Below are 43,006 nucleotides of genomic sequence, written 5' to 3'. Positions count from 1 at the left end.
AACGGCTGGGTTTTTTGTTGCGCGCTCGAAAGCGCGCCATGACCAGCCCCGGGCATCCTGTGCTCGGGGCTTTTTGGTTGTGTGGTCTCTGGAAAACGCGGGAGGGAAACAAAAAAGCCGCTTATCAGAACAGAAGCGGCTTAGGAAGCGCGGTACGAATTAGCGGTGGTACTGCTTTTCGCGTTCAGGTTGCCAGAGAATCGCGTCTACTCGTAAATGTGCGTTTTGCTGGTTGGGTAGAGGCCAGTCGATGGTGTCGCCTACTTTAAGCCCTAGCAGGCTGGCACCAATGGGCGCCATGATCGAAATGGCGTCTTTCGTCGTGCCGAGCGAGTGCGGATACACCAGCGTACGCACCATCTGTTGGTTGCGAGTGAGGTCAGTGAACTGAATTTGACTGTTCATACTGACGACGTTATCGGGAATTTCTTCAGGATCGACCACTTCTCCGCGACTGAGCTCCTCTTGTAAAAGCTCAGCCACCATTTGATCCTTCTCGGTGGCGTTATCGATCAAGCGCTGCAGACGATCTGCGTCGAGCCGATTGATCAAAAGCGGAGGACGCTGCCCCATGATGCTCTCCTTGGCAAACGCGGCCGGACGAGACGGCGCGCGCTGTTAGTCAAATGGTGCTGTCCGGCATAAAAAAAGCCCCTCCATGAAGGAAGGACTCGAGATACCGTCCGAATAGTGTACGACACTTCTAATGAAAAGACGACGCGCTTAGAGTGACGCGCCCAAAGTGCTATGATGCAGGCCGCCGCGTGAGCAAGTATGTGATATCGCGTTTATGGGTTGCAGATTATGTTGAGGTGAAAGGTGAGTGATACGGTACCCATGTCATGGCTTGTTTACTGCCGGCCCGGGTTTGAAAACGATGCGTTGGCTGAAATGCAGCACCATGCGCAGCAGCTGGGCGTGCCCTGTGATCCGGTGCGGGGTGAGGGCTGGGTAAGTGTCACGCGCCAAGACGGAGAAGCCATTAACGATTTACATCGTCAGGCTGCCTTCAAGCGACTCATATTCGCCAGACAAAGTTTAGCGGCACTGCCTGCGTTGACGCTATCTCGGGATGACCGCCTCACGGCCATTCTCGAACAGATCAAAGCAAGCCGTTGGAGTTTCGAAGAGATCTGGCATGAAACGCCGGATACGAACGAAGGGAAAGCCTTAGCGGGCTTGATCAAGGCGTTGACCAAGCCCCTACAGAGCATGCTGAAGAAAAGAGGCGCACTGCGTGGCAAGGCGGGTGGGCGTCGCTTGCACGTGTTTTGGACGGATGGTGACCGGGTTCAGTTAGGGATGAGTTTTCCCGATAACCGCAGCGAGTTAATCAATGGCATTCGTCGGCTGCGCTTTCCTTCTCGTGCGCCCAGTCGTTCGACATTGAAGTTAGAAGAGGCTTGGCACGAGTTCATCCCTCGCGACGAGTGGGAAGAGCGTTTAGCCGCACACATGCAGGCGGCAGATTTGGGGGCAGCTCCGGGCGGCTGGACATGGCAACTGGTACAGCGCGGTATGTATGTCTATGCCATCGATAATGGCCCGATGGACAAGCAGCTCATGGCCACCGGCCAGATCGATCATCTACGCGAGGACGGCTTTACCTGGGAACCGCCGCAGCGGTTGGATTGGCTGGTGTGTGACATCGTCGATAAGCCGGTGCGCGTTTTGGCCATGGTAGAGCGTTGGTTAACGCGCAAGTGGTGCCGCGAGGCGATCTTCAACCTCAAGCTGCCGATGAAGAAGCGTTGGGACGAGGTGACCCGCTGCCTGGCAACGCTGGAAGAGGCGTTAGCAGCCTCGGGTGTCAGCGCCACGATTCGATGCCGCCACCTCTATCACGACCGCGAAGAGGTGACGGTATACGTCAGGCTAGCTCACTGACGTGGGGGACGACGGGTTAGTAGCCCGGCTCATAGAGTCGAATAGTTTCATCTTCAGTGAGTAGCGGTAAAATACGCTGCATCGCCATGGCGCGCTCTTCGCTGGCGTGCCACTCTTTCCAGGCACGCAGGTCGCGCCATTTGGTAATCATCAGACGGCGGTCGGTGTGGCCAAGCTCCACCAAGGTTTCACCACCAACGAAGCCCCGGACGCCCAAGGAGACACGCATCGCCTCGCGTGCTGCGTGTTCATATTCCTCTTCCAAACCGGGCATGATGCGTCGTTCAATGATGATTTTTATCATAGGTCTGTTTCCTAACCGAGAGAGTCGATGACTGATACTACGAATGATCCCGCCGCGTTCGATACTGCATTGGACACTACCGGACTTTACTGCCCGGAACCGATCATGCTGATGCATAACAAAGTGCGTGATATGGCCTCGGGCCAAATTTTGAAAGTCGTGGCGACCGATCCTGCCACGACTCGCGATGTGCCAAAGTTTTGCCAATTTCTCGGCCACGAACTGTTGCATCAAGAAAGTGGGGACGATCAGTACGTCTACTTTATCCGCTTGGCATGATCCTGTAGAGCGAGACAAGGCGTTTACCGACTAAAGGGTGAACGCCTTGCGGAGAAGGGTTATGGACTGTCACTACTGGGCACGACCATCATGGCAAGTGCCTCTAACGTGGCGGGGTCCTCTTCCAGAATACGGTTAGCGATATGGCGCTGGAAGAAGTAGACGGTTTGGTGTTGTGAGTGCGCATCGTAAAGGCATGCATCGCCGAGTAGAATCGGCGTCATGGTGGCCTTTTGCTCATCTGCCAGCACCGCTTCGATGTTACCGTCGCTATATAAACGCCATCCGTACACGGGTTTCATGTGCCAAGGTGCATGGGGGTGGTTCATGCAGAGGGCGTGAGTCCCTAGAGTATCGGGAAGCTGCTGAATGAGCGTGATATCGCCCGACGACTCATACTCGAAGTAGCTAGCTGCCGCAGTCAGCTCGTCGTATTTGTGATCGGGAGGGAGGTCGAAGATTTCGTCTGTTTCAGGGTCACGATAACCGATAAAAACGCCGCTCTCATGGCTATCCAGCTCATGGCACGCGACGAGCGACTCCATCCATGGGACGAGTCCTACCACGTTGCCATCTTCCCTCAGCCCCCAAGCAAGAATCGGCAGGCCATAGTAGGTGTCGGGACTCGCAGCGAGCTGGTAGACCATCTCCAATCCATCTAGCTCTGGGGCTAAACGAACTAAACACTTGCGCGCCTGCTGACGCTGACGCACGGTTTCCAGGTCGATGACCTGGGCAGAGCGAGTTGACAGGGGTGCGCCCATGGTGTCCCTCCTTGTACTGCGTGGTCACGACGTTGGCAGACAGCGGTAACCGCCTGCCGCACACTTCACCAATAGCACAGCTTGACCGCGAGGTTAAGCGTAAACGTCATTTTTAATCCGACACGCAGGGGGAAAAGGCGCTTTTTAACGCGGTATGCTTGTCCCACGCGGTTTGAAACTGCTGCCACGGAGCTTCCGGGCGGTGTAAAGAGAGCCAATTCTGTTGATACGCGGCAACCGAATCAGGAGGGGTGACGGGATGAGCCTCAATCAACTGGTTCACGCTGACGAGCCACTGTTGGGCGTTTTCTGCCAACGTCTCGATCCAAACAGGCGTTTCCACCGACAGGCAGGCCTCGTCGTCAGCCGCTGCCGCGAGCATGTGGTTGGCTTCGCTCAGTCGCTGTTCGGCGAGCAGTAGCGAGCGCAGCATCTCGGCGCTCAACGGTCTCTCTTGAAGGGCTTTCAAGTGATTTTCTAGCGTTGAAGAGTCCTGCTCCCATGTCTGACTGAACTGCTGATCGACCATTCGTTGCAGGTAGCTGAGGGCCGCTTGCTGCTCGCTGATATCGATGCTTGCCTGTGGAGGCAAGGGGCTGCTGGCCCTTGAAAAACTCTTTTCCCACTCTTCAGAATCAAAAATCGCGTTCCAACTGACGGCGGGTAGCTGCTCGGTTTTCAGCTCGGTCAACTGCGCCAAGCGCGCTTTGTCGTCGTCGCTCAGGGTATCGGGGATGTCGCTATTCCAACAGGCGTCCAGACGCTGCCAAAGGGCGCGTTCGTACAGCCAGTGTTGGCTAGGAGGTGCTACGCGGCCCAGCTGATTGTTACGGGCAGCAACCAAGGAGGTGATTTGGCACTCGCGCAACGCATAGATGTTGAGCATTCCATCGCGAATTTCTGGTACCTCGATCAAGCGCTGCTGGCGTTCAGGGAAGGCGTCAATGTTGCGCGGTTCGGATGGCGCTGGCGGCGACGTATCCAGCGCAGCGGCCAATTGCTGATGATACTGTTCCCAGGCATGTTCAGCGCTATGGTCGCCACAGCCAGACAGCAGCACTCCAGTGGCAGCGATGAGCCACAAGAGACGGGAAGGTAGGGGCATAGATCACTCCTGTTGACTGATTCTTTTTAATCGCCAAGCCAGTAAACATGCAGCCGTGCTGAGACCCGCAATCAGCCCAATCCAGTAGCCGTGTACACCCATAGGTTCAGACATGCTCCCTAGGCCGTAGGTTCCTAGCCAGTGTCCTCCGCCCAAGCCCACGATCCAATACGAGAGTACGGTAATCACCATGACGATACGTGTGTCTTTGTAGCCTCTGAGCGCACCGGCTAAGTTGACCTGTAAGGAGTCGGAGAGCTGGAAAACCACCGCCAATGCAATGATGGTGAGCGCTAATGCCTGAATGTCCGCATTCGAGGTATAGAGTGATATGACTGGGGCGGCTGAAAACCACAAAAGTGTGCTATTGATGGCCGCGACGATGACACTGATGACGATGCCATTCCAAGCCACTTTGCGCGCCATGGCCAAACGCTTTTGCCCCAGCGTGTTTCCCACCCGTACGGTTAGCGCCATGCTTAACGACATCGGTAACATGAACAGGATGGTCGTGTAGCTGAGGGCGATTTGGTGAGCACCAACGGTGACTTCACCGAAGCTGGCAATGAACAGTGCGATCAGCGTGAACAGCGTTACTTCGACAAAGATGGCCACACCAATCGGTACGCCTACAACGACGAGTTCGCGAATGCCCGCCAAATTGGGCGGCGTCAACTGCTGCCACAGCGCGACACTGCGGTACGTCGTGCCGCGGCGAGTATAGAGCGCCATGGTGATGGCCATGGTCCACATGGAGATGGCGGTGGCAATGCCGCAGCCCAATGCGCCGAGGGCGGGAAGCTGCTGCCAACTGCTTGGAAGGCCGGAGCCGAATAGGCTCACTAAACCCTCGCCGCCGTAAATGAGTAAATAGTTACAGGGAATATTAACGCTCAAGCCGACCAAGCTGATCCACAGGGCCGGGCGAGTATGGTTCATGCCGTCAGAAAAGGCCCGAAGCGCTTGAAAGAGAGCAATGCCCGGCATGCCAAACGCCACCGCACTAAGATAGGCGGCGGACTCCCGGGCAACGCTAGGCGGCACGTCCATGCGTTCGAAAATCGGCGCTACGGCGACCCACAATAACACCGCCGAGACGCACCCTAAGGCCAACGCCACCCACAGCGCTTGATGTACGGCGGGGCGAATGGCGCCATGGCGTTGTCCACCTAGCAAGTGTGCCACGATCGGGGTCAAGCCCATGAGCGTGCCGGTCATGAAGAGCATCAACGGCATCCATAAGCTCGACCCGACCGACACCGCCGCCAGGTCGGTGGCGTTGTGCCTGCCCGTCATCATGACATCCACCACGCTCATGCCCGCCTGGGCGAGCTGAGCGCCACAAATGGGCAGTGCCAACGCGACCAGGGTGCGGGTTTCAGGCCAGTAGATCGTTTTTATATCGCTAGTAAAGCCGCCCAAGGTATGGCTCCTCTTTAGCAAAGAGACCTAAGAAAGGCCGATAGAGTAGCAGGAGTCGCTGTGGTTTGCCGTCTCCTCTTTAGCCTAGTGGAGGGGCACAGGTATACTGCGCGAAATGAATGACGAAAGTGGCAACATGGTGACACACGAGAAAGAGCGTTGGACCCTGGACGATATCATGGCGCTGTTCGATGGCGTGTTTATGGAACACTTTCACACGCGACTCATCAAGGGCGGTGATGAGCCTCTTTATCGCCCCGCGAATGTCGAGTGTCCCTATCATCAGGTGATTTTTGCTCGTGGCTATTTCGCGAGCGCGCTGCACGAGATCAGCCACTGGTGTATCGCAGGAGACAAGCGGCGGCAGCTTGAAGATTATGGGTATTGGTACCTGCCGGACGGGCGTAATGCCGAGCAGCAGCGAGCGTTCGAGCGAGCAGAAATTGCGCCCCAGGCACTCGAGCAGCTGTTCACCCACGCGTGTGGGCGTACCTTCCATGTCAGTGTCGATAACCTGGGCGGTGACGTCGACGTGGATCGCGATGCCTTCGCCCAGAAGGTCGCTGCGAGAGCCCAGCGTTATATGGACGAAGGGCTGCCAGCGCGTGCCAACGCCTTTCATACAGCACTGACGCACTACTACCAGCAGCAAGGCTCGCGCGATGACGCCATCGCCAAGGGGAAAGCGTGTCTAGCCGCGTGTCGGGTTGCTTAATCCTGCTCGTTTAGCTGGCGGTGTAGCGTCAGCATCACTTCGATTTCGTGCTCTGGACGCATTGGCTCCAAGCCAAGATCGTTGAAGGCATCGCTGCGCAGGCGGTGCCACTCTCCGGGGCCGAGATGATCGTACAGTACCTTGGCGGGGGCCAGTTCGACGAACGGGTCCAAGCCGTAGGTATCGAATAACCGTGCCAGTGCGGCGTCGTCATCGCCGTTATCGCTGGTATAGAGCGTCGCCGAGAAGTGGTCGTTCTCCAGCTCGCGGATCACGTCCAGCGGGCTGACCCCCAAGCTCTCCAGCTCTTCGATGCTGTAAGCGCCCATGACGTTGCTATCTTCATTGATCCAGCTATCGTCCGGCTGAATCAACGTTTGCTTGATACGCCCATCGGGTAACGACCAGGCGATGGAGAGCGGCAGGCCATTATCTTCGCCTGTTTCGATGGCAATGAAGCCAGGATAGTCAGCCACGCAGTTGCTCCTTTTAAGCGTCCGCATCGATGCGGAAAAAACGCTGGGCGGTGCGCGTCGTGGCAGCCCCCAGCTCGGTGTCACTCACATCATGCCAACGGGCGATCTCTTGCACGATCCACGGCAGCAGGGCCGGTTCATGGCGACGGCCCTTCAACTTGGTCGGCAAATTGCGGGGCAGCAAATAAGGGCAGTCGGTTTCGACCATGAGTCGCTCCAGAGGAATGTCCCGCACCAAGTCACGTAGATGGTGCCCTCGGCGCTCGTCGCAAATCCAGCCGGTGAGGCCGATGTGAAGGTCGAGATCGAGATACCCATGTAGGGTCGCTCGATCCGCCGTGAAGCAGTGTATCACTGCATCGCTAATGTCATCTCGCCAGCTGCGCAGGATATCGCGCATGCGCTCGCCGGCATCCCGCTCATGTAGAAACAGTGGCAGGCCACTGTCGGCGGCCAGCGCCAGCTGGGCTTCGAAGGCGAGCTCTTGCGCTTGCGGCGTGGAGAAGTTGCGATTGAAATCCAGCCCGCACTCGCCAACGGCCACCACTTCAGGAAGGCGGTAGAGCGCCCGCATGTCTTGTGCCACCGTGTCGTTCCAGCTAATGGCGTCATGGGGGTGCACGCCCGCCGTGGCGTAAACACCCTCGAACCGCTGGGCCATCGCCACTGCCTGCTTGGCATGGGCCACGTCGGTGCCGGTCACGATCAACGTCCGCACCTGTGCGGCCCTGGCTCTGACGATCACGTCGTCTAGGTCGCGCTGAAAGCTCTCATGGGTCAAGTTCGCGCCAATGTCCACCAAAGGAGTTTCCGGGCGAAACCGTAGCGCCTCGGGCAAAAACGTATCGGCTGTCGTGGTCGTCAAGCGTGTCCCCTTGTCCAGATGGTGAAAGGCGTATTGTAAAGGTCGGTACGCGCCTCGGCTAATACCAAAGGTGTGCCCGTTCGCATTGCGTCGCCCTACGCGGTGGTGAACACTGCAACGGTGAGTCTCTATGAACAATAACGACATCAAGGAGTGACCATGGCAACGATAACCCCCAAGATATTGCCGGCGACTGCTTCCGCCACACAGCCGCCTCTATTGATCAAAGAGCTGCTGGAATCGGGTGTTCGCATGGCGGGTAACAATCACATCGTTTACCGCGATCAATGTCGTCATGACTATCGTCGCTTTCAAGAGCGGGTGCATCAATTGGCTCATGCGCTCACCGCCCAAGGGGTGCAGGCAGGGGATGTGGTCGCCGTGCTCGACTGGGATAGCCATCGTTATCTGGAGTGTTTTTTTGCCATTCCCATGATAGGCGCGGTACTTCACACCGTGAATGTCAGGTTAGCGCCAGAGCAGATTCTCTATACCATGGAGCACGCGGAAGACGTGTTCGTACTGGTGCACGAAGACTTCGTTCCCTTGCTAGAGCCGCTTGCCGCTCGGTTACCGAACATTCGAGGGTACATGCTCTGCCAAGAGAGCGAACAGTCTGTTGAGACTTCGCTGCCACTGGTGGGCGAGTTTGAAGCCTTACTCGCTCGACAGCCGCCCCATTATGACTTTCCCATCTTTGACGAAAACGTGGTAGCCACTCTGTTCTACACCACGGGCACGACAGGCAACCCCAAGGGAGTTTTCTTTACCCATCGTCAGCTCGTGTTGCATACCCTGAGCGAAGCCAGCACCTTCCAGGCGCCAGGGTTCGAGCTGCTCAATCGGGATAAGGTGTACATGCCCATTACGCCCATGTTCCATGTGCATGCGTGGGGCGTGCCTTATACCGCGACCCTGTTGGGGGCCACGCAGGTCTACCCCGGCAAGTACGAACCCGACATGTTGGTCAAACTGTTGGTGAGCGAAAAAGTCGATTTTTCACACTGCGTACCGACGCTACTCAACATGGTGGTGAGTGCTGATGCCATCGCGACGAAGAAGATCGATATTTCGGGTTGGAAAGTGTTGGTGGGAGGAAGTGCGTTGACCCAAGCGTTGGCCAGTCGTGCTTGGGCGCTGGGCATCGATACGCGCAGCGCTTACGGCATGTCGGAGACCTGCCCGCTATTGACCGCCGATATACTACCCAAAGACGTCGCCGATGCCGATTTCGAGCATCAGCTGCCCTGGCGCTGCAAAGCAGGGTTACCCGTGCCATTCGTCAAACTTCAAGTCGTCGATACCGATGGTGAGCCACTTCCCCATGATGGCCGCAGCATTGGCGAGGTGCGCGTGCAAGCACCCTGGCTGACCCAGGCGTATTATAAAGAGGACGCGCGCAGTGAGGAGTTATGGCGCGATGGCTGGCTACACACCGGGGATGTGGGATCGCTCGATGAGCACGGTTTTTTATCGATCAGTGACCGCATGAAAGATGTGATTAAAACCGGGGGCGAATGGCTCTCATCGCTGGCCCTCGAAAGCTATATCAGCCAGTGCCCCGGCGTGGCAGAGGTCGCGGTGATTGGTGTGGCGGACGATAAATGGGGCGAAAGGCCCGCCGCGCTCGTAGTGCCCAGCGATCATAAAACGCCGCTTACCGTCGAGGCGATTCAAGGTTTCATGGAGCAGTTCGTGGCGCAGGGAGAACTCAACCGCTGGGGGGTTCCATCCCTGATTCGTATCGTTGATGAGATACCCAAAACCAGCGTTGGCAAGTTGGATAAAAAGCGTATCCGCACCGAGATGTAACCCGCCAACACGCGCCTGCGATGCCCACCGCAGGCGCTCCTGCCATCGAGACGTCATTCGGTTACCCCGTAAGCCCGGTCCATGCGTTACACTGTGCGCCTCACGACGAAGGAGGACACTGCGTGACCTTGTTACGACTCGAACAGCTGCAACTCGCTTACGGCACCCAAGTACTGCTTAACCGCGCCGACCTAACGGTTGAAAGAGGCGAGCGGCTGGCGCTGGTCGGGCGCAACGGCACCGGTAAATCCACCCTGCTCAAGCTCGTGGCGGGCGACATTCAAGCGGATGATGGCACCATTTGGCGTGCGCCCGGTTTGAAAATTGGCGTGCTGGCTCAAGAGCTGCCTGAATCCTCGGGTATGACCATTTTCGATATGGTGGCGCAAGGCCTGCCGGAAGCGGGCGAGCTGCTGTCGGAGTATCAGCACCTGATCAATGACCCGGACCCGGACATGAACCGCATGGCGACGCTACAGACGCGCCTTGAAGCCATCGATGGCTGGTCCTTCCATCAGCGAATCGATGTGGTACTGACCCGGCTCGGTTTGCCCCCAGACGCCGAGATGAGCGCACTATCCGGCGGTTGGCGGCGGCGAGTAGCGCTGGCCCGTGCGCTGGTTTCCGAGCCTGACCTACTGCTGCTCGACGAGCCGACCAACCACCTGGATCTCGACACCATTGCGTGGCTGGAAGAGCAGCTATTGGCCTTCAACGGTGCGGTACTGCTGATCACCCACGATAGGGCATTTTTGTCGAAACTCGCGACGAACATCCTGGAGCTCGACCGTGGGAAGCTCGGGCGTTATCCCGGTGTCTACGCCGAATACCAAGAGCGCAAGCAGCACGAGCTGGAGGTCGAGTCGCGCGAGAATGCGCTGTTCGATAAAAAATTGGCCCAAGAAGAGGTATGGATTCGTCAGGGCGTCAAGGCGCGGCGTACGCGTAATGAAGGCCGTGTGCGCGAGCTTGAAAAAATGCGCGTGGAGCGTAGCCAGCGCCGCGAGCGGCAGGGGACGGCGAATCTTACCGTGGATAGCGGCGAGCGGACCGGTAAGCGCGTGGTCGAGCTAAAAGGGGTCACTCAGCGCTTTGGTGACGACGTGATCTTGCGCAACGTGAACCTGGAAGTCATGCGGGGCGACCGCATCGGCTTCTTGGGGCGCAACGGTGCCGGTAAAACCACGCTGCTGAAGATTTTGCTCGGCGAGCTGGCACCCACCGAGGGCAGCGTTCAGTTAGGCACCAACCTCAAAGTGGCCTACTTCGACCAGCTGCGGGCCGGCCTCGAGCTGGAAAAAACGGTGTATGACAACGTAGCGCAAGGCAGTGACCGGGTGAGCGTGGGCGGTAAAGACCGCCATGTCATGAGCTATCTGCAAGATTTTCTCTTCACTCCAGACCGGGTTCGCCAGCCGGTAAAAGCGCTGTCAGGAGGCGAATCCAACCGTCTGCTGTTGGCCAAGCTGTTCACCCAGCCCGCCAACGTACTGGTGCTGGACGAGCCGACCAACGACCTAGACATGGAAACCCTGGAGCTGCTCGAAGAGCTACTGCTCGATTTTGACGGCACGCTGCTGCTGGTCTCCCACGACCGAACCTTCATGGATAACGTCGTCACCAGCATGCTGGCGTTCGAAGGGGAAGGGCGCGTGCGCGAGTATGTCGGCGGCTACACGGACTGGATTCGCCAGGGTGGCCAATTGCCACCTGCGCCTTGGGAGGGCGCGGCACGTCAGCACACCGAACCCACCCGCACCGCAGAGGAAAAGTCGCCACCGGCACCCGCCGGGGAGCCTGCAAAGAAAACCGTCAAACTCTCTTATAAGCTGCAGCGTGAATTGGATGCGCTGCCTGCGGAGATCGAGCGGCTAGAGAGTGACATCGAAGCGCTGGAGCAAGAGGTAGGAGACCCGGCCTTTTATCAGCAGGAAGCCACGGTGGTGACCGCCAAACTGCAGGCGCTCGAAAAGGTACAGCAGGCGTTGGACGCTGCCATGGAGCGGTGGATGGAGCTGGAAGCCATGGCAAACGGTGAGTAACGTGTCTATCGATGTTCCAAAGGCCCCGCAAGGGGCCTTTGGCGTTGGGCATCTCACTCGTCGCTTTTTTCGCCTTTCTTGCCAACCCGAACGGCAAGCACGTCGCACTGGGCTCCGTGAAGAACGCCTGTCGACGTAGAGCCTAACAGCAGGGCGAAGCCGTGGCGTCCATGGGAGCCGACCACGATCAAGTCGACGTTGTGCTCATCGGCGAAACGGTGGATCTCCGTGTCGGGCATACCCACGACCACGTGTTGATCTGCGGCTTCGACGTGGGGAGCGGCGATCTCGGCTAGACGCTTCTTGGCGTGGTCATCGAGCTGGTCCTGGATGCTGGTAAGGTCCATCGGAATGTCGCCGCCGTAGGCAAAACCTAAAGGCTCCAGGGTGTGCATGATCGAGATTTTAGCGCCGTTATTGCGCTCGGCAATCGCCACCGCACGCTCAAGAATTTTGTGAGAGTCCTTGGTTAAGTCAACGGCGACCAGGATATGGCGATAGCTCATGGCGTATCTCCTTGGTGATGTGGCACACGTAAAGGCTGTGTTCGATACCTTCACTTTAGGCGTAGAGGTGACTCTTAACAACGACCTAGATCAGGGTTTCGATACATTGCCAAATGAGTTTGACGAAAAGAGGGTAGGTGTTGCAATGGAATGGTTGATCATCGTTTTTATTCTGATGTTTGTGATTGCGCCGGTCATGTGGCTAAAACCCAGCCCCCGCCAGCAGCGTCAAATGGCGCTGCGCTCAAGTGCCGGAAAACAGGGCGTGACGGTAAAAATGGCCAAACCGCCGTTGCATCACTTTCGAGGCACCATGCCCGCCTATCGCTGGCACTACCCGCAGTCAGCACCCGGGCCAGATTTTTTGCTGGTGAGGGATTCCAACGCCAGCGACGCATTAGAACCTTACCACGCCGGCTGGCGCTGGCGCATCGCGCCGCTGCGTCCGTTGCCCGATGTGGCCAGTCAACATTTGCAAACCTTACTCGAACACCTGCCTCAGGACGCGTTGGTCCTAGAGTCTAACGCCCATTCGCTGACGCTATGGTGGTGGGAATCACAAACCGCCGAACGGTTCACCCGCTATTTGTCGGATATCGAACCGCTCAAAGAGGCATTGAGCGGCCTGTCAGACCGCCCACCTGTCAAGCCGCTGGAGACAGGTGGCACGGAAGAAGAAGGAAGCGAGAAGGGGTAGAGCGTTAAGCGGAGGGCCCGTCTTGGTCTCTGGCCTGAATGGCGAGGCCGTTGGATTCGATCAGCGCGAGCCACTTTTCCAACTGTTCCAAGTCGTCTTCGCTCAAGCCTGCCAGCATCTCCTGGCGGGCGGCGAGCACGACACTGTCGATCTGCTCCAACAGCGGCATCGCTGCCGGGGTGAGGTAGATGCGTTTGCTGCGGCGGTCGTTATCGCAGGCGCGACGCTCAACTAAACCTTGCTCTTCCAACTGCCCCAACGTCCGCACCAGGGACGGGGCTTCCACCCCAATCGCGCGAGCCAAATCGCACTGTGGGTTGCCTTCGCCCAACTTCCAAAGATGATACAGCGTCACCCAGCGGGTCTGGGTCAGCCCCAGTGGCGCAAGCCTGCGATCGAGAATCGAGCGCCACAGGTGGGGCAAGCGAGCAATACGAAAACCAATTGTTGATGCCATAGGTAACTAACTGCCAAAAAGTGTAAGTGGGCGAATTGTCATAAGCTGCGCCGCTGAATGCAAGGCGTTCCGTTACTCGGTCGCTTGGGCATCGTCTGGGGAAGCGCCGTTACCTGGAACGAAACGACGCAGATTCAATGCGCTCAGACCGCTCGGTCGGATCGTGCCATCGGCCACGGTGGCGGCGTTGGCATCTTGCGAGACGGTAAACCGAATCAGCCCCAAACGCTGCCCGCCGTTGGTCATGATATCGACACGCCACTCGCCCGAGGGGTCTTCGGGAAAGTTCTGCTTATGGCTCCAGGCGCGATAACCCTGTTCCCGACCGCCGTTGATCGCTAATGCCACGGTGTCCATCGCTTCGCCATTATGATGCCACGCATGGTAAATCGTTTCGCTCAGCCCTCGCGGGGCGCGAATGGCCGTATAGACATACAGGCCATTGTTGCGAATGGCTTCGGGCGTCAGTGTCAGCGAGCCTTGGGGAGTGCGCTGCTGCGTATCAAAAGCGGGGGAGAGCGCCGTGCTGGTCATCCATAGACTGGCGGGCGGCACCCACACACGGCCAAGCCACGCCCCATAGGCCAGCGCCACGGTGAGCGCGAAAAATCCCAACCAGCGAGCTGGCGAGCGTTTTTTGAGTAGATGCCAGAAACTGGGAAGGGCCACCAGGACGGTCAGCACCAAGGCGAGCAGCAGGCTCTGGCCGGTGGTGAGATGCACCATGATAGGCAAGATGACCAGAAGCACCAGGAAGACGCACTGGGCATGAAACATGAAATAGAGACTGCGCCAGCGCCCAGCGAGCTTGTAGTAGAGCGGGTCGATGATCGACCACACGGCCATACCCATCACCAACAGCGCGAATAGTGCTTGGCCGCTGTTCCACACGGTGGTCACCAGAATGAAAGGCAGGGTAAAAAACAGCGTCTCCTGGTGAATCATTTGCGCAATAAAGGCCGTCACGCCTTTTGGCAACGTGGGGTGGCCGCGATGGGAAAGCCAGCGGCCAATCAAGCTTTCGGAGAGCAGCAGCAACCAAGCCAACAGCAGCCCAAGTGCCAGGGCCGCGCCCAGCCACTGCTGACGGTCTACGAGGAAAAAGCTGCCCAGCCCAGCCGCAAATGCCAACGGCGGCCAGAGCCAGCTCCAAGGTTTCAGCCGCTCGACGATCCGTTCGACGCGCCCTTGCAAGGCTTCCATGCGGGCGGGCGTTAAGAGTGTCCCCATAGCGTTAAAAACTCATCAATGAAACGTATATGATCGTTGGGATCGCAGGTAAAGTCGATGCGATGCGTCAGTGTGAGGGAAAAAAGCGCAAGAAATGTGTGCATGAGTCAACGAGCGGCTCCTGCGAGCGGATTAGCCAAAAGTCAGGGCTTGACGTTCCGGTGTAACTCAACCAAGCTAAGGCAATCAAACGACCGTATGAAATGCGTGGCAGGCACGTCCACGGCGTGCCAGCCCGAACTTGTGGAGAGAGCGCGGATGATCTATCAAGGCAATGCCATCACGGTGGAGCGGCGTGACACCCAGGGTGGCAATGACATCGCAATGCTCACTTTCGATTTGAAAGATGAGTCCGTCAATAAGCTATCCAGCGCCGTCGTGGCTGAACTCGGCGACGCCGTCAAAGCCCTCCAAGCCGAAAACGGTTTGAAAGGGTTGATGATTCGCAGTGCCAAAGACGCCTTCATCGTCGGTGCTGACATTACCGAATTCCATAGCCTGTTCGATAAGGGTGAAGAGTACTTGGTAGAGATGAACCTCAAGGTTCACGATATTTTCAACGCCATCGAAGACCTGCCTTTCCCCACCGTGACGGCGATCAATGGCCTGGCGCTTGGCGGTGGCTGCGAAGTTCTGCTGACCACCGATTTCCGCGTGATGAGTGAGAAAGCCAAAATTGGCTTACCGGAAACCAAGCTGGGTATCCTGCCGGGCTGGGGTGGTTGCGTACGCCTGCCGCGTCTGATCGGTGCCGATAATGCCGTCGAGTGGATTGCCGGTGGTACCGAAAATCGCGCTGACGCCGCGCTAAAAGTAGGCGCAGTAGACGCGGCCGTTGCTCATGAGCTGCTGGAAGAAGCGGCGCTGGACATTCTTGACCGCGCCAATGCAGGCGAGTTGGACTATCACGCCCGTCGCGACGAGAAAACATCACCGCTCAAGCTCAATGCCATCGAGCAGATGATGGCGTTCGAAACCGCTAAAGGGTACGTGGCTGGCAAAGCAGGCCCGCACTATCCCGCCCCGGTGGAAGCGATCAAAGTGATCCAAAAAGGCGCCGGTGAAACCCGCGCCCGCGCTCAGGCGATCGAAGCCAAATCGTTCGCCAAGCTGGCGCTAAGCAGCGTTGCCTTTAACCTGGTCGGCCTGTTCCTGAACGACCAGGTCGTTAAGAAGAAGGGCAGCAAGTACGAAAAGCAGGCCCAGCCGGTCAAACAGACCGCCGTGTTGGGTGCCGGCATCATGGGGGGCGGTATCGCCTACCAAAGTGCCAGCAAAGGCACGCCCATCCTAATGAAAGACATCAAGGATGACGCCATTGAGCTCGGCCTCAAAGAGGCACGCAAGCTGTTTGCCAAGCAGGTAGAGCGTAAAAAGCTCACCACCGAGCAGATGGCCGAGAAACTTTCCAACATCCGCCCGACGCTCTCCTACGGCGATTTCGGTAACGTCGATTTGGTCGTGGAAGCCGTGGTCGAGAACCCCAACGTCAAAGATGCCGTGTTGACCGAAGTGGAAGGCGTGGTAGGTGAGAACACGATTCTGACCTCCAATACGTCGACCATTTCGATCAACCGCCTGGCCAAAAACCTGAAGCGCCCGGAAAATTTCTGCGGCATGCACTTCTTCAACCCGGTTCATCGCATGCCGCTGGTCGAGGTCATCCGTGGTGAGAAAACCTCGGACGCCGCCGTGGCAGCGACCGTCGCCTACGCCCGCGCCATGGGTAAAACCCCCATCGTGGTGAATGACTGCCCAGGGTTTCTGGTCAACCGCGTACTGTTCCCTTACTTCGGTGGCTTTAGCTTCCTGGTCGAGCAGGGCGCCGACTTCCAGCGCGTGGATAAAGTCATGGAGAAGTTTGGCTGGCCCATGGGCCCGGCCTATCTGCTGGATGTCGTCGGCATGGATACCGCCGTGCACGCCAACGACGTGATGGCCGAAGGCTTCCCGGATCGTATGGCACGTGAAGGCAAAACGGCGATTCAAGTGATGTACGACAACCAGCGCCTGGGCCAGAAGAACGACAAAGGCTTCTACGCTTACGAAGAAGATAAGAAGGGTAAGCCGAAGAAGGTCAGCGACGAGCAGGCTTACGCGTTAGTAAAAGAAGTGGTGAAAGAGCAGAAAGAGTTTTCGGATGAAGACATCATCGCTCGCATGATGGTGCCGCTGTGCCTGGAGACCGTACGCTGCCTGGAAGATGGCATTGTCGATACGCCAGCAGAAGCCGATATGGCGCTGATTTATGGCATTGGCTTCCCTCCCTTCCGTGGCGGTGCGCTGCGCTACATCGACGCGCTGGGCGTAGCCGAGTTTGTTGCGCTGGCCGACCGTTTGGCCGAAGAGCTGGGGCCGCTGTACGCGCCCACCGAGAAGCTGCGCGCCATGGCCAAGAACAACGAGCAGTTCTACGCTGGCACCACGGCAAGCGCTCAGGCCTAAGTCACCACCCACAGGAGAAATAAGATGAGTTTGAATCCGAGAGATATCGTGGTGGTTGACGGTGTTCGTACCGCCATGGCGAAAGCGAAAAACGGCGCCTTCCGCAACGTGCGTGCCGAAAACCTCTCCGCTGCCGTCATGCAGGCGCTGTTTACCCGAAATCCGAACCTGGATCCGTCGGAAGTGGATGATGTGATCTGGGGCTGTGTCAACCAGACGCTAGAGCAGTCCATGAACATCGCCCGCAACGCGGCGATCATGACCGGCATCCCGCGCTCGGTACCCGCCCAAACGGTGAACCGCCTATGCGGCTCCTCGATGACTGCGCTGCACATCGCCGCTGCGAACATCAAAGCGGGCATGGGCGATTTCTACGTGATCGGCGGTGTGGAGCACATGGAGCACGTGCCCATGGCTCACGGGGTCGATGTCAACCCGGCGGCGAGCAAGTACGCAGCCAAAGCCGCCATGATGATGGGCCTCACGGCGGAACTGCTGGGTAAAATGCACGGCATTTCCCGCGAAGACCAGGACAAGTTCGGTGTCCGTTCCCATCAGCGCGCTCAAGCGGCGATGGAGAAAGGCTACTTCGATAACGAAATTATCGGCGTTGAAGGCCACGACCAGCGCGGCTTCAAAGTGCTGGTAAAAAACGACGAAGTGATTCGCGCCGATGCCAGCCTGGAATCCATGGCGAACCTGAAACCGGTTTTTGATCCTCGCAACGGTACCGTAACGGCGGGCACCTCGTCAGCGCTCTCCGTGGGGGCGTCTGCCATGGCCGTCATGAGCTACGAGCGCGCCCAGGCGCTGGGGTTGGAGCCGATTGCCAAAGTGCTCTCGACCGGTGTGGCGGGCTGCGATGCCTCCATCATGGGCTATGGCCCGGTGCCCGCGTCCAAGAAAGCCTTGAAAGCGGCTGGTTTGTCCGCGGCGGACATTGAAACCGTCGAGCTGAACGAGGCGTTTGCCGCACAGGGGCTGCCAGTGTTGAAGGACCTAGGCTTCCTGGACGCCATGGACGAAAAAGTGAACCTGCACGGCGGTGCCATTGCCTTGGGTCACCCGTTGGGCTGCTCCGGGTCGCGCATTTGTACGACGCTGCTGAACGTCATGCAGCAGCGCGATACCACCTTGGGCCTAGCCACCATGTGTATTGGCATGGGGCAAGGAGTTGCCACGGTGTTCGAGCGTTTGAAGTAATACGCGCTCTTCCCCGTGATGAAAACGGCACCCTGAGCGGTGCCGTTTTTCGTTTCAAGGCATTAAAATAATCCGTTATCCAACCCGGCAGCGAGAGTCATGCCCAACTCCTCGGCTTGGCGGATAAACGCCTCCTGCCACTCGCCACGAAAAATCAGCGGGTCCTGAACCCAGCGCCAACGTAGCCCTGTGACGATGCCCTCCACCGCCCGACGAGTACCCGTGCCGTCATGTCCTGCACGGATATAAAGCGCGCAGGGCAGGCCCTGCTTCTCGTCCAGTACCCCGTAGTAGCTGCGGTCGAAAAAATCTTTCAGCGCGCCGCTCATGGTGCCTAGGTTTTCGGTCGTTCCCAGGACGATGCCATCGCAATGGAGGATGTCCGTTGGCCCTGCTTCGAAAGGCGTTTTGACGATGCACGTCACGGATTCGATATCGTCATGTTCTGCCCCTCGCTGCACGGCATCGCGCAAGGCACGGGTATTGACGGAAGGGGAGTGGGCGACGATTAATAAGCGTTTCATTCGACGTTCTTCAGGCAATTGGCGGTGAGTTCAAGAGGTGCCACACTGTAAGCACTCCATGGCAAAGCCTAGTCGCCTTTGGGTACACCCATCAAACGCTCTTACACGGCATCTTGGATAAGGTATCAAGCGTTGAACGATCAACCAGGGAATTGCGTCATGCGTCAGCAGGCCAAAGCGATAGGGATCGCCACTCTTTGTACATTGACACTCTTACTGGCGGGCTGTGCAGGGCAATCACGCCCGACTGCCGATGACGACCGCCCGACGGCTACCGCTCTCCATCAAACGGCGTCAGCGCCCAGCGCGCAAGAAGGGCCACCTTCCTCCGTGGCGCATGCCGACGATTGGGCGCCGCCGCTACAGGTGAGCTCAGAAGAAGAAGCCGCCTATTACGTTAGCCGATTAGCGGACCGTCGATTCGTCAGCCAGTATGGCGGGCCCGATAACCCAAGGCCTTGGTACATTGCTGCGGAACGTTTGGGTGAGATTGGCATGCCGGCCGTGCCCCTGCTGTTTGCTAGGCTTCATACCGATGACGCTTATGAATTGATGTTGGTGCTGTATGCGCTGCAGTTAGCCACTCAGGACCCACTCGTGACTTTTCAGACAGGGGGGGAGTCCGTTCGACTGCCGACGGTACTCGACCCTAGTGCCAATGAGGAGAATCGGCGCATTGCACGGCAGTGGTGGGAGAGTTACGCCACGCAGTTAGAGTTACGCTAAATTCTTCGCTACATTACGTTTTGCTATCACACCCGTCGCATAGGAGAGCATTATGGCTTTTGCACTATCTTCAATGAGCGTCACCAGCTCGGCGTTTGCACATCACCAAGCGATTCCTGCCAAGCACACCGGCGAGGCCGAAGACGTGTCCCCAGCGCTGTCGTGGGAGGGCGCCCCGGAAGGTACCAAGGGCTATGCGGTGATCTGTCATGATCCGGATGCGCCATTGGTGAAGGAGGGCGGTTACGGTTTCGTTCACTGGGTGCTTTACAACTTGCCTGCTGAGACCACCTCGCTGGAAGAAAATACCGCGTTGGGAACGTCTGGCATGACCGATTTCGGCAAGCCAGGATACGGTGGGCCCATGCCTCCCGAGGGGCATGGCAGCCACCTTTACTATTTCTGGGTGCTGGCGCTGGACGAACAGACGTCACTGCCCGAGGGGCTGACATTGCCTGAGCTACTCACCGCCGTGGAGCCCCATCTGCTGGGAATGAATCGTCTGGTTGGTACCTACCAGCGCGGCTAATACGGCACCAGGCTGGAGCATTGCGCTCAAGCCGTGTAGGCTCCGTCGCTTGCTACTGTTTGCCTGACTGTCTGCTGCGATGGAGCCTTTGATGAGTAACCTGCCTAACTGCCCTGCCTGTGTCTCCGAGTTTACCTACGATGATGGCCTGCAATATGTCTGCCCCGAGTGTGGCCATGAATGGTCGGAAGAGGCGAACGACAGCGAGGCGGTCTCGGATGGCGGCATTCGTGATGCAAACGGCAACCTGCTCGCCGATGGTGACTCGGTGACCGTGATCAAAGACCTCAAAGTCAAAGGCAGCTCCTTGGTCGTCAAAGTAGGCACCAAAGTGAAGAACATTCGATTGGTGGACGGCGATCACGACATCGACTGCAAAGTCGAGGGTATCGGCCCAATGAAACTGAAGTCGGTGTTCGTCAAGAAAGCTTAAACGTCACTCCTTCTTTTAAAGCCTGCCGCTTGCGAGCAGGCTTTCTTTTGTCGTGTGCCATAGATTTCCTAAATGATAATGATTGGCTTTTTTGATGTTATCAGCCGCGAACGTGCTAAGAAGTCGCGCTATTTGATAAGGATTTTGCAGAAGGGCTTCACATCAAATTTATACAGGACTAAAATGGTACCCAATTAACGGGTAGGCCAACGGCTCGGCCCCACGCGATGGCAAACGGAGTGACTATGCTTAAGCTTTCTCGGCTGACAGATTATGCCGCTGTGGTGATGGCGCAAATTGCCCGTCATCCCCAGGCGTCGCATGCGGCGGCTGACTTAGCAGAAGCGGTACAGCTGCCCCATCCCACCGTGAGTAAAACCTTAAAAATGCTGGTGAAGGCTGGACTGTTAGAGTCTCAGCGCGGTGTTCAAGGGGGGTACCGCCTGGCACGCCCCGCGTCGCACATCACGGCGGCCGACATCATTAGCGCCATCGAGGGGCCTGTTGCGATGACCGAGTGCAGCCAAGCGGAAGGCGAGTGCGACTTAGTGGCTACCTGCGGTGTGGCCGACAATTGGCAGCGGGTATCACTGGCCATTCGTACGCTACTCGAAAGCGTGACGCTGGCGCACCTGGCCGACACGACGCCCATCAAACTGCCCGTACAGTTACCGATTCAAAGCATTAGCCTATCGGCGGCATCGGCATAAGCCGTTAGGCCTATCACCCTATTGACGGCGAGCTAACCTCGCCACCCAACTGCCCGGAGGGTATCACCATGGCAAGCGAAGAAATGGAACAGTTGGTTCGTCGCGAGTACAAAGATGGTTTTGTAACCGATATTGAAAGCGACACACTGCCACCTGGCCTGGATGAAAACACCATCGCCTTCATCTCCAAGAAGAAAGGCGAGCCGGAGTGGATGCTGGAGTGGCGCCTGGACGCTTACCGTCAGTGGTTGAAGATGGAAGAGCCGTCCTGGGCGCACCTAAACTATCCGCCCATCGATTACCAAGAGATCTCCTATTTCAGTGCGCCCAAGCGCCCTGAGGATCGTCCCCAGAGTCTCGACGAAGTCGACCCCAAACTGTTGGAAACCTACGAAAAGCTGGGTATTCCGCTGCATGAACGTGCAGCCTTGGCAGGTGTGGCCGTCGATGCGGTTTTCGACTCCGTCTCTGTTGCGACGACCTTCAAGAAAGAACTGGCCGAAGCAGGCGTGATTTTTTGCTCCATCTCCGAAGCGATTCGCGACTACCCGGATCTGATCAAGCAGTACCTCGGCACCGTCGTGCCCGTAGCGGATAACTACTTCGCTGCCCTGAACTCTGCGGTGTTCACCGATGGCTCGTTCGTCTTCGTACCGGAAGGCGTGAAGTGCCCGATGGAACTCTCCACCTACTTCCGTATCAACGCGGCCAACACGGGCCAGTTCGAGCGGACGTTGATCGTCTGTGAAGACCGCGCCCAGGTCTCCTACCTGGAAGGCTGCACCGCGCCAATGCGCGACGAGAATCAGCTGCACGCTGCCGTGGTCGAACTGGTCGCCCTGGATGACGCCTACATCAAATACTCGACCGTTCAGAACTGGTATCCCGGTGACGAAGAGGGTAAAGGCGGCATCTATAACTTCGTGACCAAGCGTGGCGATTGCCGTGGCGAGCGTTCACGCATCAGCTGGACGCAGGTAGAAACCGGCTCTGCGATTACTTGGAAATACCCCTCTTGCGTGCTGCGCGGTAAAGACAGCATTGGTGAATTCTATTCTGTTGCAGTAACGAACGGCCGCCAGCAGGCGGATACCGGCACCAAGATGATTCACATTGGTGAGGGCACGCGTTCCTACATCGTGGCCAAGGGGATTTCGGCGGGTAAGAGCGACCAGTCCTACCGTGGCCTCGTCAAGATCGGGCCTCGTGCCAAGGGGGCGCGTAACTTTACCCAGTGCGATTCGCTGCTGATTGGCGACAAGTGTGGTGCTCACACGTTCCCCTATCAGGAAATTGGCAACAGCACCGCGACCATTGAGCACGAAGCCACCACCTCTAAAATCGGTGAAGATCAGCTCTTCTACTGTCAGAGCCGCGGTATCTCCGAAGAGGACGCGGTCAGCATGATCGTGAACGGCTTCTGTAAAGACGTTTTCCAAGAGCTACCGATGGAGTTCGCGGTAGAAGCGGAAGCGCTGCTGAACGTTACCCTGGAAGGCGCGGTGGGCTAACCGCTCCGGCACCTAACACCATTTTTAGGGCGTCGCGCTCGCGACCCGCATGTATTCAAAAGGCGATCACTATGTTGCAAGTTAATGATTTACACGTCACCGTCGAAGGCAAAGAGATTCTGAAAGGCCTGACACTCACCATCAACGCCGGTGAAGTGCATGCCATTATGGGCCCCAACGGCGCGGGTAAATCCACGTTGTCAGCGGTTATTGCTGGTAAAGATGGCTACGAAGTGACCCAAGGCAGCATCACGTTCGAAGGTCAGGACGTGCTGGAGATGGAAATCGAAGAGCGCGCCCAAGCGGGCCTGCTGCTGGGTTTCCAATACCCGGTCGAAATTCCGGGCGTGAAAAACATCTACCTGCTGAAGTCCGCGCTTAACGCTCAGCGCGCTGCCCGTGGTGAAGGTGAAATGCCTGCCCCCGAATTCATGAAGCTGGTGAAAGAGAAGCTCGGCTTCATGAAAATGGACGCCAGCTTCCTGCAGCGTGCGGTGAACGAAGGTTTCTCCGGCGGTGAGAAAAAGCGCAACGAAATTCTGCAGATGCTGGTACTGCAGCCGAAGCTGGCCATGCTGGACGAAATCGACTCTGGCCTCGACATTGACGCCATGAAAGTCGTCGCCGATGGCGTGAACAGCCTGCGTGCCGAAGAGCGCGCCATTCTGCTGGTCACCCACTATCAGCGCCTGTTGGACTACATCGTACCGGACAAAGTCCACGTACTGGTCGACGGCCGCATCGTCAAAACCGGCGATGCCGAGCTCGCCAAAGAGCTAGAGGCCAACGGTTACGAAGGCATTGAGGAGTCCGTGGCATGAGCGATACCCAAACCTTTCTGGACACGCTAGCGGCGCGCAGTCAGCAGCGCGCTGGCGAGCCCACCTGGATCGCCGCTCGCCGTCAGGCGGGCGCGGCCCGCTTCGAAGCGATGGGCTTTCCGACCCGACGTGATGAAGAGTGGAAATACACCGATGTCCGTGCCATCGCCCAGGGCAACTTTGCGTTGGCAGAGAGCGCCGAGTTCTCCCAGGCCCAGGCGGCTGCCATCACGCTGCCCCTGGATGCTTACCGGTTGACGTTCGTGGACGGTGTGTTCTCGGCAGCGCTGTCGGACCTCGATGCGCTTCCCGACAGCGTTCAGGTCATGCCGCTCTCCAAGGCGCTGACGGATAACCATGAAGCCGTTGGTGGTCCGTTGGGCCGTTTGACCGGCGTCGACTTCTCGCCCTTTGCCGCGCTGAACACGGCGTTCATGGAAGAGGGTGCCGTGGTTCGCATCGCGCCGGGCACCGTCGTCGAAAAGCCCATTCTGCTGCAGTTTCTTTCCCGCGCGGGCACGCCGGTGATGAGCCACCCGCGCATTCTGGTGGAAGCCGCTGGGCGTAGCGAAGCCACGTTGATCGAGCACTACGTAGGCGAGACGGACGCCGCCAACTTCACCAACGTGGTGGCTGAGTTGATGCTGGATCGTGGGGCGATTTTGAACCACTACAAGCTGCAGGAAGCGCCGCTTGGCGATCTGCACGTGGCGAGCATCCATGTAGAGCAAAATCGTGATAGCCGTTACACCTCGTACAACCTGAATCTGGGCGGCGCGCTGGTACGTAACGACCTGATCAGCGATTTGAACGGGCAGGGCGCTGAAACGAACTTCTATGGGCTGTTCTTTGGCCAGGGGCGTCAGCACGTGGATAACCACACCAAGGTCAACCACAACGCCCCGCTGACGTTCTCGAACGAGAACTACAAAGGCATTCTGGATGACCGCGCTCACGGTGTCTTCAATGGTAAGGTCTACGTGAAGCGTGACAGCCAGAAGATCGAAGGTTTCCAGAGCAACCAGAACCTGCTGCTATCGGATCGCGCGCAAATCGACGCAAAACCCGAGCTTGAAATCTACGCCGACGATGTGAAGTGTTCGCACGGCACCACCACCGGTCAGTTGGACGAGGACGCGATCTACGCACTGCGTACCCGCGGTATCGACGAAGCCACCGCCCGTGGCCTGCTGACGCTAGCGTTCGCTGGGGAAGTGCTAGAGCAAGTGGCGTTGGATGCCATTGCCGAGCGCGTCGAGCTAGCGGTGGCGGGCAAGTTGCCGGAGCGTTTCAACTTGGCCGGACTGGTCGAAGCGGCGGCTGCGCTCAACGATTAATCAAGGAGTCATCGATGCCCCATAGCGTGATTGAGAAGCCCATGGCGGGCAGCACTGCGGCGTACGACGTTGAGGCGCTGCGTGGCGACTTTCCGATTTTAAATCGTCAAGTGCACGGTAAGCCGCTGGTCTATTTGGATAATGCGGCCACCAGCCAAACGCCCCAGCAGGTGATCGAGGTATTTAGCGATTACTACTCGCGCTATAACGCCAATATTCACCGTGGGCTGCACACGCTGGCCGATGAGGCGACAGCGGCTTTCGAAGCCACGCGCCATCGTGTCAAAGCGTTTCTCAATGCCGAAGATGCCCGTCAAATCATCTTCACGCGGGGTACTACCGAGGCGATCAACCTCGTCGTTCAAAGCTGGGGGCGAAGTGAGCTCAAGGCGGGCGACGAGGTGTTGATTTCGATGCTGGAACACCACTCCAACATTGTGCCTTGGCAGCTGCTGGCAGCCGAGCGTGGGTTCACCATCAAGGTGATTCCGGTCGATGACCACGGTGCGCTCGATATGCAGGCATACCGTGAACTGTTGAATGAGCGTACCAAGCTGGTGGCCGTCAACCACGTCTCCAATGCGCTGGGCACGATCAACCCCGTGAAAGAGATGGCGGCATTGGCGCATCAGCAGGGCGCACTGATCCTGGTCGATGGCGCGCAAGCCACACCGCATCAGCAGGTCGATGTGCAGGAGATCGATGCCGATTTCTACGCCTTCTCGGGCCATAAAGTATACGGTCCTACGGGTGTTGGCGTGCTCTACGGCAAGCAGGCGCTGTTGGAGGCCATGCCGCCATGGCAGGGCGGTGGTGAGATGATCAAAACCGTCTCCTTCGACGTTGGCACTACCTTTGCGGGCATTCCCCACAAGTTCGAAGCGGGCACCCCCGCCATTGCCGAGGTCGTGGCCCTGGGCCGCGCTTTGGAGTGGATGGAAGGCATCGGTGTCGATGCGATTGGCGCCTGGGAGGCCGTGTTGCTGAATCATGCCACTCAGGCCGTCAGTCAAATCGACGGGCTGCGTATTCTGGGAACCGCGCCACACAAAGCGGGCGTGCTCTCCTTTGTGGTCGAGGGGGCACATGCCCAAGACATTGGTCTGCTCATCGATCAGTTGGGCGTCGCGATTCGCACCGGGCACCACTGCGCTCAGCCGCTGCTTCACCATTTTGGTGTCGAGGCCACCTGTCGCGCATCGTTTGCTGCGTATAATACGCTCGATGAAGTGGATACCTTCGTGGCGGCGCTTAACCGCGTAATTGGGATGGTACGTTAAGGACTGCTATGGATATCGAGCAAGTGGCTAGCCTCGAACGAGGCCAACAACTACCGCTGCAGCGTGATGTGGACGCCATTGCCATTCCGTTTGGAAAAACGGAAACGCTGGCGGAAGATAGCGTCGTCAGTGTGATGCAAGCCAAGGGCAGCTCGGTGAGTGTCGGATTTCAAGGGCGTTTGTACTTGATCGAGGGGCGGCACTTGGACGCGCTGGGTCTAGAACCGCTCCCCCGGCCGACGCTTCCTGAGAGTGCCAGCGATGAAGAGATCGAGCAGTTCGTATGGGACCAACTGCGCACCTGCTTCGATCCGGAGATTCCGGTCAACATCGTTGATTTGGGGTTGGTGTACGGCTGCCGTATCGAACGCTTGATTAGCGGTGAACGGATGGTCACTATCCGTATGACGCTGACCGCGCCAGGTTGTGGGATGGGAGACGTGATTGCCGCCGATGCGCGCAATAAAATTTTGGGGGCACCGCAAATCAACAAGGTGCATACCGAAATCGTCTTCAGTCCGCCCTGGAGCCGTGACATGATGAGCGACGAAGCCAAGCTAGAGCTCGGCATGTTCTAACCCCTGTTGGGGAGCTGGATGCACAGCCTGTTATTACGTTGGATGAAGCGTTTGCTAATGTCGCTAGGAGCCTTGTTGCTGCTGGCGACATTGCTGTTTATAGCGGGTAATTTATGGGTGCTGGCTAGCACTTCCCGCTACATTGATGGCCATTTCGAGCAGTGCCGACCTACCGATGTGGCCATCGTCTTTGGCACGTCCCACTGGACCCGCAGCGGGCTCAGAAATCCGCACTTCCATGCCCGAATGCGCACCTCTGCCCGGCTGGTGGCCGATCAGCGCGTGCAGCACTTGTTGCTATCGGGAGATAACCGCACTCAAGCGTACAACGAGCCGCGCGCCATGTGGCGAGACTTATACCGCCGTGGCGTGGCCGCCGACCAGCTGACGATGGATTTCGCGGGCTTCAGTACCTACGACACCCTGGTGCGCGCGCGGGATGTGTTTCAGCTACAAGAGGCACTGCTGGTCACTCAAAGTTGGCACTTGCCGCGCGCGCTGTTCATTGGTCGAGCACTGGGAATGGACGTGACGGGCTGCATAGCGGAAGAGCAACCAGCCGCCGATGAGTGGCGATTGAGGGCGCGGGAGTGGGTGGCGCGTATTGCGACCGTGGGTGATCTCTATCTCTGGGGAAGAGAGCCGTACTTTCTTGGTCCCGCCGAACCCATCGAGCTTCGCCGTAGCAAAGATGCCCGAGAGGCGTCGGAAGTGTTAGAACTAGACGGCGTATGGCTGTTACAAGACCGCTTAGAATCCGGTAGGGAGACGCAGTAGGGCATCACAGGTTTTGAGTATGCCAAGGTCGACACCCTCAAAGAGCCGCCGATCAACGGCGGGTCTTGCGTTTTTGCAGGCTGTAGAGCTCACGGATGAGTTTGCGACACCCTTGCATGCACTCATCCACGACGGGCTCGATGGGGTCGGGCAGAGGGTGCGTGAATAGTGTCGAGAGGGCCTGCATGAGCACACGCTCTTGTTCCAACAGCTCATTGATCAGTACTTGACTATCGTTGCCCACGAAACTCTTCAAACGGCTCCACAGCCATAGAAAGTCATCCCGCTCGACATCGGCATCCCGAGGCAACATTTTCAAGTGCGCACGGGCGAGTTCCTGCAGCTTGCGCATCTGCTTGAGTCGCTCGGTATAGTGCGGCTTCAGTGCATCGCGCAGGGAGGGGCGCAGGCGTTCGATATTGTCCTGGAAATAATCAATGCTATCGGCCAGCGCTTCCAGAACGCTGTCCATCGCCACTTGGCGATTGTCGAGAAACATGAGCGTCTACCTCCTTCGGTGACGCAGATTGTGGGGGTGACAGCGTTGATTTGCCACCCCTAATAGGGATTATTTTTGCATTTGCCCGTTAGCCTTTAGGCTTGGGCGGCGCCTTGCGCGCAGGAACGGCGTTCTTTTCGATGTGCTCGATAATCATGCCCGCAATGTCCTTACCGGTTGCACTCTCGATGCCCTGCAATCCCGGCGATGAGTTGACCTCCATGATCACCGGGCCGTGGTTCGAGCGCAGCAAGTCTACCCCCGCCACGCGAAGCCCCATGGCCTTGGCCGCACGAATGGCGGTAGAGCGCTCTTCCGGCGTAATGCGAATCACGCTGGCGGTGCCACCGCGGTGCAGGTTGGAGCGGAATTCGCCGTCCGCTGCCTGACGCTTCATCGAGGCCACGACCTTATCGCCAATCACGAAGCAGCGAATGTCCGCACCGCGAGCTTCTTTGATGTACTCCTGCACCATGATGTTGGCTTTCATGCCCATGAAGGCCTGAATCACGGACTCTGCCGCCTGGTTGGTTTCTGCCAGGACCACGCCGATTCCCTGAGTGCCCTCTAGGAGTTTGATGACCAGCGGGGCGCCTTTCACCATGGTGATCAGGTCGGGAATATCGTCCGGGGAGTGGGCGAAGCCGGTGATCGGCAGACCCAGCCCCTTGCGAGAGAGCAGTTGGAGCGAACGCAGCTTGTCGCGTGAGCGAGTAATCGCCACCGAGTCGTTGATGACGTAGGTGCCCATCATTTCGAACTGGCGCAGCACCGCGCAGCCGTAAAAGGTCACCGATGCGCCAATGCGGGGGATGACCGCATCGAATGGCTCGATTTCTGCGCCTTTGTAATGAATGGAGGGGTGGTGTGAGGCGATGCTCATGTAACAACGCAAGGTATCGACCACGCGAGCGGTATGGCCACGCTGCTCGGCGGCTTCTACCAGTCGGCGGGTAGAGTAAAGGTTGCGGTTACGGGAAAGTAAGGCAATGTGCATGCAGGGCTCCGGGCCAAAAAAGGGATTGTTGAAATGTGTTTAAGGCTCGCCGTGCAAAAAAGCCGCGCCGGGGGCAACTAGGAGGCGGCGCATGGCCCGTCTGCCTAGCAGCATCGCATGGCGCATATTGCTACGGTCGGTCAGTGTTAGTTCAACCGGAAAATTCAGTTCGCCCAGTTGCATGGGAGTTCGAATGACATAACGCCACTCGCTATGGCCGTTCGAGCTGGTAACGCGGCGACGGTCGTGCAAATGTAACCGGTAGCGGTGGGCAGGCGTCTCGGGCCCACCGCTGTGAGTCAGAAAACTTACCCATAGCTGCCCGTCGGCATCTTCATGGGTTTCGATCTCTTCGGCGTGCAGCGCCGATGTTCGCGCGCCGGTATCGGCTTTGCAGCAAAGGTGAAGCCCTAATTCAGGTAACGTCACCATTTCGCGGCGGCCGATGACAGCTTTGGCCTGATAGGGTAATTCCTTCACAGCGCACTCCTGACGATATAAGAGAAACAAGACATAGTGATGACGCTTCCTGCTAGCCTTTTGGGGAAGGCTGCATGGCCGATAAACGCGTTTGAATGGCGGACCCCGTGGGCGCGTCACGCAGGGTTAGCATAACGGGTAAGCGTAGCCGAGGAATCAACGCAATGTCCCGTACCGCAGCCGCAAAGTGGCTGCGCTCGTCTTCCGCCAGACGTTGCAGGAAGAGAGGGAGGCGTTCGGCGTCTTCCAGCAGCGGCCACCCGCGCCCGGCCATGGCGGCCATCAAGTCGGGGCCGCACGCGGCCGAGTCGTTTAGCAGCTGGGTGTACCACGTGCCTGCCGTTGCCGCAGACGAGCTGCCTACCGCACGCACGCAGGCGCACAGCGTCTCTAGGTCACCGTCACTGGCGGCGTGTTCACCTCGCAAACGTAGGGCATCGACCAGGGCGTCCGGTAGGGCGTGGTGCTCTAAGCAGTAGCAGAGGGAGTGGATGACGCTTGTCGGCAGGTCGGGAATGCGACCGGCGAGCGCGTCTGCCGTCGCGGTATCCAAGCGAACGACGTAATCGGCAATGCCTTGTAGCCCCAAGGCTTGCCAATCGATCGACTGTTGACCGCTCAGATACGCCTCTACTGGCTCAAGGTGCTGGCTGGCCGGTAAGCCGCTCGCATGGGTGGCCCGGGCATTGAGCATGGCCTGAAAGGTAATGTCCGGCGTAAACGCCAGTGGATTATCTTTCATCAGGTGATCGACATCGGCGGTGTCGGCTGCGTCCAAGTCGGTCGCGGCGGCGTTGCGTCCTAGGGTTTCCAACAGACGATTGATAAACCCGTCACGCTGGGCAGGCGAGAGCATGCCTTGCTCATCCAACGGCAGTGCCAAGAACCAAATGGCAGGCTCTTCCATGGCCCCCAAACGGAAGACGATGGCGAGCCGTGCCTGACCCTGCCAAGGCTCGGGCCATGCGTACTCGGCGTTCTCGAAAGCGCGCAATACGTCTCGTGGACACGCCGTAACCCGGCGCCCCATATGGTAAAGCGATACCTCCGCACCGCTGCGCGTAAAAAACTCATCAAGGGTGTGAATTGGCTGCATGACATCCTTCCGCTTTTCAAGCCTGCACTCTACCTTGCTGGTTTGCCACTGTCAGCCGCAACCGTTGATTAATCCGTGCTTTATTGTCTAAGTGGTTAAAAATTGAACAACTTTGCGTAAGCCGCGTGAGAGTAGCGGTGGCGACACCTTTCCATAGTTTATCCACAGCCTCTTGCAGGTTTTCTGTGAATCTGTGAATAACGCCTTAGAGAGAGGCTCGCGAGTGGCAACTTACCCACAGAGTTGGGATAATGGGCGTCAACATTGACCAACCCCAAGGTGTTTATGAGCGTCCATCAACAGCTTCAAACCGCGCTTCTCGAGCTTGAAGCCGCCATGAAGGCCGCGAATTTGTGGCGCACCCCCACGCCCGATGCGTCGGCATTTGCCAGCCAGCAGCCTTTCTGTATCGATACCATGTCGCTGCCTCAGTGGGTGCGCTATGTGTTCATTGCGCGTTTGAACGCGTTAATCGATGCCAAAGCCGCCATGCCTGCCAAGTGCGATGTCGCTCCGGCGGTGGCGGCTTACATGATGCAGGAGAAAGCGCGTGCCAGCGATCAGGTGCTGGTCGTCAAGGCGGTGGAGCGGGTCGACCAAATCGTCACCGAGAACTAAGTGCGACGTGCCGTCAACGACAATGCCCAGGGCGAACGCCCTGGGCATTTTTTTGCCACGACTGCGTGGACTCAGAAGCGGTAGCTCAATCCCGCCATGACCACCATGGGATCGATGGCCACAGTGCCTGCAGCAGCCCCATTGATTTTGGCGTCGGTGTCGATGTCCAGGTACCACGCCGCAGCGTTCAGTGCCCAGTGTTCGTCGATCAGTAGGTCGACCCCCACTTGGGCGGCGGCGCCCCAGGCGTCGTCCAGCTCGAGTTCGCCAATGGCTAGGCGCTCATCGGAAAAACGCGTGTAGTTGATGCCCGCGCCGACGTAGGGTTGCACCGGCGACTCGCTACCGCCCAACGGATAATATTGTAGGGTCAAGGTGGGCGGCAGGTGTTTGGTGGAGGCGAGATGGTCGCCGTTGAGGGCAATGTCGTGCTCGAAGGGAAGCGCGGCCAGTAACTCGACACCTACCTTATCGTGGAAGCGGTAGCCTAGTGTAAACGCAGGGCCGGTTTTGTCTTGAACATCGACCGCGAAAGCCCCACCGGCCAGCGAGCCGTTGTCGCTCTTGGGCGCCACCTTGGCGACCCCCACGCGGGTGAAAATATCGCCCGCCCCATAGGCGAACGCCTGGGAACTGGCGGCTAAGGTAGCGGCGGCAAGTCCGGCGGTGAATAGAGTAGGCAGTGATAAAAGGCGCATAGCGTGGCTCCTGGACGATCGTGTGAGTATGGTGGGTTGCGTTAACCCTGGAGCCAGTGTATCGAGCCAGTGCGAGGGCGTTATTGACCTGGGGCAAAGGGGGAGGGAGTTGGGGAGTTCGTAGGGAGTGCTGGCGTGAGAACGCTGCCCATAAAAAAGCTCAGCGGGTTTCCCCGCTGAGCCTGCTGCATCAAACCGACGTATTACGCGTCTTGACGGTCGATGTGCTTGTATTCGCCAGCATCCGCCGTCACGCTGCTCACCACCAGAATGGCGATGAACGAGGCGATGAAGCCAGGAATGATTTCATAGATGCCCGGTCCTCCCATGAAGGAGCCGTTCCAGCCCAGGGCAATCCACAGCATGACGGTCACGGCACCTACGATCATACCGGCAACGGCGCCCGCACCGTTGGTGCGTGACCACATCAGCGACAGGATGATCAGCGGGCCGAAAGCCGCACCGAAGCCTGCCCAGGCGTTACTCACCAGACCCAGTACCTGAGAGTTTTCGTCCGAAGCAATGATCGCGGCGACGATACCCACCAGCACGACGCAGATACGGCCCACGGCGACGCACTGCTGCTCCGAGGCTTTCTTATGCAGGAACAGGCGGTAGAAGTCTTCGGTCAACGAGGAAGAGGACACCAGCAGCTGACTGGAAATGGTGCTCATGATGGCTGCCAGCAGCGCAGCATAGAGGAAGCCAGTGATCAGCGGGTGGAACAGCAGGTTGGCCAGCACGATGAAGATGGTTTCCGGATCCTGAACGTCCAAGCCGTTACGAATGGCATAAGCGCGACCAAAGATACCCAGAGACACGGCACCAATCAGCGAGATGAGCATCCACGCCATACCGATGTTACGGGCCGTTGGTACGTCTTTCTGCGAACGGATCGCCATGAAGCGCACGATGATGTGCGGCTGACCAAAGTAGCCTAAGCCCCAGGTGACCGCTGAGAGCCAACCAATGAACGTGAGACCTTCGGACCATGACAGCAGCGTGGGATCGACTTCATTGAGCGTCTGAGACGCCTGCGAGAAGCCGCCGCCGCCTTCACCGAACAGTACGACGGCAGGCATGATGATCAGCGCCAGCATCATGATGCAGCCCTGAACGAAGTCCGTCATGCTCACGGCGAGGAAGCCGCCTACGACGGTGTAGATCAGTACCACGCCCAGGGTGATGATCACGCCCATGGCGTAGTTGCTCATGTCACCGAAGTTGTAAACGCCGGTGAAAGCGCTTTCGAACAGTTTGCCACCCGCGACGAGGCCTGACGCGGTGTAGACGGCAAAGAAGACCACGATGACGACGGCCGATACCGTGCGTAGCGACAGCGCGCGGGTCGGGAAGCGGTTGGCCAAAAAGGCCGGGATGGTAATGGCATTGCCGTAGTGAATGGTTTGTTCACGCAGGCGCGGCGCTACCAGCAGCCAGTTGAAGAACGCACCCACCAGAAGGCCGATGCCGATCCAGGCAGAGCCCAGGCCAGAAACGAACATGGCACCGGGTAGCCCCAACAGCAGCCAGCCGCTCATGTCCGACGCGCCCGCTGAGAGGGCCGCTACCTGTGGACTGAGGGTACGCCCCCCCAGCATGTAGTCTTCAGAGGAAGACGTGGCCTTGCGCATTGCATAAACGCCAATGGCGATCATCAGCGCGAAGTAACCGAATAAGCTAATCCATACACCTGTAGCCATGAAACTTCTCCAATGTGTGAGGACGACGCTACGCTACGTACAAAAGCATCGGCGGGTGCTGACCCTTTTGTACACGGCGAGCATCGACAGGGGCTGCGTTGGCCGAATCGTCACGGCCATGACACAGCCTTGTTGTTGTTAACCCTGAGTCGTGATGTCACTACCAGCCGTCGCGCCTTCGCGCGACGAAGCATGAGAGAGTTGATGGGTACGCGTGTGTGCAAAGTTCCCCGTGCCCGGTGGGCGGCCTAGACAGGCCGCCCGTGCCAGGGCCATTGCTCTATTATTGTCAACCATGAGACGGTTCCTTTTCAGGAGTTCAGGTTAGTTGTATTGATGAGCCGTTTACTCATCCCCTAGCGCCAGAAGCGACGCGTTGCCACCTAGGGCGGCGGTGTTGTTAGTAATCGTTTTCTCGGTCACGAAGCGCTGCAGGTAGTGCGGTCCGCCCGCTTTCGGGCCGGTGCCGGACAGCCCTTGGCCACCGAACGGCTGAACGCCAACAACAGCCCCGATGATATTACGGTTGATATACACATTGCCTACTCGAATTTTCTGCGCTATTTCAGCGGCAAAGGATTCGTTACGGCTATGCACCCCAAACGTCAGGCCATACCCCCGGCCGTTGATGTCATTGATGACCTTATCAAGCTCGCGTGCTTTGAAGCGCACGATATGCAGCACCGGGCCAAACTGCTCGCGCGTCAGGGCGTCGATGCTGTCGATGGTAAAGGCCACTGGCGGTACGAAAGTGCCGTGTTGGGTATGCTCCGCGGTCATCGGCGTTTCAGCGACCAAGCGGTTTTCGCTTTTGAGCTTTTCGATGTGCGCCATCAATCCGTTGCGCGCGTCTTCATCGATGACGGGGCCGACATCGGTACCCAGGTCGCGGGGGTCGCCAATGCGCAGTTCGCTCATTGCACCCTTTAGGATTTCAATGACGCGGTCAGCAACGTCTTCCTGAAGGTAGAGCACCCGAAGGGCCGAGCAGCGCTGGCCAGCACTCTGGAACGCTGATTGAATGACATCCACGACGACCTGCTCGGGCAGGGCGGTGGAGTCAACGATCATCGCGTTCATGCCGCCGGTTTCAGCGATCAGCGTGGGGAGCGGCGCGTTTTCGCGGGCGGCCAGCGCGCGGTTGATGATTTGCGCCGTGTCGGTACCGCCGGTGAAGACCACGCCGGTAATGCGTGGGTCAGAGGTCAATACGCTGCCTACGGTCGGGCCATCCCCCGGCAACAGCTGCACCACGTCACGGGGCATACCCGCTTCGTAAAGCAGTTCGATGACGCGGTGAGCGACAATAGACGTCTGCTCAGCGGGTTTCGCTAGCACGGTGTTGCCCGCCACGGCCGCGGCAACGATTTGCCCGCAGAAAATCGCCACCGGGAAGTTCCAGGGGCTAATGGCGGCAAAAACGCCTTTACCGCCCATGGTCAACCGGTTGGATTCGCCGGTGGGACCAGGTAGCTCGATGGGCTCGCCAAACGACTCCTCGGCACGCATGGCGTAGTAGCGGCAGAAATCGACCGCTTCCTTGATTTCATCGACGCCATCGGTGAGCAGCTTGCCGCCCTCCCGGGAGCAGAGTGTCATCAGCTCCGCCATGTGCTCTTCCATCAGGTCGCCCAGCCGACGCACAATCGCAGCGCGTTCGGCAACGGGCGTTGCGTCCCAGCGTGGGAAGGCTTCCCAAGCCGCATCGAGGGCTTTGGCCGCCTGCTCTTTGCTGGTCCACTGCACGCTGCCAACGGTTTGGCGACGATCAAAAGGCGATGTCACGCTATGCGTGTTAGCGCTATCGTCGGCCACGTCGAAGGCCAGCAGCGGTTTGGTGGGGTACTGCTTGTCCATGAACCCGCTCATTTTTTCCATCAGCGGGTAGTAGTGGCTACGGATGTTGAGGTTGACCCCACGGGAGTTGCGACGCTTCGGCCCATAAATGTCTTTCGGCAGCGGAATACGCTTGTTGTAGAACGTCTTTTGCTGGCGCAGGGTGTCGATGGGGTGCTGGCAGAGTGACTCCACCGGCACGTCCGGGTCGACGATCTGGTGGACGAAAGACGAGTTAGCGCCGTTTTCCAGCAGGCGACGTACCAAGTAGGGCAGCAGGTCTTTATGGGCGCCAACCGGTGCGTAAATACGGCAGTAGGTGCCTTTGGGAGCACGCTCGAGGGCCGCATCGTAAAGCGCTTCGCCCATACCGTGCAGGCGCTGGAATTCGAACGGGCGGCTGTCGTGGTTCGCCAGCTCCAGAATGGTCGTGACGGTGTGGGCGTTGTGGGTCGCAAACTGAGGGAAGATGCGGCCACTGGTATCGTCCGACAGCAGGAACTGTGCGCAGGCTAGGTAGGCCACATCGGTACACGCCTTGCGGGTGTAAACCGGGTACCCGTCGATGCCCAGCTGCTGTGACTCTTTGATCTCGCTGTCCCAGTACGCGCCTTTGACCAACCGCAGCGGAATTTCATCGCCTTGCTCGTCGGCCAAGCGGTTGATGTAGTGCAGCACCGGCAGCGCACGCTTGGAGTACGCCTGAACGACCAGACCAAAGTGGCCCCAACCTTTGACGGCGTCGCTTTGATAAATCGCCCGGAACACTTCCAGTGAAAGCTCTAGACGATCGACTTCCTCGGCGTCAATGGTGACCGCGACATCCAGCTCGCGCGCTTTGCTGACCAGTTGGATGACGGTATCTACCAGCTCGGCCAACACCTGCTCGCGGCGGCCAAACTCATAGCGCGGGTGCAGGGCAGAGAGTTTGATGGAGACCGACGGGGCGGGCGTTTTGTCGCCAAGGGACTTACACGCTTTACCGACCTGCTCGATGGCGCGTGCGTAATCGTCAAAGTAGCGCTTGGCATCGGCACGGGTGCGTGCGGCTTCGCCTAGCATATCGTAGGAGTAGGTGTAGCCTTTATTGAACAGCGGCTTGGAACGCTTTAGCGCTTCATTGATGTCGCGACCCAGGACGAACTGCTTGCCCATGATTTTCATGGCTTCGGTCATCGCCCGGCGAATGACCGGCTCGCCCATGCGGTTCACCATGCGATTGATGAAGTGGGCGGGCTGGCCCTCTTTCGGGTGATCGAGCTTCAATACCCGTCCGGTCATCAGCAGGCCCCATGTCGAGGCGTTGACCATCCAGGACTCGCTCTTGCCCACGTGGGACTGCCAATCGGCTGGCCCCAGTTTGTCTTCGATCAGCGCATCGGCGGTGGCTTTGTCCGGAATACGCAGCATCGCCTCGGCAAGACACATCAGCATCAGCCCTTCGTGGGTATCCAGGCTGTACTGCTGAAGCAGCTCGTCGATGGTGTCGACGGCGGTGTCCATGTTGCGAACGTCGCGCACCAGCGCTGCCGTGTTGGCCTCAATGCGCGCGAAATCGTCTTGGTCGGCGTTGAGCAGCTTGATCAGCTCGACTACGTAGGCATCTTCATCGACGATATAGTGTTCGCTGACACGCTGCATCAGCGTATCGAGGTCGGTTTGCCAGGTGGCAGGGTCACGCATTTTTTTAGCATTGAGCATTGAGGCCCCCGTAAGACAGGTCTGAAACGAACAGCATGAACGGATAGCTGTGTCAGCTAACGTTTAAAAGTGGTGGCAGGGCAGGTGCCCAGGCTGACGTTCGAATGTAGAGCTAGCCGCCGTTAGGTGTATGTCGTTTTCGTGGCAAAACGTGTCAATTTCTCGGCAAGCGGTGCCCATTTACGACTTTAGTAGAGTTGGCCGGCGCTTGCGAGGGGCCCATCCAACGACGTTTATAGTGTAGCGTCTCGTTAGCTATCGACGAGACGAGAGAACGCCTGACCCCGTTGGGGGGCTGGCGGGAGATAACACCGTTGAAGGGCTCGCCGAACGGTGACCGGTATCGAGAGATGGCCCCGTCAATCCTTGGCGTAACTGGCGCGGAGAGGCACCGTAGCTGCGTCGAAACGCGTGGGAAAGGGCGCTTTGATTGGCGAACCCGGTTTGAATGGCAATATCGGTGAGCGGCAGGCGGCTCTGCATGATGAGCTGGCGCGCCGCATGAAGGCGCTGCCGACGAACGTACTGCCAGGGCGAAAGGCCGGTTTGGGCGCGAAACCGTTCGGAGAAGTGCGCCTCGCTCAGACAGGCAAGTTTGGCCAGATCTGCCACGCGCAGCTCGTCTGCCAAATGGCGGCGTATGAAGCGGTCAATTTGATCGAGATCGATGCGCCGCTGGGTTGCCGTACTCGACGCCCCCAGGCGCGCCTTTAGCGAGCCGAGCAGCGTGGCGGCTAGTCGGTCCTGCTGAAAAGAGGTCGCAGAGTTGTCAAATCCTCGGGCGAGCTCACTCTCAACGAAGGTGAGGTAGTGACGTAGTGGGCTGTCCAGAGCGAAAAAGCGTGGCGCATCGAAGAGCGCCACCAATTCACGATGCTCGCCTGTCAGGGCGGGGGCATCCTCGGGAAGATCCAAAATGAGTTGGCGGTTGTGGCCGTTGCCGGAATAGTAGTGCTCATGATTAGCGGGCACGATGCAGCCGGAAAACGCATTCACTCGTCCACCCAGCCCTTCGATTTCGAACTCTGAGGAGCCGCAAAGCGTAATCACGATCTGGTGAAAATCGTGGGAGTGATGCTTCGTCGCCGTTTCCAAGGGAATTTGACGAATGGTACTCGGCATACGGTTCTCCTCGTCGCTGCAGCGTGGTTAGCGCTGACGAAGCGCTGTATGTGCCGCTAAATGATCGCGCAGAGCTTTAAGCTCTGCGTAACCCTCTTGATTGAGCAGCGGTTTGCCTTGGGCAATTTGCCAGCGCCTGCCATGGGTATCCATCAGGTGGGACGCTCGGCGGCGAATATTGTCGAGATACTCGTCGTGGCGAATGGGGTAGCCAATCAATGCGTTCCATTCCGTCTCGCTCACGCTGCTCTCCAGGGCTTTGTCAAAAAGGGCGATCAAATCCTTGGGTTCGGTACGATAGCGGGGTGTTCCTGCGTTCATCAGCACTAGCAGTACGGCGCCCATCACGAGTACACACACGCCTAACACCAGTAGATAAAGTGCCATCTTATGCTCCCGCCCGCATCAAGATGGACGCCAAGTTCAGCGCCCGTATCAGAGTCGATGCCCAGTATACGCCTGCGTCCGGCGAGACGAAAATTTTAACCTTTTGCGAACTTTTTCCCTGAGCAGTGTCTGAGAGTGTACAGGCAACATCGTGATGGCAGTCGCTAATAGTGTTGTTCTGGCTATTGTTTTCGATCCCTTGCTTCCGCTGCTTATTCAAGCAGCGGTTTTTTTTGTAGGTATTTTTTTATAGGTTTTTTATAGATATATGGGGCAAAGCCCGAGGGCTTAGGTATTCACGTGCTTAATGACGACGAATCGTGAGTAAAGCCATGAGAATATCCCGACGCGTGACGATGCCCACCAAGCGTTGCTGCTCGACGACCGGGTAAATTTTCGGCTTGGCACCGAGCATTTCCTGCGCGAGATCGGTCACGCTTTTGTTGGGCGAGGTGGTCAGCACGTCTTGACGCATGAGTTCCCGCACCAAGGGAGCCTCGTGGTCATGATAAATGCTATCGAGCACGTGCCCCAAGACATCCTGCTCGGAAATGAAGCCGATCAAACGGTCCGACATATCCACGACCGGCGCCCCCGGCAGCCGATGCAGTGCCAGCCCTTGGGCGAGTGTCGTGATGGATGTCTCTCCTGAGACGCGGTAGCAGTCGCGGGACATGATGTCTCGAACGGTGTCCGGAATGTTTTTGTTCATGAGGGTGCTCCTTATCATCATCGGCAGGCTGCCGCCGATTCTCTTACTGTAGGTGATTTAACTCACCCTGCGCTGCCCCCATACTGTCTCTATTCAACGCTTTGCTTTTTTAAATAAGCCTCAACCGCTGTGAGGAGTCGTGATGGACGCTCGTGAATACCTAAACCGTAAAGGCGTCGGCCTGGATCGAGATCCTGACAAGCCCAATACGCTGGAAGAGAAAGCCTGGGAGCGTGCCCGTGGCTCGGGTCAGCGTCGTCCCAAGGCAGGCACGCCCCACGATTGGGAAGATTGGGAGCGTTACCATGACGACCTGGCCGACGGTGCGGATTCCCTGGAACAAAAAATCGACAAAGAAGCGCACCGTCGAGCGCTCGCCCAAGAAAAGGCGGCCTCCGAACGAGCCAATGCGCCCGTCGAGCACTTTACGCCTGCGCCGGTGGTGAAAGAGGCCACGACCCGCTCGGAGCCCTCTTCCGTCGTGACGGACAGCGCCACCCCCGACGAGCCGGCCTCACTGCAGTGGGCGTACCGCGCGCTGGCCGTGTTACTACCGCCCCTCGCCCTGGGGTTGACCAATGGCGGTGCTCGACGTGTCGTCATCAGCGCACTGCTGACGCTGGCGGGCTGGCTCCCCGGCGTTATCTATGCGTTCGTGTGGTTGAACAAGCGCTAGCTTTCTCTTTTGCTGCTAGCCCATTGGCAGGAGAGGCGAATGACGTATAATTCCCGTCAACTAACTCTTTGTTTGAGGTTTACGAATGGGCTATCTGGTAGGCGTAACGGCGCTATGGGCGTTTTCGTTCTCGTTGATTGGGGTGTACCTCGCTGGTCAGGTGGACAGTTACTTTGCCGTGCTGGTACGGGTTACTCTGGCGATGCTGGTGTTTCTCCCTTTTTTACGTCCCAGCCTGCTGCGCGGTAAACAGCGGTTGGCGTTGATGGCGCTGGGCGCCATTCAACTCGGCGTGATGTACACCTTCTTTTATCACTCCTTTTTGCTGCTCTCCGTGCCGGAAGTGCTGTTATTCACCATTTTCACACCGGTGTATATCGCGCTGTTGGACGACCTGATGTTCAAGCGTTTTACGCCGATCTATTTGGTCACCGCTGCCTTGGCGGTGATTGGGGCGGGCGTGATTCGCTACGATGGAGTAGATAGCGGCTTTTGGTTAGGTTTTCTAGTCGTGCAGGGCGCTAACCTCTGTTTTGCCATTGGGCAAGTCGGCTATCGCCGTTTGGCATCCGACCTGCCGCCCACGCTGGCATGGCACAACGTGTTTGGCTGGTTCTTCATCGGGGCTATGCTGGTGGCGCTGCCTGCTTTCTTGCTGTTCGGCAATAACTCGGCGCTGCCCACCACGTCGCTGCAGTGGGGGGTGCTGGCCTGGCTGGGGCTCGTGGCGTCGGGCGTTGGGTATTTCGCCTGGAACCAGGGCGCCACGAAGGTCGATGCGGGCACGCTCGCCATCATGAACAATGCGTTGGTCCCCGCAGGCTTGGTCGTCAACCTCGTCATCTGGAATCGCGATGCCGAGCTGGACAAGCTGCTGCTGGGAGCGGCCATCATGGGTGCTTCGCTATGGCTGAACCACTGGTGGCTGCAGCGCCGAAAGGTAGCGGCTGCCGCAAGCTAAACCGCTGATTTGCCCGGCGCTAGGAGCACTTCTGCCGCGCCGGGTGATTTGCTCGATACCGCCTTCCTCTCCATAATGTGGGTTGATGCTAGCGAGAGTCACCCATGTCTAACACCCCATCGTCAAGCTCCCATACCGGTAGCCCGCGTCACCCAGCGAAGCCCTTCAAGACGATCGGCTTGATTGGCCGCCTTGGCAGTGACAAAGTCGTCGACTCGCTGCAACGCTTGGTCCGCTATTTGACCGAGCATGACTACAAGGTACTCATCGAGGACCGAACCGCCACGGCGCTGCCGCAGCACGGTTTGCCCGAGGCGAGCCGCCGTATGCTGGGCGAGCTATGCGATCTCGTGATCGTGGTGGGCGGTGACGGCAGTTTGCTAGGGGCCGCCCGTACTCTGTGTCGCAGCGGCACGCTGATTCTTGGCGTTAATCGTGGGCGGCTGGGGTTTCTCACCGATATTTCACCGGATGAGCTAGAGCATCGCGTTGGCGAGGTCTTGGCGGGCGAGTTCGAGGTGGAGGAGCGTTTTCTGCTGGATGCTGTGCTCTATCGCAATGGTGTGGCGGTGGGCAGCGGCGACGCGCTGAACGAAGTCGTCGTGCACCCTGGGAAAGCGGTGCGCATGATTGAGTTTGAGCTGTTTATTGATAGGCAGTTTGTTTACAGCCAGCGCAGTGATGGACTGATCGTGGCCACACCAACGGGTTCCACTGCCTATGCGCTGTCCGGTGGTGGGCCAATCATGCATCCCAAGCTGGATGTGGTGACGCTAGTGCCCATGTTCCCACACACGCTCTCGAGTCGGCCCATCGTGATCGATGCGGCCAGTGAAATACGCATTCATATCGGCGAAACCAACCAAACGTACCCTCATATCAGTTGCGATGGCCAAACGCGCGCGGTGGCCAAACCTGACGATGTGCTGGTCATCACCCGTAAGCCGGAGCGCGTTCAGTTGGTGCATCCCATTGGGCACAATTTCTACGACGTGCTGCGCAGTAAGCTCGGCTGGAGCCATCGGCTAGGGGATTGATATGGAGGGTTACGACCTCATCGGCGATGTCCATGGCTGCGGCGCGACGTTGGCAACGCTGCTCGAGAAGCTGGGGTATCACCAGCGGCGTGGTGTCTACCGTCACCCCCGACGCAAAGTGATCTTTTTGGGCGACCTCATCGATCGCGGGCCACGCATTCGACTTGCCGTTACCATTGCCCGGCGCATGGTGGAGGCGGGCGAGGCGCATATCGTCATGGGGAACCACGAATACAATGCGCTGGCCTATACCCACCCTGCGCCACGAGGCAGCGGCAAGCGCTGGCTGCGTGAGCACACGCCGCGCCACAATCGCATCATTCAAGACACGCTCGATCAATACCGCGACCACACCAACGAATGGGAAGATACGCTGGCATGGTTTAAAACCATCCCACTCTTTTTAGAGGTGGACGGCATTCGCGTCGTGCACGCCTGCTGGGACGCGACGCTGATCCATGAACTCAAGCAGCGTGCGCCCTCTGCACGGATGGATAGCCAGTTTTTGGTGGAATCCACCGACCCGACGTCCCAGGCGTATCGCATCCTTGATCGACTCACTCGTGGCCCCCATATACCGTTACCGACCGGGGTAGCGATTCACTCAGGGGATGGTTTCACCCGGCAAAGTTTTCGTGCGCATTTTTGGTCGGCCAACCCGCAGCAGTGGGGCGATGTCGTGTTTCAACCCGACAACTTGCCCGGCGACCTAGAGACGCAGCCGTTAAGCCAGAGCGAACGACAGCGGCTAAGTTATTATGGGCCCGACCAGCCGCCGCTCTTCATTGGGCATTATTGGTGTGAAGGGATTCCTGCGTTGCCAGCTCCCAATATCGCTTGCCTGGATTATAGCGCCGTCAAACTTGGTCGTTTAGTGGCATATCGTTGGAGCGGCGAAACACAGCTTAATGCCGATCATTTCGTTTGGATTCAAGTGCCTAGAGAAGAGCGTGCGTTACCTAAACCGTGGGAAATCGATTTTGATTAAGCGGGCGACTAAAGCGTTACATATGGTTACATAATTTTTGCAAAACAGCTGAACTAACCC

At 58.1% G+C, this 43,006-nt stretch carries 44 protein-coding genes; 23 read left to right on the top strand and 21 right to left on the bottom strand.

What is annotated here, in order from left to right; all coding sequences use genetic code 11:
* Positions 1-159: 159 nt before the first annotated feature.
* The gene (rnk, locus tag NH398_RS13795; protein ID WP_253018993.1) at positions 160-573 is read right to left on the bottom strand and encodes a nucleoside diphosphate kinase regulator; all 414 of its coding nucleotides are present in this window, start codon (positions 571-573) and stop codon (positions 160-162) included.
* 264 nt (positions 574-837) lie between these two features.
* Between rnk and rlmM the strand changes: the two genes are divergently transcribed.
* Positions 838-1,887 carry a 23S rRNA (cytidine(2498)-2'-O)-methyltransferase RlmM gene (gene rlmM, locus NH398_RS13790; RefSeq protein ID WP_253018992.1) on the top strand — a complete coding sequence of 350 codons (1,050 nt, stop codon included), beginning with the start codon at positions 838-840 and terminating at the stop codon, positions 1,885-1,887.
* A gap of 16 nt (positions 1,888-1,903) precedes the next feature.
* On the opposite strand, the gene NH398_RS13785 is transcribed toward rlmM, so the two are convergent.
* A complete protein-coding gene (locus NH398_RS13785; RefSeq protein WP_159341759.1) occupies positions 1,904-2,191 on the bottom strand; it encodes an antibiotic biosynthesis monooxygenase family protein in 288 nt (95 codons plus the stop codon).
* Positions 2,192-2,218: 27 nt separating this feature from the next.
* Here NH398_RS13785 and tusA point away from each other — a divergent pair, with 27 nt between their 5' ends.
* Positions 2,219-2,470, top strand: coding sequence for a sulfurtransferase TusA (gene tusA / locus NH398_RS13780; protein WP_159341760.1), 252 nt, complete (start codon positions 2,219-2,221; stop codon positions 2,468-2,470).
* A gap of 59 nt (positions 2,471-2,529) precedes the next feature.
* On the opposite strand, the gene NH398_RS13775 is transcribed toward tusA, so the two are convergent.
* The 3 genes from NH398_RS13775 to NH398_RS13765 form a co-directional block, all read right to left on the bottom strand.
* Positions 2,530-3,234: a hypothetical protein gene (locus NH398_RS13775; RefSeq protein ID WP_253018991.1), complete on the bottom strand. Its 705-nt coding sequence runs from the start codon at positions 3,232-3,234 to the stop codon at positions 2,530-2,532.
* Positions 3,235-3,346: 112 nt separating this feature from the next.
* The gene (locus NH398_RS13770; RefSeq protein ID WP_253018990.1) at positions 3,347-4,339 is read right to left on the bottom strand and encodes a DUF3080 family protein; all 993 of its coding nucleotides are present in this window, start codon (positions 4,337-4,339) and stop codon (positions 3,347-3,349) included.
* 3 nt (positions 4,340-4,342) lie between these two features.
* A complete protein-coding gene (locus NH398_RS13765; protein WP_253018989.1) occupies positions 4,343-5,761 on the bottom strand; it encodes an MATE family efflux transporter in 1,419 nt (472 codons plus the stop codon).
* A gap of 136 nt (positions 5,762-5,897) precedes the next feature.
* Between NH398_RS13765 and NH398_RS13760 the strand changes: the two genes are divergently transcribed.
* Entirely contained in the window at positions 5,898-6,476 is a 579-nt protein-coding gene (locus NH398_RS13760; RefSeq protein ID WP_159341764.1) for an elongation factor P hydroxylase, read from the top strand.
* On the opposite strand, the gene NH398_RS13755 is transcribed toward NH398_RS13760, so the two are convergent.
* Both NH398_RS13755 and NH398_RS13750 read right to left on the bottom strand, forming a co-directional pair.
* Positions 6,473-6,952: a hypothetical protein gene (locus NH398_RS13755; RefSeq protein WP_159341765.1), complete on the bottom strand. Its 480-nt coding sequence runs from the start codon at positions 6,950-6,952 to the stop codon at positions 6,473-6,475. The two genes, NH398_RS13760 and NH398_RS13755, sit on opposite strands and share 4 nt — an antisense overlap.
* Before the next feature lie 13 nt (positions 6,953-6,965).
* On the bottom strand, positions 6,966-7,817 hold the full coding sequence (locus tag NH398_RS13750) for a TatD family hydrolase (RefSeq protein ID WP_253018988.1): 852 nt from the start codon (positions 7,815-7,817) through the stop codon (positions 6,966-6,968).
* A 159-nt stretch (positions 7,818-7,976) separates the two neighbouring features.
* On the opposite strand from NH398_RS13750, the gene NH398_RS13745 reads away from it, so the two are divergent.
* Both NH398_RS13745 and NH398_RS13740 read left to right on the top strand, forming a co-directional pair.
* A complete protein-coding gene (locus NH398_RS13745) occupies positions 7,977-9,629 on the top strand; it encodes a fatty acid--CoA ligase (RefSeq protein ID WP_253018987.1) in 1,653 nt (550 codons plus the stop codon).
* A gap of 122 nt (positions 9,630-9,751) precedes the next feature.
* Complete coding sequence (locus NH398_RS13740; RefSeq protein ID WP_253018986.1) at positions 9,752-11,671, top strand: ATP-binding cassette domain-containing protein; 1,920 nt, start codon at positions 9,752-9,754, stop codon at positions 11,669-11,671.
* A 53-nt stretch (positions 11,672-11,724) separates the two neighbouring features.
* Here NH398_RS13740 and NH398_RS13735 read toward each other — a convergent pair whose 3' ends face one another.
* Positions 11,725-12,177: a universal stress protein gene (locus tag NH398_RS13735; protein ID WP_159341769.1), complete on the bottom strand. Its 453-nt coding sequence runs from the start codon at positions 12,175-12,177 to the stop codon at positions 11,725-11,727.
* Positions 12,178-12,322: 145 nt separating this feature from the next.
* On the opposite strand from NH398_RS13735, the gene NH398_RS13730 reads away from it, so the two are divergent.
* Positions 12,323-12,874: a preprotein translocase subunit YajC gene (locus NH398_RS13730; protein ID WP_253018985.1), complete on the top strand. Its 552-nt coding sequence runs from the start codon at positions 12,323-12,325 to the stop codon at positions 12,872-12,874.
* A 4-nt stretch (positions 12,875-12,878) separates the two neighbouring features.
* Here the strand turns inward: NH398_RS13730 and slyA are convergent, their stop codons facing one another.
* Entirely contained in the window at positions 12,879-13,331 is a 453-nt protein-coding gene (slyA, locus tag NH398_RS13725) for a transcriptional regulator SlyA (RefSeq protein ID WP_159341771.1), read from the bottom strand.
* A gap of 72 nt (positions 13,332-13,403) precedes the next feature.
* Positions 13,404-14,561: a DUF5924 family protein gene (locus NH398_RS13720; protein ID WP_253018984.1), complete on the bottom strand. Its 1,158-nt coding sequence runs from the start codon at positions 14,559-14,561 to the stop codon at positions 13,404-13,406.
* A gap of 258 nt (positions 14,562-14,819) precedes the next feature.
* On the opposite strand from NH398_RS13720, the gene fadB reads away from it, so the two are divergent.
* Together fadB and fadA are read left to right on the top strand one after the other, a co-directional pair.
* On the top strand, positions 14,820-17,006 hold the full coding sequence (fadB, locus tag NH398_RS13715) for a fatty acid oxidation complex subunit alpha FadB (protein WP_253018983.1): 2,187 nt from the start codon (positions 14,820-14,822) through the stop codon (positions 17,004-17,006).
* Between the two features lie 24 nt (positions 17,007-17,030).
* A complete protein-coding gene (gene fadA / locus NH398_RS13710) occupies positions 17,031-18,209 on the top strand; it encodes an acetyl-CoA C-acyltransferase FadA (RefSeq protein WP_159341774.1) in 1,179 nt (392 codons plus the stop codon).
* Between the two features lie 62 nt (positions 18,210-18,271).
* Here the strand turns inward: fadA and NH398_RS13705 are convergent, their stop codons facing one another.
* Entirely contained in the window at positions 18,272-18,733 is a 462-nt protein-coding gene (locus NH398_RS13705; RefSeq protein WP_253018982.1) for a flavodoxin family protein, read from the bottom strand.
* Between the two features lie 159 nt (positions 18,734-18,892).
* Between NH398_RS13705 and NH398_RS13700 the strand changes: the two genes are divergently transcribed.
* The 10 genes from NH398_RS13700 (at position 18,893) to NH398_RS13655 (ending at position 27,435) form a co-directional block, all read left to right on the top strand.
* A complete protein-coding gene (locus tag NH398_RS13700) occupies positions 18,893-19,459 on the top strand; it encodes a hypothetical protein (protein WP_253018981.1) in 567 nt (188 codons plus the stop codon).
* A gap of 52 nt (positions 19,460-19,511) precedes the next feature.
* Positions 19,512-19,988, top strand: coding sequence for a YbhB/YbcL family Raf kinase inhibitor-like protein (locus NH398_RS13695; RefSeq protein ID WP_159341777.1), 477 nt, complete (start codon positions 19,512-19,514; stop codon positions 19,986-19,988).
* A gap of 91 nt (positions 19,989-20,079) precedes the next feature.
* Positions 20,080-20,421: a zinc ribbon domain-containing protein YjdM gene (locus tag NH398_RS13690; protein WP_253018980.1), complete on the top strand. Its 342-nt coding sequence runs from the start codon at positions 20,080-20,082 to the stop codon at positions 20,419-20,421.
* A 245-nt stretch (positions 20,422-20,666) separates the two neighbouring features.
* The gene (locus NH398_RS13685; RefSeq protein ID WP_159341779.1) at positions 20,667-21,131 is read left to right on the top strand and encodes an SUF system Fe-S cluster assembly regulator; all 465 of its coding nucleotides are present in this window, start codon (positions 20,667-20,669) and stop codon (positions 21,129-21,131) included.
* Between the two features lie 68 nt (positions 21,132-21,199).
* On the top strand, positions 21,200-22,642 hold the full coding sequence (gene sufB, locus NH398_RS13680) for a Fe-S cluster assembly protein SufB (protein ID WP_253018979.1): 1,443 nt from the start codon (positions 21,200-21,202) through the stop codon (positions 22,640-22,642).
* A gap of 71 nt (positions 22,643-22,713) precedes the next feature.
* Positions 22,714-23,463 (top strand): Fe-S cluster assembly ATPase SufC, encoded by a 750-nt coding sequence (gene sufC, locus NH398_RS13675; RefSeq protein WP_139528441.1) that lies wholly within the window; start codon positions 22,714-22,716, stop codon positions 23,461-23,463.
* Entirely contained in the window at positions 23,460-24,800 is a 1,341-nt protein-coding gene (gene sufD, locus NH398_RS13670) for a Fe-S cluster assembly protein SufD (protein ID WP_253018978.1), read from the top strand. Before sufC ends, sufD begins: the two co-directional genes overlap by 4 nt.
* 14 nt (positions 24,801-24,814) lie before the next feature.
* Positions 24,815-26,080, top strand: a complete 1,266-nt coding sequence (locus NH398_RS13665) for a cysteine desulfurase (protein ID WP_253018977.1) — start codon at positions 24,815-24,817, stop codon at positions 26,078-26,080.
* 8 nt (positions 26,081-26,088) lie between these two features.
* On the top strand, positions 26,089-26,658 hold the full coding sequence (gene sufT / locus NH398_RS13660; protein ID WP_253018976.1) for a putative Fe-S cluster assembly protein SufT: 570 nt from the start codon (positions 26,089-26,091) through the stop codon (positions 26,656-26,658).
* A gap of 18 nt (positions 26,659-26,676) precedes the next feature.
* Positions 26,677-27,435 carry an ElyC/SanA/YdcF family protein gene (locus tag NH398_RS13655; protein WP_253018975.1) on the top strand — a complete coding sequence of 253 codons (759 nt, stop codon included), beginning with the start codon at positions 26,677-26,679 and terminating at the stop codon, positions 27,433-27,435.
* A gap of 52 nt (positions 27,436-27,487) precedes the next feature.
* Here NH398_RS13655 and NH398_RS13650 read toward each other — a convergent pair whose 3' ends face one another.
* The 4 genes from NH398_RS13650 to NH398_RS13635 form a co-directional block, all read right to left on the bottom strand.
* Positions 27,488-27,934 carry a hypothetical protein gene (locus tag NH398_RS13650; RefSeq protein ID WP_159341785.1) on the bottom strand — a complete coding sequence of 149 codons (447 nt, stop codon included), beginning with the start codon at positions 27,932-27,934 and terminating at the stop codon, positions 27,488-27,490.
* An 88-nt stretch (positions 27,935-28,022) separates the two neighbouring features.
* Positions 28,023-28,931, bottom strand: coding sequence for a 30S ribosomal protein S6--L-glutamate ligase (gene rimK, locus NH398_RS13645; RefSeq protein ID WP_044629759.1), 909 nt, complete (start codon positions 28,929-28,931; stop codon positions 28,023-28,025).
* Positions 28,932-28,970: 39 nt separating this feature from the next.
* Positions 28,971-29,411: a RimK/LysX family protein gene (locus NH398_RS13640; protein WP_153843938.1), complete on the bottom strand. Its 441-nt coding sequence runs from the start codon at positions 29,409-29,411 to the stop codon at positions 28,971-28,973.
* 52 nt (positions 29,412-29,463) lie between these two features.
* On the bottom strand, positions 29,464-30,507 hold the full coding sequence (locus NH398_RS13635; RefSeq protein ID WP_253018974.1) for a DUF3549 family protein: 1,044 nt from the start codon (positions 30,505-30,507) through the stop codon (positions 29,464-29,466).
* Between the two features lie 285 nt (positions 30,508-30,792).
* Here NH398_RS13635 and NH398_RS13630 point away from each other — a divergent pair, with 285 nt between their 5' ends.
* On the top strand, positions 30,793-31,125 hold the full coding sequence (locus NH398_RS13630) for a YqcC family protein (protein WP_159341787.1): 333 nt from the start codon (positions 30,793-30,795) through the stop codon (positions 31,123-31,125).
* A gap of 71 nt (positions 31,126-31,196) precedes the next feature.
* Here the strand turns inward: NH398_RS13630 and NH398_RS13625 are convergent, their stop codons facing one another.
* The 6 genes from NH398_RS13625 to NH398_RS13600 form a co-directional block, all read right to left on the bottom strand.
* Positions 31,197-31,823 carry an OmpW family outer membrane protein gene (locus NH398_RS13625; RefSeq protein WP_253018973.1) on the bottom strand — a complete coding sequence of 209 codons (627 nt, stop codon included), beginning with the start codon at positions 31,821-31,823 and terminating at the stop codon, positions 31,197-31,199.
* A 203-nt stretch (positions 31,824-32,026) separates the two neighbouring features.
* Complete coding sequence (gene putP, locus NH398_RS13620; RefSeq protein ID WP_253018972.1) at positions 32,027-33,526, bottom strand: sodium/proline symporter PutP; 1,500 nt, start codon at positions 33,524-33,526, stop codon at positions 32,027-32,029.
* 345 nt (positions 33,527-33,871) lie between these two features.
* The gene (putA, locus tag NH398_RS13615; protein ID WP_253018971.1) at positions 33,872-37,063 is read right to left on the bottom strand and encodes a bifunctional proline dehydrogenase/L-glutamate gamma-semialdehyde dehydrogenase PutA; all 3,192 of its coding nucleotides are present in this window, start codon (positions 37,061-37,063) and stop codon (positions 33,872-33,874) included.
* A 255-nt stretch (positions 37,064-37,318) separates the two neighbouring features.
* A complete protein-coding gene (locus NH398_RS13610) occupies positions 37,319-38,185 on the bottom strand; it encodes an AraC family transcriptional regulator (RefSeq protein WP_253018970.1) in 867 nt (288 codons plus the stop codon).
* A gap of 27 nt (positions 38,186-38,212) precedes the next feature.
* The gene (locus NH398_RS13605) at positions 38,213-38,572 is read right to left on the bottom strand and encodes a hypothetical protein (protein ID WP_159341792.1); all 360 of its coding nucleotides are present in this window, start codon (positions 38,570-38,572) and stop codon (positions 38,213-38,215) included.
* Between the two features lie 304 nt (positions 38,573-38,876).
* Positions 38,877-39,284 (bottom strand): CBS domain-containing protein, encoded by a 408-nt coding sequence (locus tag NH398_RS13600; protein ID WP_159341793.1) that lies wholly within the window; start codon positions 39,282-39,284, stop codon positions 38,877-38,879.
* A gap of 142 nt (positions 39,285-39,426) precedes the next feature.
* Between NH398_RS13600 and NH398_RS13595 the strand changes: the two genes are divergently transcribed.
* The 4 genes from NH398_RS13595 to NH398_RS13580 all read left to right on the top strand — a co-directional run bounded on the left by NH398_RS13595 (position 39,427) and on the right by NH398_RS13580 (position 42,946).
* Positions 39,427-39,960, top strand: coding sequence for a YqaE/Pmp3 family membrane protein (locus tag NH398_RS13595; protein ID WP_159341794.1), 534 nt, complete (start codon positions 39,427-39,429; stop codon positions 39,958-39,960).
* An 85-nt stretch (positions 39,961-40,045) separates the two neighbouring features.
* On the top strand, positions 40,046-40,921 hold the full coding sequence (locus NH398_RS13590) for a carboxylate/amino acid/amine transporter (protein WP_253018969.1): 876 nt from the start codon (positions 40,046-40,048) through the stop codon (positions 40,919-40,921).
* Between the two features lie 104 nt (positions 40,922-41,025).
* Positions 41,026-41,958, top strand: coding sequence for an NAD(+) kinase (locus NH398_RS13585; RefSeq protein WP_253018968.1), 933 nt, complete (start codon positions 41,026-41,028; stop codon positions 41,956-41,958).
* Between the two features lies 1 nt (position 41,959).
* Complete coding sequence (locus NH398_RS13580) at positions 41,960-42,946, top strand: metallophosphoesterase (protein ID WP_253018967.1); 987 nt, start codon at positions 41,960-41,962, stop codon at positions 42,944-42,946.
* Positions 42,947-43,006: the final 60 nt, after the last annotated feature.

Source organism: Halomonas sp. CnH100-B, assembly GCF_024124605.1.
Classification (GTDB): Bacteria; Pseudomonadota; Gammaproteobacteria; order Pseudomonadales; family Halomonadaceae; genus Vreelandella.
Note: the sequence above shows the minus strand (reverse complement) of the source record. Positions and strands in the feature narration are given on the sequence as shown.

Bases quoted from the DNA above. Each gene is read 5' to 3' on its own strand.
- NH398_RS13650 (WP_159341785.1), bottom strand. From the start codon at position 27,934: ATGTTTCTCGACAATCGCCAAGTGGCGATGGACAGCGTTCTGGAAGCG.
- NH398_RS13625 (WP_253018973.1), bottom strand. From the start codon at position 31,823: ATGCGCCTTTTATCACTGCCTACTCTATTCACCGCCGGACTTGCCGCC.
- NH398_RS13590 (WP_253018969.1), top strand. From the start codon at position 40,046: ATGGGCTATCTGGTAGGCGTAACGGCGCTATGGGCGTTTTCGTTCTCG.
- NH398_RS13610 (WP_253018970.1), bottom strand. From the start codon at position 38,185: ATGCCGAGTACCATTCGTCAAATTCCCTTGGAAACGGCGACGAAGCAT.
- NH398_RS13690 (WP_253018980.1), top strand. From the start codon at position 20,080: ATGAGTAACCTGCCTAACTGCCCTGCCTGTGTCTCCGAGTTTACCTAC.
- sufC (WP_139528441.1), top strand. From the start codon at position 22,714: ATGTTGCAAGTTAATGATTTACACGTCACCGTCGAAGGCAAAGAGATT.
- tusA (WP_159341760.1), top strand. From the start codon at position 2,219: ATGACTGATACTACGAATGATCCCGCCGCGTTCGATACTGCATTGGAC.
- putA (WP_253018971.1), bottom strand. From the start codon at position 37,063: ATGCTCAATGCTAAAAAAATGCGTGACCCTGCCACCTGGCAAACCGAC.
- NH398_RS13595 (WP_159341794.1), top strand. From the start codon at position 39,427: ATGGACGCTCGTGAATACCTAAACCGTAAAGGCGTCGGCCTGGATCGA.
- NH398_RS13585 (WP_253018968.1), top strand. From the start codon at position 41,026: ATGTCTAACACCCCATCGTCAAGCTCCCATACCGGTAGCCCGCGTCAC.
- putP (WP_253018972.1), bottom strand. From the start codon at position 33,526: ATGGCTACAGGTGTATGGATTAGCTTATTCGGTTACTTCGCGCTGATG.
- NH398_RS13635 (WP_253018974.1), bottom strand. From the start codon at position 30,507: ATGCAGCCAATTCACACCCTTGATGAGTTTTTTACGCGCAGCGGTGCG.
- NH398_RS13600 (WP_159341793.1), bottom strand. From the start codon at position 39,284: ATGAACAAAAACATTCCGGACACCGTTCGAGACATCATGTCCCGCGAC.
- sufT (WP_253018976.1), top strand. From the start codon at position 26,089: ATGGATATCGAGCAAGTGGCTAGCCTCGAACGAGGCCAACAACTACCG.
- NH398_RS13665 (WP_253018977.1), top strand. From the start codon at position 24,815: ATGCCCCATAGCGTGATTGAGAAGCCCATGGCGGGCAGCACTGCGGCG.
- rimK (WP_044629759.1), bottom strand. From the start codon at position 28,931: ATGCACATTGCCTTACTTTCCCGTAACCGCAACCTTTACTCTACCCGC.
- rnk (WP_253018993.1), bottom strand. From the start codon at position 573: ATGGGGCAGCGTCCTCCGCTTTTGATCAATCGGCTCGACGCAGATCGT.
- NH398_RS13700 (WP_253018981.1), top strand. From the start codon at position 18,893: ATGCGTCAGCAGGCCAAAGCGATAGGGATCGCCACTCTTTGTACATTG.
- NH398_RS13730 (WP_253018985.1), top strand. From the start codon at position 12,323: ATGGAATGGTTGATCATCGTTTTTATTCTGATGTTTGTGATTGCGCCG.
- NH398_RS13745 (WP_253018987.1), top strand. From the start codon at position 7,977: ATGGCAACGATAACCCCCAAGATATTGCCGGCGACTGCTTCCGCCACA.
- NH398_RS13770 (WP_253018990.1), bottom strand. From the start codon at position 4,339: ATGCCCCTACCTTCCCGTCTCTTGTGGCTCATCGCTGCCACTGGAGTG.
- NH398_RS13655 (WP_253018975.1), top strand. From the start codon at position 26,677: ATGCACAGCCTGTTATTACGTTGGATGAAGCGTTTGCTAATGTCGCTA.
- sufD (WP_253018978.1), top strand. From the start codon at position 23,460: ATGAGCGATACCCAAACCTTTCTGGACACGCTAGCGGCGCGCAGTCAG.
- NH398_RS13695 (WP_159341777.1), top strand. From the start codon at position 19,512: ATGGCTTTTGCACTATCTTCAATGAGCGTCACCAGCTCGGCGTTTGCA.
- NH398_RS13630 (WP_159341787.1), top strand. From the start codon at position 30,793: ATGAGCGTCCATCAACAGCTTCAAACCGCGCTTCTCGAGCTTGAAGCC.
- NH398_RS13720 (WP_253018984.1), bottom strand. From the start codon at position 14,561: ATGGGGACACTCTTAACGCCCGCCCGCATGGAAGCCTTGCAAGGGCGC.
- fadB (WP_253018983.1), top strand. From the start codon at position 14,820: ATGATCTATCAAGGCAATGCCATCACGGTGGAGCGGCGTGACACCCAG.
- NH398_RS13760 (WP_159341764.1), top strand. From the start codon at position 5,898: ATGGTGACACACGAGAAAGAGCGTTGGACCCTGGACGATATCATGGCG.
- rlmM (WP_253018992.1), top strand. From the start codon at position 838: ATGTCATGGCTTGTTTACTGCCGGCCCGGGTTTGAAAACGATGCGTTG.
- NH398_RS13605 (WP_159341792.1), bottom strand. From the start codon at position 38,572: ATGGCACTTTATCTACTGGTGTTAGGCGTGTGTGTACTCGTGATGGGC.
- NH398_RS13580 (WP_253018967.1), top strand. From the start codon at position 41,960: ATGGAGGGTTACGACCTCATCGGCGATGTCCATGGCTGCGGCGCGACG.
- NH398_RS13735 (WP_159341769.1), bottom strand. From the start codon at position 12,177: ATGAGCTATCGCCATATCCTGGTCGCCGTTGACTTAACCAAGGACTCT.
- NH398_RS13775 (WP_253018991.1), bottom strand. From the start codon at position 3,234: ATGGGCGCACCCCTGTCAACTCGCTCTGCCCAGGTCATCGACCTGGAA.
- fadA (WP_159341774.1), top strand. From the start codon at position 17,031: ATGAGTTTGAATCCGAGAGATATCGTGGTGGTTGACGGTGTTCGTACC.
- NH398_RS13705 (WP_253018982.1), bottom strand. From the start codon at position 18,733: ATGAAACGCTTATTAATCGTCGCCCACTCCCCTTCCGTCAATACCCGT.
- NH398_RS13785 (WP_159341759.1), bottom strand. From the start codon at position 2,191: ATGATAAAAATCATCATTGAACGACGCATCATGCCCGGTTTGGAAGAG.
- sufB (WP_253018979.1), top strand. From the start codon at position 21,200: ATGGCAAGCGAAGAAATGGAACAGTTGGTTCGTCGCGAGTACAAAGAT.
- NH398_RS13685 (WP_159341779.1), top strand. From the start codon at position 20,667: ATGCTTAAGCTTTCTCGGCTGACAGATTATGCCGCTGTGGTGATGGCG.
- slyA (WP_159341771.1), bottom strand. From the start codon at position 13,331: ATGGCATCAACAATTGGTTTTCGTATTGCTCGCTTGCCCCACCTGTGG.